This is a genomic window from Arthrobacter sp. TMP15 (assembly GCF_039529835.1).
Lineage (GTDB): Bacteria > Actinomycetota > Actinomycetes > Actinomycetales > Micrococcaceae > Specibacter.
In genome coordinates this window covers 2,530,741-2,588,411 of the sequence record NZ_CP154262.1, presented here as the reverse complement: position 1 = coordinate 2,588,411, position 57,671 = coordinate 2,530,741, and the positions used below count along the sequence as shown (strand labels likewise).

Sequence of the window (57,671 nt, the reverse complement as noted above, 5' to 3'; positions counted from 1 at the left end):
CGCCGCATTGCTCCTAGGATCACTCCCATTTCAGATTTGATTCATAGAGTGAACCACACCATTTCCTGGATCCCTGACGTTGTTCAGGAACAGAAATGGAACCTCAGATTTTTCCCCTTGCCAGCCAGTGCGGTTGCACTTGGGGAGTCTGACACTAATCATCGCGGCCTCAATAATTGGGCCCGCCATCGAGGGGGAAGGATCCTTCGTGACCGAAACCGTAACTTCAGCCGCTGCTTCCAAAGCTGCTGATTTGGACACCACTGCTACGAGCGCACCTGCCAAGTCTGCAGGTTTAGCTGGCCTGAAATTGGCTCAGCTGCAAATTCTGGCAGGCCAGTTGGGCATCACTGGCGGATCGAGGATGCGCAAGGGCGACCTTGTTGAATCAATTTCCGCACACCAGCGTGGGTCTTCTGTAACTGACCGTCCGGCACGCTCAGCTGCTAAGACTGCTGACACGCAAGCTCCGGCGGCTTCTGCCCCTAGTCGGCGCGGAGCAGCCTCGAAGAAGACGTCTCAGGCACCGGGGCAACCAGCTGCTGATTCCTCGGAGACCAGCAATGGTGGCTCCAGCAACGGAACTGCCTCGGGTGCCAAGGCTCCGGAAGTAGCTGCAACAGATTCCAGCTCAGCCGCTGAACGACCAGCCCGCGGTCGCGGCCGAAGCCGCCGTGCTGCCAGCAGCGATGGCATCATCACCACCAGCGCAGGAAATGGCTCCGGAACTTCGGCGCCAACTCAAGAGAACAGCGCACCGGTAGCGGCCGCTGTTCAGGAGCCGGCAGAGTCCAACGCCCAGGCCGCAGATTCCACCAATGCGGGTAACCGTTCAGGTGAGAATGACGGTGAAAACCGTCGGCAGCCACGTACACGTAACCGCCGTTCACAAAGCAACACACGCCAGCAGGATGCGGCTTCCGAAGCCCACGGGGACAATGAGGCAACTCATGCCGAGTCCGCCGAAACGACCAATACCGGCCAGAGTGCTCAGAGTGGCCAGACTGATTCCGGCCAGGGCGAGAGCGGCGAGAACGCCGATCGTAATTCACGTAACCAGCGCGGCAACCAGCGCGGCCAGCGCAACGGTGGCGATCGTTCTTCCAATGATCGTTCAGGTGGTGAGCGTTCAAATAATGACCGCAACACCTCCAATAACAACAGCAACAACAACAGCAATAACAACGACGACGATGACGGATCGCGCAATAACCGCAACCGTCGTAACCGCCGTGACCGGAATTCCAACGATTCCAACGACCGCAACGATCGCAACAGCCGTAACGACCGTAATGATCGCAACGATCGTTTCCGTGACAGGAACGAACGCCGCCGCGGTCGCAGCCAGGGTCCTGACTTCGATGATACTGAAGTAACTGAGGACGACGTTCTGTTGCCAGTGGCCGGTATTTTGGACATCCTGGAAAACTACGCATTCGTGCGCACTTCCGGGTACCTGCCGGGCTCCAACGACGTCTACGTTTCTCTTAACCAGGTCAAAAAGTACAACCTGCGCAAGGGTGACGCCGTCGTCGGTGCCATCCGAGCACCGCGTGAAGGCGAAGACCGCAGCCAGGCGCAGAGCGCCCGCCAGAAGTTCAACGCCCTAGTGCGCGTCACAAGCGTAAACGGTAAGAACCCTGACGAGCTCAAGGATCGGGTGGAGTTCGCCAAGCTCGTGCCGCTGTACCCGTCAGAGCGTCTGCGCCTGGAAACCGATCCTAAGATCATCGGCACCCGTGTGATCGATCTGGTGGCCCCCATCGGCAAGGGCCAGCGTGGCCTGATCGTCTCGCCGCCCAAGGCCGGTAAGACTTTGATCCTGCAGTCGATCGCCAATGCGATCACGATCAACAACCCCGAGGTTCACCTCATGATGGTTCTTGTTGACGAACGCCCTGAAGAAGTGACGGATATGCAGCGTACCGTCAAGGGTGAGGTCATCGCCTCAACCTTCGACCGTCCTGCAGATGATCACACTCAGGTGGCCGAACTTTCCATTGAGCGCGCAAAGCGTTTGGTTGAAATGGGCATGGACGTAGTTGTGCTCTTGGATTCCATGACCCGCTTGGGCCGTGCCTACAACAACTCGGCACCATCCTCAGGGCGAATCCTCTCAGGTGGCGTGGACTCTGCGGCGCTTTATCCGCCGAAGCGCTTCTTTGGTGCGGCACGGAATATTGAAAACGGTGGCTCGCTAACCATTTTGGCAACGGCACTGGTAGAAACCGGTTCCAAGGCTGACGAGGTTATCTTCGAAGAGTTCAAGGGCACAGGCAACATGGAGCTGCGTCTCTCACGCCAGCTCGCCGACAAGCGGATCTTCCCCGCTGTTGACGTCAACGGCTCGGGTACACGCCGCGAAGAGAACCTGCTTTCCCCTGAAGAAGTCAAGATCATGTGGCGTTTGCGCCGGGTGCTCTCCGGGTTGGAAATGCAGCAGTCCCTTGAACTGCTCACCTCCAAGATCCGTGAAACGCAGTCAAACGTCGAGTTCCTCATGCAAATCCAGAAGACAACCCTGGGTGCCAAGGCCGAACACGATAAATAGCGCAAGTAACGAGACCGCCTCATTTGTAAAGGGGCACACCGGCAGTGTTCATTTAGCTGCCGGGCCCCTTTACAACGACGGCGGTTTTGTGCGTTAACTGCAGTTATAGATCCCGCCATGCAGAAGTAATTAGACTTGACGTACGTCGAGAGAGGTTTTTGAAATGTTTGAATCCATCCACGGGCTCCTTGATGAGCATGCCGAGCTTCAGATGCGCCTCAGCGAGCCTGAAGTGCATGCCGATCAGTCGTTGGCGCGCAAACTAGGCCGCCGTTACGCGGAGTTGAGCAATGTGGTTCAGGGATACCATCAAGTTGAATCACTGGGAGATGACCTAGGTGCCGCCAAGGAGATGGCTGCTGAGGATGCAGATTTTGCTGCCGAGGTTCCCATCTTGGCAGAACAGCTGGCAGCCGCGCAGGAGAAGCTACGCCGCCTGCTGATTCCTCGTGATCCTGACGACGCCCGGGATGTGATTCTTGAAGTCAAGGCCGGTGAAGGTGGCGACGAGGCTGCGCTGTTTGCCGCAGACTTGGTGCGCATGTACACGCGGTATGCAGATTCCCGCGGCTGGAAGACTGAAGTTATCTCAGCCACAGAGTCGGATCTTGGCGGGTACAAGGATATTTCCATCGCCGTAAAAGGCCGCTCAAACGATCCCGCCGAGGGTGTTTTTGCTCGCCTGAAGTTTGAAGGTGGCGTCCACCGAGTGCAGCGTGTGCCAGCAACAGAGTCTCAGGGACGTATCCACACTTCGGCAGCCGGGGTTTTGGTGCTTCCGGAAGTTGATGAGCCTGAGGAAGTGGATATCAGCCAGAATGATCTCAAGATTGATGTTTACCGTTCTTCCGGTCCTGGTGGCCAGTCGGTGAACACTACGGACTCCGCTGTTCGCATCACCCACCTTCCAACAGGCATTGTTGTTGCCATGCAGAATGAGAAGTCGCAGCTGCAAAACCGTGAGGCAGGTATGCGCGTGCTTCGGGCACGTATCCTGGCCCACCAGCAGGCCATCATTGATGCGGAGAATTCGGCTACCCGTAAGTCACAGATTCGGACCATGGACCGCTCGGAGCGTATCCGTACCTATAACTACCCGGAAAATAGGATCGCTGACCACCGTACTGGCTACAAAGCGTACAATCTTGATGCCGTCATGAACGGCGATTTGGAGCCAGTGGTGCAGTCAGCCATCTCCATGGATGAGCAGTCCCGATTGGACGCCCTTGGCGACTAGTCCCCATTCGCCGGCCGAAGAAACCGCTGGCGCGATTTCTTCGGAACCGGGCGAACGTGGGCCCACCCACGCTCTCCCAAACCCTGACGCTGGCGCGTCAGTGCCCGGGGCCCTCGGGCGCGGGGGCCTAGGGTCTTCGGTACCGGGCGAACGTGGGCCCACTCACGCCCTCCCTGAAACTCGGCTGGCAGATGCCGTGAACGCGGCAACGCAGATTCTCGGTGCTGCGGGCGTCCCTTCTCCAGCCGTGGACGCGCAACTTCTGGCCGCTCACTTGCTGGGGGTAAGCCCTGGTGAAGTAGCTGCAATGTTATTTGGTACAGCTGTAGTACCTGCTGGTTACGACGCTCTCATTGCTCGCCGTGAAGCGCGGGAACCGTTGCAGCACATCACGGGAGTTGCCTATTTTAGGCACCTGGAGTTGGCGGTGGGGAAGGGTGTTTTTGTGCCCAGGCCTGAAACCGAGTCAGTGGTTCAGCTGGCCATCGACGTTTTAACACACATGTCTCAGGAAAGTACGTACAAGTCTGAACTGCTCGCCGTCGACCTCGGCACAGGTTCGGGGGCAATCGCCGCTGCTATGGCCACTGAGGTAGCCGGTACCCGGGTCTATGCTGTAGAGCTCAGCGATGAGGCTTATCCATGGGCGCAGCGAAATCTTGCTGGCACCGGAGCAGTCCTGATTCGCGGGGATATGCGCGACGCTTTTGTAGAGCTGAACGCCTTAGTGGACGTGGTTGTTTCAAACCCGCCCTACATCCCTGCTGATGCGATCCCGCGGGATATTGAAGTGCGCTTACACGATCCCCATATGGCACTTTATGGTGGCGGAGAAGACGGTATGGAAATTCCCGCGGCAGCCGCCGAAACGGCAGCACGTCTTTTACGTCCGGGAGGATACTTTGTTATGGAGCACGCTGAAGTGCAGGGCGAACAAATCTCCCAGCTGCTAAAGCAAAGCGGACACTGGGAGAATGTTCGTTCCCACCAAGATCTGACCGGGCGGGACAGAGCAACCAGCGGATACCGCTGTTAGATTCCCAAGTACCAATTTGTGATTGGCTGGACGCGTTCAATTCCATGGACGCCGTGATGAAAGAATGAGTCTGTGAGTACCACTTCTTATAACTGCACCAATGAAGCCCAGCGCGCTGAAGGTCTGGCCCATGCGGCGAAGGCAATAGCTGCCAAACAGGTCATCGTCATGCCCACGGACACCGTCTACGGCATTGCCGCGGATGCTTTCTCGCCACAGGCAGTGGCGACCCTGCTTGCAGCCAAAGGCCGTGGACGGAACATGCCACCGCCTGTGCTTATACCTCGCATCGGCACCATGGACGGTCTGGCCGTTGAAATCTCCGACGATGCACGCAAGCTCGCTGAGAAGTACTGGCCAGGGCCGCTGACCCTGATCTTTCACGCTCAACCAACACTGACTTGGGATCTTGGTGACACAGTGGGAACGGTTGCACTGCGTGTCCCGGATGACCAGCTGGCCCTTGACCTGCTCACCATTACCGGGCCCTTGGCCGTTTCCAGTGCCAATAGGACCGGCCAGCCCGCCGCGCAGACCGGATCTGAGGCGCGTGCGCAACTTTCCGAAGCCGTTGAGGTGTATTTGGAAGGTGGCTTCCGGCCAGAGGAAGGCACTACTGGGATTCCCTCCACTATTGTCGACGCCACGGGCCTACGCCTGCGAGTGGTCCGTGAGGGTGCCATTTCACTGGCGGAAATCCAGCGTATGATCCCCAGTGCGCTTGGAGCCGAGGCAGAGCCGCAAATGTGGTCTCCGGTAAATCTCACCAAGAGCCAGCCTGCGGAGGCCGCCGAAACCACTGTTCCTGCCGTCGATGAAGTTGAAGAAATAAAGGACCCTGCCGAGTAAACCGGACTGATGGAGCTAAGCCGAGGGGCGAGGTGTCCGGGCTTGCTCAAGCACTGTGCGCACGGACTGTTCGGCACTGAGCCCTACCGTCTCCGCCCAGCCGGGGGCTTGGGCTTGGCCAAACCACATCAACTCGACTCTTCTGATGGGGCCGTGTAGGCGTTCCTTGATGAGCCCAGAGGCTAAGTATCCACAGCGCAAGACCGTATGGCACAGCCATGGGGGCAGGCGTAGGGGACTACGAACTCCTGCAGCAGCTAAAACGTCCGTGACGGATAAGCCTTCCCACGGTTGCAAGACCAATGGTGGAACAGTCCCTGGGTACTGACCGGCTTCCACCACAAACCATGCGAGGGCGTTGATTGAGCTCACTGGCGTGGGTGCCGTGCCCGGTGCGGCAACGGATGACAGCGGCGAGCTGGCGACCTTCACCAGAGACAATGTTGTGGGGCGGGAGGGCCCTTGCACAGATGTTGCCCGCACACTCACCCAAGAGGTTTTTCCGGGCCCCGAAGCGCCATCCACGATGGAGGAATCCCTGGCCAACTCCTCCAGTGCTTCTTCTCCGAGCGCCTTCGAGCGCGAATAAGCGGAAAACGGCGCACGGCTGGTGGTTTCATCAATAAATTTCCGGTGGCCCTGCACCGATGCGCTACTGACGTGCACAAAACGCCGTACACCAGCAGTCTTTGCGGCCAGTGCTATGACGGATGGAAGCAGGGCATTGGCACCTGTCAAAGCGGGGGATTCGCTATCCCCTGGCGTGGCCAGCCCGGCGGCATTGACCACCACGTCAACGTTGGCAAATGCGCTGCACAGTAAGCGAAAAGCTGACGCTGACGCAGAATCACAGATGGCATGAGCTTCATCGATAAGGGCTTGAGCCGTTGTGGCTTCACTGGAAAGTCTGGGCGCAGAAAGCGTGTCAACAACCAGACCACGTTCTCGCAGTTGCGCAACAATGGCAGTGCCAACAAAGCCTGAAGAGCCAACGACTAACCAGCGCAACGCGGAGGAATCACCAGACATGCTATTTTTCCTCCGCTAGTGGCGCCATGATTTCAAAATCGGTGTCAGCTAAAATCTTGCGGGATCCACGCCAGCCAGCAAGAAGCTTCCCGCTGCCACGCAGCGTCCTTTCAACCCCCACCAGACGTAACAGTTCTTTGGCAGCGGTCAGGGCTGTGCCCAGTGCGAATCCGACTGGACTGAACTTTCCGTGGGCACGCAAGTACTGCCCTACCAAACCGCGATTGCGCATCACATAATAACGGCTCAGATTAGAGGAGTCATTGAGGTGTCTAATGCCCAAATCAATGGTTCGCTGCGTACGCGCCTTGTGCAGCACAAACTCATTGACATACATAACTGGGCGCTGAAGTGATATTTGCCACCCGTAGATGGTGTCGTCCCAGTTTAAAAAGAACCGTGGATCCGGCAAACCTACGCCTTGAACGGCGTCCGAGTGCAACAGCATTCCCTCGAAGCAACCAACGTTGGTGGCGAATTCGTTGGAGGTTTCAAAAACATCCCCGCGCACCGGCAGCGGAAAACCAAGGAAGGTGCTGAAATTGTTTTGCCAGTAAAAAGGTTCCCCTGCGGCATCGTAACGGCGCCCTACAAGCGCATCGTATTTATCCATCCACGGACCAAAAGCGCCGATAGCCCCGGGAACGCACGTGACGTCGTCGTCCATCAGCCACATCCATTGGGCGCCATGGGCCAAAGCCTGCTCCACCCCCGCTGAGAATCCTCCAGCCCCACCAACGTTCTCAGGAAGCTGATGATTGACCAACACAATAGGCGAGGGGAGCCCCGCAAATTCTTCGACGGCGGCGTCAACAACCGAACTGGTCGAGTCGGTGCTGGCATTATTGACAACAATGACGCCATCCGGGGCCGGGGTCAGCTCAGCAATTGAGGCCAAGAGGTCCTTCAAATAGTCAACACGGTTGAAAGTGGTGATGACGATGAAAAAGCGATCTCGCCGGTCAAAACTCAAAACTGTTGGTCCTTCATGGGGCCGAAGTTTGGTCCCCGCAGGCCGGCGCCGTAGGTTCGCGCCCATTTGGCCAGACCTTTAAGGTCACCCTTTTTAAGGAAATACAGGGGGTACCCGGCGGCGTCGGCCACCAGGGAGCGCACGCGGCGGTGCTTGCGGGTGAGAAATCCGCGGTTGCGGTAGTAATAAAAGCGCTTGAACGGGGTTTCCGGAACAAGCACATGGAGCCTGTCCCCAAGAACTTCCTGAACCTCGCCCCAGCCCGCCGGATGGGTCAGAGCCACGGAGGTGACAGTGCCAAACTTCACCTTGGCTTGGCGCAGTCGAAGCATGAAGTCAGTTTCATCACCACGGATAAACAGGCGCAGATCCGGAAGCCCAACCTTGAAGAAAACGTCTGTGCGGATCAGAGCGCCGTTAAAGAACTGCCCAACATTGTCAATGAAACCCAAGGGCTCCACTACTGAACGATCGTGGGTTAGATGACCGTCAATACGGAATGGAAAAGATAACTTGGTTGGCTCACCGGGTGCCACGATCAATGGCACAACAACATCCAAATTGCGGCTTTTGGCGGCCTCCAACAGGGTGGCCAGGCAGGCGGGGTCTTCCGGGTGGGCGTCGTCGTCCATGATCCAGACCCAGTCGGCGCCAGAGGCCATGGCGTTTAGGATGGCGAGGGAGAATCCGCCGGCACCGCCCAAGTTCGCCAAAGACCGAACGTAGGTAACAGGCGAGGGTGCTTGTGCCGCAATCGACTCCACCGACTGTGTACCTGAATCGACAAGTGCGATGGCATGTGGGGTGTGGGTTTGAGCTGATAAGGCCCCCAACAACGTTCGCACGTCCTCCGGCCGATCAAAAGTGAGCGCAGCGACGGCTACTGTGTCTATCAAGGGTAGTCCTTTCGGGTGGTGCTCGCGGCGTTGCCCGGCATCCGGCACGGCTAAACCGTGAGTAAGCATCTGGAGGGATTACTATTCTTGTGTAGCTTCTACTTTAGTACAGCCGCCGACCGGTGGACTATTGCGCCGTGAACAACAGCTCCATAGCAATCACCACCTTGGCAGAATACGGATATAAGAATCACGTTGAATACCTCAAGCACCCAGCCAAACGCAAAAGTCGCTGTCACTTCCACCGACGGCGAACGTAAACCGAGGCTGTGGCTTTGGTCGCAAGGAATTCTTGATTCGTTGTGTTGGGCGATCGCCTTGATGCTAGCCGTATTGCTGCGTTACGAGCTGGACGTCAACCTTATTAACTTCCCCGGCATGGCGTTGCTGATTGCTATAGCCGTTGCCACTCAGCTGATTGCCGGCTGGTACATGGCCTTGTACCGCGGCCGCCATGTGTTCGGCAGTATTCATGAGGCCCGCGTGCTGATTGCTGTGACATTAATAGTCGGCGTTGTGACAAGTATTTTATTGTCAGTTTTCATCAATGAGCTCCATATTGCCCGTTCGGTGGCAGTTATTGCGTTCCCCTTCGCCGCGCTTTCCATGGCGGCTGTGCGTTATGCAAAGCGACTCTACGTTGAAGGCAAACCAATTTTTGGGGAAGAAGCCCAAAAAACTTTGATCTATGGTGCCGGTTTCCTTGGTAATTCACTTGTCACCCGTATGGTTCAGGACCCTGAATCGCCTTACGTCCCCGTTGGACTAATTGATGATGACGCCTCTAAAAAGCATCTGCGTCTGAGCTCGGTTGGCGTTCTCGGCGGTGGAGACGACCTCCCTGAGATCATCAAACGCACCCGATCAACTGTTGTGGTCCTTGCAGTTGCCCACATCAGCGCAAAGCGGATCCGCGAAATCTCCGACAGTGTCTCAGGTCTTGGCGTGAAAGTCCTTGTGCTGCCGCCGCTGCAGGAAATGCTAAGTCCGGATACCAACCGGGACAGCAAAGGTGGCCTCACAGATTTCCGAGAGATTGACGTTGCTGACCTTATTGGCCGCACCCCTGTAGAAACACAAGTGGAACAGATCGCCGGCTATGTCAGAGGAAAACGTGTTCTGGTGACCGGTGCCGGAGGCTCGATTGGTTCCGAGTTGTGCCGCCAGTTACACAACTTTGACCCTGCGGAACTGATCATGCTTGACCGTGATGAATCCGGATTGCAGCATACTCAGCTCTCTATTGAAGGCCACGGCCTGCTGGATGATAAGAATATTGTGTTGGCAGACATCCGGGATGCGGACTTCTTGAATGACATCTTCGCCAGACGCCGTCCAGAAGTAGTGTTCCATGCGGCCGCGCTCAAGCATGCACCACTGCTACAGATGTACCCCGAAGAGGGTTGGAAAACTAACGTCATTGGTTCCTTGAACGTGCTTCAAGCTGCTCGCAGTGTGGACGTGGAAACCTTTGTTAACGTTTCCACCGATAAGGCGGCTAGTCCCACAACGGCGTTGGGCCACTCGAAACGGGCCGCCGAAAAGCTCACATCGTGGATGGCGGGGGAGACGGGCATGCGCTACGTGTCAGTCCGGTTTGGCAACGTCATAGGCAGCCGAGGCTCCATGCTTCCCTTATTCACCGACCAGATCAATAACGGCGGTCCCGTCACTGTCACGCACCCCGATGTGACCCGTTTTTTTATGACCATTCCGGAGGCTTGCCAACTTGTCATTCAGGCAGGAGCGATCGGCCACGGTGGGGACGTTCTGATCTTGGACATGGGGGAGCCAGTGCGCATCATGGACGTGGCAGAACGCATGATTGCCATGTCAGGACGCGATATCAAGATCAAGATCACTGGCCTGCGCCCTTCAGAGAAGCTGCACGAACAGCTGACAGGAGATGACGAGGTTAAGGACCCCGATGGGCACGCCAAAATTTCGCACACGCATGCTCGACCGCTCAGCCCGGAGAGTCTCGATCTTGCACTATGGTTGCAGCGCTGCCGTGACGAGGCCGGGGCGCAGGCCCCCAGCATTGATGAGTCCGACGGCGACGTTGCGGCGGGTGCATGATGGAATTGTGGGCTCAAATCACCGTCGGCGCTTTGGCGCTTGTTCTGGCACTTCTGCTTCCGCTGGTAGCCCGGCCATTGTTGGCGCGGGCCGGGGTACTTGATGTTCCCAATGCCCGCTCCTCCCACACAATGCCGACAATCCGGGGTATGGGTATTACCACCGCCGTAGCCCTGTCTGTGGCGATCATTGTGGCGGTCTTTTTGCCCCAGACCGGTGCAACCAACCAGGGTGTGGCGACATTGTTGGTGATATTCGCCGTCGTGCTCGCTGCCTCAACAATCGGCTGGTTAGAAGACATCCGTGGTCTGTCTGTGAAGGTTCGGGCGGGTCTTCAGCTGTCAGTGGGCGGATTGGCCACAGCTGCCGTAGCGCTAATCGATCCGGGTCAGCAGCAGTTGTGGTTGATTCCTGCAGGGGCAATAGCGGTTGCCGCCTACGTCAACGTCACCAACTTTATGGACGGAATTAACGGAATTTCCGGGACACATGGCTTGCTCGTGGGAGGGTTTTACGCTTATGCCGGACTTACTACGGCTCACGCCTGGCTGGTTTATGTTGGCATTGCCATCGCCATGTCGTTTGCGGGGTTCCTGCCCTGGAACCTGAGCCGCAACAAAGTTTTTCTTGGGGATGTTGGAAGCTACCTGCTCGGCGCGTCAATTGCTGTTACTGCCATGTGCGCATTTTTGGTGGGAGTGCCGGTTGAGTACATCTTCTCGCCAGTTCTGATCTACCTCACTGACACCTTTGTAACATTCTTGCGCCGGCTCCTTGCCGGTGAGCGTTGGTACGTTGCCCACCGCCAGCATGTCTACCAGCGCCTAACAATTGTTGGGCTCAGCCACGTACAGGCAACTGCTGTTGTCTCTCTCGCCACCATTCTTGTGAGCCTGCTCGGTGTTACAGCAGCCCAAGGCGGGGAGGTAGCTCAGATTCTCGCCACAGCCGCCGGTTTTATTGTTGTTCTGGCGTATCTGCGCACGCCAACCTTCTTTCAGAAGCTCTTGCGTAAGCGCGAGCAAAAGACTGGGTTCATCCACGGGACAGATGAAAATCTGTAGGACTAAACTCGGGGCATGGGACCTGTCGATGTTATGAGTCAACTTCAAGTTCTATCTCGTGTAGAATTCCCTGTGGTGACATTCACCTGGTCTACCCGGCCAAACTGTTTAACCTCTTGTGTGCCGCTGGAATACGGCAGGCCGCCCCAATGATGGAGATCTCATGAAGGACAAAAGTGCCCGCAACGGTGCTGTGAGGGCTCCGTTGACGGCGTCGGGTCCATCTGCGAGTCCCAGCTGGAACATTTTAAAAAAGTGCGTCTTCGTTGACGGCATTGCTGTTGTCATCATGGTGGTTTTAGCATTCATTCTTACCGACCCAGACGGCGTGCTTAGCGTGTTGTTTGGTTCATTTCTTGTGATTGCTTTCTTCGGCTTAAGTCAGCTTGTTGGGCACCTCTTCAGCAAAAGGATGCCGGAAGCGGTGATGGGTATCTTTGTGATGACCTATTTCGTCAAGGTGGTTGGATTTGCCGCCGTGCTATTTGCTCTTGGCACCCCCACATGGCTGAACAAACCTTGGTTTGCTGGCGCAGCGGTGGTTTGTGTCCTACTGTGGCAGGCCACAGAGGTCATTATTTTCAGCAAACAGCGCTTCCTGATCTTTGGCGCTCCGGAGCAGAAAGTTACGCCAGCGGAATTTCCCCCGGAAGTGGCTTCATCACTCGAGGGCGACACAAAGGACGCAACGCATGACAAATAAGTTACCGGATGGACAGGAACCACAGCATGTTGTGGTTCCACCCCAGTCCAATACGGGAAAGCTGGACTACACCTACATTATTGGCGGAATCCTGCTCTGGGGTTTGATAGGGTGGGGACTGGACTTTTTGTTGGACACTGCTTGGATTTTGTTCGCTGCCATCCCCATCGGGGCTGTCTGCGGATATTACCTAGCCCGGCATCATCAAAGGCATGGTCGCCAAGATGATGGCAAGCAGCAATGAAGCCCACCATCAGACTTTTTCACGGTGCTGACCATCTTTTGATGGACCACCACACTTGCCCTATGACCGAAACTGCAGAGAGGACAGCGCGTTGACCGCGTTTGCGCTTCCGATGGCCTCGAATGACGGTGGTTTTATCCCACCGACGATTAGCGACACCCACCTCCCAGACATCCTTCCCTGGATGGCCGAATATGGCACCGGGATTGGCAAGCAGATGATCTTGGTCGTCTTGTCGGTGGTTTTGATCGCAGTGTTCTTTAAGGTCGCGATCCGAAACCCGAAACTGGTTCCGGGCCGAGTCCAATTCTTCGCCGAAGGCTTCTACAGCTTCGCGCGCAATACAGTTGGCCGCGACATCATGGGTGAGAAAAACTTCCGCCCCTGGGTACCGCTGCTATTCTCCGTGTTCTTGTTTGTGCTGCTGAATAACATCTTCGGCGCCATTCCATTCTTGCAACTGCCCTCCTTCTCCCATGCCGGCAGTGCTTACGCAATTGCCCTGATCATCTACTTCACGTGGATTGGTGTTGGAGTGCAGAAGAACGGTATCCGATTCTTCAAGCTGGCAGTTGTTCCGTCCGGGGTTCCCGGCTGGATTCTGCCGTTGCTGGTGCCGCTGGAAATCATTTCCAACTTCATTGTTCGTCCCCTGACGCACTCCTTGCGTTTGATGGCAACAATGCTCGCTGGGCACATGATTGTGATTCTTGCCGGTAGCGGCGCACAGTACTTGATCATGGAACAAGACAACATCTTGCTCAACGCCACCGGCGTTGCAGTGATCGCCGGTTCTGTGGCCATGTATGGCCTGGAACTGTTGATCATGGTTCTGCAAGCATTCGTCTTTACCTTGCTGACAGCGATCTATATCCAGGGCAGCCTGGAAGCTGACACACACTAAACGTTTTCCCCAGCAACAACCAAAGCTTTTCCCGAAATCAAGAATCACTTCCCAAACTGCCGGCACAACGTCGGTATCTTGAAAGGAACAAATAATGCACGGCTCCCTTAATATGATTGGTTACGGCCTAGCGGCTATCGGCTCGGCTATTGGCGTGGGCATGATCTTCGCTGCCTACATCAACGGTGTAGCCCGCCAGCCGGAAGCTCAGCGCATCCTGCAGCCCATCGCCCTGCTTGGCTTCGCCCTTGCAGAAGCATTGGCTATCCTTGGTCTGGTCTTCGCCTTCGTCGTTGGCGTCTAGTTCAAAGACTTTTTGTCCTTTCTTTCCAGGACTGAAATTTTCATGGACGTATATCAGATAAAGGATAAGTGAGAAATGGTTACCGCAGCAGTAATCCTCGCTAGTGAGGGTGCTAACCCGCTCCTGCCAAACTGGTGGGAAGTTCTAGTCACGGCTGTAGCCTTCGCTGTCCTGCTCTTTGTGGTGAAGAAATTCATTGCACCCAGCTTCGAGAAGTCATACACGGATCGTGTAGAGGCCATTGAAGGTGGGATCGAGAAGGCAGAAGAGGCTCAGGCTGAAGCTAACGCCCTCTTGGAGCAGTACAAAGCTCAGCTGATGGATGCTCGTACGGAAGCCAATGGCATCCGTGAGACCGCCCGTTCAGAAGGCGCCCAGATTTTGGCAGACCTGAAGGCGAAAGCTGCAGAGGAATCTGCACGCATCACCGCCCAGGCTCAAGTTCAGATCGAAGCCGAGCGCGTTGCCGCAGTGAACTCCCTCCGCAATGAGGTTGGCACATTGGCTACATCGCTTGCCAGCAAAATCGTTGGGGAAGCCCTTAACGATGATGCGCGTTCCAACCGTGTGGTTGAGCGCTTCCTGGCCGATCTGGAAAATCAGTCGAACGCGGGTGCATCGAAGTAATGGCAGGTGTATCAAGCAAGTCATTGGCAGCGGCTTTGGAGTCGTTGGAACCTAAGCTCGCCACTGCGTCGATCGTGTTGGCTCAGGATCTCTTTTCAATATTGGAGCTTCTGGACAGCAACGCCGGCCTGCGTCGCGCTTTGACCGATCCCACTCGAAAGAGTGCGGACAAAGCAGTTTTGGCCACCAAGCTCATTGCGGGCAAAGTCAGTGCAGAGGCACAGGTTGTGTTTCTGGAACTGGTTGCCGCGCGGTGGAGCACTGCACGTGACCTGGGCGATGCACTGGAAGTCTTGGCTGCAACATCGGCGATCGCGGTTGCCGAAGGTCAAGGTGGCGGTTCTGCCAACCTGGACAGGCTTGAAGAGGAACTCTTCTCGTTTATCCGAGTTGTTGAATCCAGTCATGAACTGCAGCGTGCCTTTGACGATGCACAGGCCTCGAACTCTGCCAAGGGCGTTTTGGCGCACAAGGTTGTTCCTGGGGCCAGCGACGTCTCCACGCTGTTGATCCACCAGGCCGCAACTTCCCCTCGGGGGCTCAAGTCAACGGCCTTGGTGCAACGTTTCGTGGAATTGGTTGCCAAACGCCAGCAACGCTGGATTGCCTACGTCAGTGTCACCCGTGACCTGAGCGCAGAGCAGTTGAGCCGTTTGCAGGCCGGATTGAACAATCTCTACGGTCGCGATTTGAAGATCAATGTCAATATTGACCCGACGTTGGTCGGCGGAATCAAGGTTGTTGTGGGGGACGAGGTTGTTGACGCAACCTCAGCCACGCGACTGGCTGATCTTCGCCGCCGGTTGGCAGTCTAAGTAACTTACGTTTCTTAGCTGCCAGTCCACAACAGACTGAATCAAACATTTAGGCTACCGCAGCAACTATTTACGCGGCGGTATCCACAACTTAGGAGAGCAGGGACTGCAGATGGCCGACTTGACCATCAATGCCGACGACGTCCGCAATGCCTTGAATGAGTTCGCAGCGTCCTATGAACCGGGCAACGCGGAACGCGTCGAGGTTGGCCGGGTCACCACGGCAAGTGACGGCATTGCCAAGGTAGAGGGTCTTCCCTCTGTCATGGCCAACGAGCTGCTTCGATTCGAAGACGGCACACTGGGCTTGGCCCAGAACTTGGACACTCGCGAGATTGGTGTGGTTGTTCTTGGCGACTTCACTGGCATCGCCGAGGGCCAGCAAGTCCACCGCACAGGGGAGATTCTCTCCGTACCGGTTGGCGATAACTTCCTAGGCCGCGTCGTTGATCCCTTGGGTCAGCCGATTGATGACCTGGGCGAGATCGAATCCGAAGGCCGTCGAGCTCTGGAACTTCAGGCACCCGGCGTTACCGAGCGCAAGTCGGTTCACGAGCCGCTGCAGACCGGTATGAAGGCCATCGACGCCATGATTCCGATCGGCCGTGGCCAGCGTCAGCTGATCATTGGTGACCGCCAGACGGGTAAGACCGCACTGGCCGTTGACGCCATCATCAACCAGAAGGCCAACTGGGCTTCAGGGGACGTGAAGAAGCAGGTTCGTTGCGTTTACGTAGCGATCGGGCAGAAAGCATCGACGATCGCAGCAGTTCGCCAGACCTTGGCCGATCACGGAGCTCTCGAGTACACCACCATCGTGGCTTCTCCGGCTTCTGACCCGGCTGGTTTCAAGTACTTGGCACCGTACGCCGGTTCGGCCATTGGCCAGCACTGGATGTACAGCGGCAAGCACGTTCTGATCGTGTTTGATGACTTGTCCAAGCAGGCGGAAGCTTACCGCGCAGTCTCACTGCTGCTGCGTCGCCCGCCGGGCCGCGAGGCTTACCCCGGTGACGTGTTCTACTTGCACTCCCGCCTTCTGGAACGTTGTGCCAAGCTCTCTGACGAGCTCGGCGCAGGTTCAATGACCGGTCTGCCGATCATTGAAACCAAGGCGAATGACGTTTCGGCGTACATTCCCACCAACGTTATCTCCATTACCGATGGTCAGATCTTCTTGCAGTCAGACCTCTTCAACGCCAACCAGCGTCCCGCTGTTGACGTGGGTGTATCTGTATCGCGTGTTGGTGGCGCGGCACAGGTAAAGGCCATGAAGAAGGTTGCCGGTACTTTGAAGCTGGAACTGGCTCAGTACCGTGACATGCAGGCGTTCGCCATGTTCGCCTCCGATTTGGATGCCGCTACAAAGCAGCAGCTGACTCGCGGAGCGCGTTTGATGGAACTGCTCAAACAGGGACAATACGCACCGTTCCCGGTTGAGAACCAGGTCGTCTCGATCTGGATGGGCACCAATGGCTACTTGGACACGGTCCCGGTGGAGGATGTTCTCCGCTTTGAAACCGAGTTCCTCGAGCACCTGCGTCACAACACGTCGATTCTGACCACGTTGGCTGAAACCAACCTGCTGGAACCTTCGACCGTAGATGCGCTCAAGTCCAATATTGACGCCTTCAAGAAGGGCTTCTTCGGGCAGGGTGACGACCAGTTGGTTGGCGCCGGCCATGAGGAGTTCGGTGCTCTTGCCGCCGAGGACGTTGACCAGGAAAAGATCGTCAAGCAGAAACGCTGACACCATCCCTGACTAGGGCTGCTGGCACCTTGGTGCCAGCAGCCCAAACAAGGATAAGGAAAGGACAAACATGGGAGCCCAGATACGGGTTTACCGCCAGAAGATCGCTTCGACCACGTCGATGCAAAAGATCTTCAAGGCGATGGAACTTATCGCTGCGTCCCGCATTGGAAAGGCACGTGTACGTGTCACGGCTTCATTGCCGTACTCCAATGCGATTACCCGTGCCGTTTCTGCCGTTGCGTCCCAATCCGAGGTCGACCACCCGCTAACCACCGAGCCCAAAGAGATTCGTCGGGCCGCGGTATTGGTGATGACTTCTGATCGTGGTCTTGCCGGTTCCTACTCCGCCAGCGTTTTGAAGCAGGCAGAGCACCTAATCGAGTTGTTGCACGGAGAAGGCAAGGACGTCTCGACCTATTTGGTCGGCCGCAAGGCTCAGGCGTACTTTGACTTCCGTGGCCGCGACTACGCCAAGGTGTGGACCGGTGGAACTGATGCACCGGATTTTGAAACTGCACGTGAACTACGCGTGGCCTTGCTAGAGGACTTTGCAACAGATTTTGAAGAAGGTGGCGTCGATGAGATCCATGTCGTTTACACCGCATTCAAATCAATGGTTGTTCAGGAACCGACAGTAATTCGATTGCTACCGCTGGAAATTGTTGAGGAAGAAGTTGAATCTTCATCCGAGTTACTTCCGCTGTATGAGTTCGAACCGCAGCCGGAAGACGTCCTTGACGCCTTGTTGCCACGGTACATTGAGTCACGAATCTTCGCGGCACTTTTGCAGGCGGCAGCTTCCGAGCTTGCCGCACGCCAGCGGGCGATGAAGTCCGCCGGTGATAACGCCAGCGACCTGATCAAGAAGTACACGCGACTTCGTAACAACGCCCGACAGGCTGAAATTACGCAGGAACTCTCCGAGATTGTTGCTGGCGCTGACGCGCTCAACGCCTCCTAGTAGCCCGAAACATACTTATTCAATGCATCCACACAAGTGAAGTGAGAGAGATGACTGCCCAACTTAACGAGCAGGGAACCGCTGCGAAGGCCGGTGCCACAGGCCGCATCGCGCGCGTCATCGGCCCGGTTGTCGACGTCGAATTCCCGGCAGACGGCATTCCCGCCATTTACAATGCGCTGACCACTGAGATCACTCTCAATGGTCAGACCAAAACCATCACCTTCGAAACCAGCCAGCACCTTGGCGACGGTCTCGTGCGTGCCATTTCCTTGCAGGCCACCGACGGACTTGTCCGTGGTACCAGCGTGCAGGACTTGGGTGCCCCCATCACCGTGCCCGTTGGCGACGGCGTCAAGGGTCACATCTTCAACGTTCTGGGCGAACCCCTGGACGTGCACGAGTCTGAACTGAACATCTCCGAGCGGTGGCCTATCCACCGCAAGCCCCCGGCTTTTGCCAGCCTCGAGGGTTCCACGGAAATGCTTGAGACTGGTATCAAGTCCATTGACTTGCTCACCCCGTACATCAAGGGTGGAAAGATCGGATTGTTCGGTGGTGCCGGTGTCGGTAAGACCGTTTTGATCCAGGAAATGATCACCCGTGTTGCACGTAACTTCGGTGGTACCTCGGTATTCGCCGGTGTTGGTGAGCGAACACGAGAAGGTAACGACCTTTGGGTTGAAATGGAAGAAGCCGGTGTTCTTAAGGACACTGCGCTAGTCTTCGGCCAGATGGATGAGCCGCCGGGAACGCGTCTGCGCGTAGCTCTGTCAGCTCTGACCATGGCTGAGTACTTCCGCGATGTGCAGAACCAGGACGTGTTGCTCTTCATCGACAACATCTTCCGTTTCACACAGGCCGGTTCAGAGGTTTCCACACTGCTGGGGCGCATGCCTTCTGCTGTTGGTTACCAGCCAAACCTGGCCGATGAGATGGGCCTCCTGCAGGAGCGCATCACCTCGACCAAGGGCCACTCGATCACGTCCATGCAGGCAGTTTATGTCCCTGCTGATGACTACACCGACCCGGCTCCCGCGGCGACCTTCGCCCACCTGGATGCAACCACGGAACTTTCCCGTGAAATTGCTTCTCGTGGACTGTACCCGGCCATTGATCCGTTGACCTCCACATCACGTATCCTTGACCCGCAGTACGTCGGTCACGCACACTACAACACTGCGGTGCGCGTCAAGCAGATCCTACAGAAGAACAAGGAACTCCAGGACATCATTGCGATCCTTGGAATTGACGAGCTCGGCGAAGAGGACAAGATCGTTGTATCGCGTGCTCGACGCATCCAGCAGTTCCTCTCGCAGAACACCTACACCGCCAAGCAGTTCACCGGCGTTGACGGCTCAACGGTTTCCATCGCTGACACCATTGAGGGCTTCACTGCCATCTGCGACGGCGACGTGGACCACATCGCTGAGCAGGCGTTCTTCAACATCGGCGGCATGGATGATGTTGAGCGTCAGTGGGCCGCAATCCAGGAATCGACTAAGTAAACATGGCTAACCTCGAAGTTGAAATCGTAGCGGCCGACCACGCTGTGTTCTCGGGTGCGGCGACCCTGGTCAAGGGTTTTACCAGCGAGGGCGAGATCGGCATTTTGCCCGGTCACACCCCTTTGCTCGCGGTTTTGGCGCCGGGCTTGCTGGAGATCGCACCCGTGGAAGGCCCCCGCTTCTTCGTTGAAGTGGACGGCGGATTCTTCTCGGTTGATGAGAACCGGGTAGTGATTGTGGCCGACAATGCGCAGTTGAAAGACAGCGCAACTTCTGGCTCTGGTATTCGCTAGCTATCCATTGATGAACGAACTTGGTATTCCGTTCATCATACTGGCTGGAGCATTCCTGCTAGTTGTTCTAATGCTGTGCCTGTTCGGGGTGCGCCGCCTCATGTTGCGGCGTGCCCTGGGCACAGTAGACGCCTCCATTTCCACTGCGAGTAATCGCTGGGCGATGGGGGTTTGTCGTTATCAGGAGTCGGTCCTTGAATGGGTCCGGCTCCTTTCGTTAAGCCCTATACCTGCCCGAACCATGCAACGCAGCAAGATTGTGTTGATTGGGCGCCGCGAGCCCAGCGAGAGTGAACTAACGCGTGTGCCTCCCGAAGTTGTCATCGTGGTGCTTTCTTATGAGGGAAAAGAAGTGCTGTTAGCGATGAAATTCGGCGCCTACGCCGGCTTATCTTCCTGGCTTGAGGCTGGTCCGCACACTGGCGTGGGCACATGGCGATAACGCTCAGCTGATTGCCAGCAAATGCCGTTAGCATCACTTTGCTGCCGCTTTCTTTCGGCAGATATCCCTCCTAAAAGTGCGGCAACGAAGTGAACTGGATCCAAAACCTTAGCCTGATCAATGGCCCCCTGCCCAGCATTTTTGGGATAATGTGTGTGGCTTCTTTAGTCTTCCTGCTCCTACGACGTTCCGTTCGCTGGTGGCTGTTTGCGGTGGCATCTGCCATTGGCGCTTTCCTCATCAGTACGCTCGCCTGCTGGGCCGTGATCCACGCCTTTTACTGGTGGCCGGAGGACTTGCCCTCGGCCGTTGTTAACACTGTTGCGTTGATGATCTGGGCCGTGGCATTGGGGAGTGCGACGGCGTTCGGCGGCCTGCGTCGTCGTCGAAGAGGACAGAAATCCCCCGCCCGTGACGCTTCCACCGCACCAGTTTCCCGTCAGCGGATCTCGCCCTGGCGTCGAGGGGTGGCCATTCTTGCCACTGTGGTTGTCCTTGCCTCTAGCGGCTTACAGGTCAATGCCATCTTTGGCCAGTACCCTACAGTTGGCAGACTATTGGGTGTTCATACGCAGTTATCGGCGGCACCTGCGCCTGCTTTGCAACATATTCTCAGTTCGCGTTTTATGGACAACGCGGTGTCCCAGCGGTGGAGGGCTCCTGCAGGGTTGGCAACTTCAGGGACTGTGCTTTCAACAGCTATTCCCGGCACCATCTCCGGTTTCAAGGCTCGCAACGCTCTTGTGTATTTGCCGCCGGCTTACGCATCCGCGAACAGGCCTGTTCTGCCAGTGCTGGTTCTTGTCAGCGGGCAGCCGGGCTCGCCGGAATCGTGGCTGCAGTCCTCCGAGCTAATTCGTGAGCTGGACGTCTATGCCATGGCACATGAAGGATTGACTCCCTTGGTGGTGATCCCTGACCCCAATGGCGGGGAACAGGCAAACACCATGTGTATGGATTCAACGCTTGGCCAAGCCGATACTTACATGTCCAAAGATGTCCCTGAGTGGATTAAGACCCATCTGGATGCCGACACCAACCCTGCCCATTGGGCTGTGGGGGGTTTCTCTTTCGGTGGCACGTGTGCCATGCAGATGGTGACCCGGCATCCGGATATTTTCCGTTCTTTCATGGCCTTCTCCCCAGAACGTGAGCCCGCTCTGGCCGTGAACCGTTCGGTGACAATCAACCGTGCCTTTCATGGTGACACTGCGGCTTTTGATGCTTTGGTGCCGCTGACCCTGCTCTCTATAAAAAAGTATCCAGAGATTGCCGGCTGGTTTGCTTCTGGAAGCCAGGATGCTGTGTATTCTGCGAATGTGTTGGTACTTCTAAACGCCACCCGCAAAGCAGGGATGCGAACTGACAGTGCGCTCTTTCCTGGTGGGCACTCATGGACTGTGGTCAACGAGGGCTTACCTGAGGGACTGGCGTTTATTTTTGAAAGAATGGGCCTGCCGTGACCATTCGGGACCCATCGAGTGCTAGCAGCACCGCCGCTGCTGTGGCCCCGGGAGCCATCGCCTCTCTAGCCAGAGCAACGGCGACCTGGATCGGAGGCACGCCCTTTAGCTCAGGTTTAATCGTTGCAGTAGTGTTTGCCCACTTCGTTTCAGGTGCATTCCTGCACCGTCTGCCCAGCCCTGTGGCCGGTACCTGGGGTTACCAGTCCGCTGATCTTTTCAGCAGCCACTGGTGGAACATGTTCACTACCTTGTTTCTTAGCTCCAGCACGGCCGCGATGCTCCTTAGCGTGGCTGTTCTAGGCACGGTCTTGGGACTGGCAGAAGCTACCTTAGGCACCCTGCGCACAGCAGTGCTGTTCAGCGCAACGCAAATTGCCGCCGTCGTGCTCTATACACTCATTATTGCGCTGGGCAGCATGGATGCGGTGGACCTGCCTGCAGGGATGGAACAAGCAACACTCTTGGGGCCGTTTGCAGCCTCAGCAGGGACCCTGATGGCAGCCAGCCAGGCCATCAGTCTGCTGTGGAGACGCCGTGTGCGAGTACTAACTGTGGCAACGGCGCTGATGCTCAGTGTGTATGTGGGCCATGCCCAGCACGTATATATTTTACTTGCATCCTTGACTGGGCTTGCTCTGGGGCTGCTGTTTGTCAAGGCAACAAGTCACGGATTCGCCAGACGATCAACAAGCCAAGAAGTGCGAACAATCTTGGCAATGGTGGTTGCGGTGTTCGCAATCGGTCCCATCGCGGCTGCTGTGGCGCATGTAGCCGTGGGGCCTCTCGCTGTGATGCGCACCTGGATCACCAATCAGGATCCTACGCTGGCACAATGGCAAGGCAGCTGCCATGGGATGGTTCGTAACATGGGTCTGCTGGGATCCGGTGGCCATATTCTGGCGTTGATGCCGATGCTGTTGTTGCTTGTGTGTGCCGAAGGCCTGCGACGCGGGAACCGTTTGGCATTATGGGCAGCAGTGTATCTGCACCTGGTAATTGGACTAGTCTCAGCCATCTATTTCCAGGTCTTTGCCGGGCTAGGCCTGCCGTTGCGGCGCGGGCACCGCAGCCTGAGCATCAATGAATCGGTGTGGGAGCTCTTGCCGGTGGTGCTGGTGCCGGTGCTTATAGCCCTAGCCTTGGTAGTTTTCCGGAGGTATTTCCGGGTGGATCCCGATCCTGCACTGCGCAGACGGTCATTGATTTTCCTGCCCCTGCTGCTGCTAGCCGTGATTGTGCTCTACAGCGTTGCGTGGTTGGCCGAAGGAAATCTGGGCAACCGTATGGGGATTGCGGCCTTGGTGGCTGGGATTCCGCGCATAATACTGCCCTATCCGTTTCCTTTTAGCTACGCGGCCAACGTTTATCCGCATGGATTCTTCTCTGAGCTTCTATTCAGTTTTGGTGGGCCAGTGCTGTGGCTGCTGAGCGCTGTGAGCATCTTTGTTTTGTTTCTTAGCCGGCGCTTGCGCAGCGGTGCTGATGATGCTCAGCGCGCGCAGGAGCTTGTGCGCAGGGGAGGAGATTCGCTGTCTTGGATGACGCTGTGGCCGAACAATCAATATTGGTTCAATGACGCAGGGACAGCCTGTGTGGCTTACCAGCCGCACAGTGGCGTCGCCGTTACAGTGGGCGGGCCAGTGGGAGCCGCCGATCAGTATTCAGAGGCAGTGGATGATTTCCTTGAATTTTGTGCCGAGGAGTCACTGACACCCTGCTTTTATTCGGTGACGGGCGCGGCCGTTGAACTGCTGGGTCAGCGCGGATTCCGGCGGATTCAGGTGGCTGCCGAGACACTTCTTGATGTGCGGAGTATGGACTTCAAAGGCAAAGATTGGCAAAACGTCCGCACCGCCTTGAATAAAGCAACAAAGCTGGGCGTCACGGCACAATGGTGTAACTATGCAGAGCTCTCCACGGGACAACGTACCCAGGTCCATGAAATCTCGGAGGACTGGGTCAGCGGCCAAGCCCTGCCAGAACTTGGCTTCACTTTGGGCGGACTTGAAGAACTGAAGAATGAAAACGTCCAGCTTTGTCTTGCCATCGATGACTCAGGACGGATCCATGCCGTGACGAGCTGGCTCCCTGTGTTTGATCAGGGAGAAGTGGTGAGCTGGACCCTTGATTTCATGCGTCGGAATTCCGGAGCTTTCAACGGCGTGATGGAATATCTGATTGCCCAAGCTGTGCGTCATTTTGCCGCGACCGTGGAGTACATTTCGCTCTCTGGCTCACCGCTGGCAAGCAACGTGGCGGGCGAAGGGGAAGAAAACGGCAATTTGGCCCGGATACTGGTTCTGCTTGCCCGCACTTTGGAACCTGTTTACGGTTTTTCTTCACTGGCAAACTTCAAGCAGCGCTTCAAACCACGCCACAGACCCCTGTACTTGATGTATCAGGACCCGTTGTCACTGCCGAGCATTGGCCGGGCTGTGGGGGAGGCCTATATGCCCAATATGTCTGTGCGGTCGTTGGCAAAGTTGCTGCGGAAGTCATAATCCTCCACGGGCGTCCCGATCTTGCGCGCTTGGAACCCGCCAGTTGCCACATATGGTGTCCAAAACGTATTTTTGGGCACCATATGTGGCAACTCGCGGTACCATCAGAGCCGGGTTAGCTCAGCCACTCTCCAGCACGCATGACGTGCTGGAGTTCCAACTCAGCATCAACAATAAGCACATCGGCACGCAGTCCACGCCGCAGCGCACCCACCTCATCGGTCAGGCCCAACACTGCTGCCGGAACAGTTGTGGCGGACATCAGGGCATCTGTGAACGCCACACCGGATGCTGTGGTGCGTCTAACAACGTCAAGTAATGTTGCTGTGCCGCCGGCGATGGAGCCCGTGGCATCAAGTGTTGCCACACCGTTGGAGACTGTGACGGGGGAGGGCCCCAGCATGTATTGGCCATCGGCAAGTCCTGCCGCGGCCATGGAGTCCGTGACAAGTAAAATATTGGCCGCGCCCACAACGCCAAAGACCATTTTCACTGTGTCCGGGTGCAGGTGGGTGTTATCAGCAACGAGTTCGACGGCGGCGTTCCCGGCACTGGCGGCGCCCAAGCACGCGGCCACGGGGCCAGGTGAACGGTGGTGCATGGGCGGCATGCCGTTGAAGAGGTGGGTGACTGTGGGCCGTCCGGAAACGCTATCGAAACCAGTGGAATCCAGCCCTTCAAGGGCCTGCTCCAAGGATTCGGTGGTGGTGGCCGTGTCGGCGTTTGTGTGACCCACTGAAGGGGTGATGCCATGCCGTGTCAGCAGGTCCACCAGGTCGGCAGCACCGGCCAACTCCGGAGCGTACGTCATGGTGGTGATGGCACCACGGCCGGCCTCGATCAGTGTGGACATCAGTGCCATGTCAGGATCAAGAAGGAAAGCCGGATTCTGCGCCCCGCAACGTGCATGAGAGAGGAAGGGGCCCTCGAGGTGGATGCCGGCCAGCAGACCTTCAGCCGTCATTTTGGCGTAGATGCCAATCCCTTTGAGAAGATTTTCGGGGGCTGCCGTGACCATGCTTGCAAGCAATGTGGTGGTTCCTGCGCGGTGCAGGAAATCCACTGCTTTACGGGCTGAGGCCTCGTCCGCACTGGGGAAGTCTCCGCCATTGCCGCCATGGTTATGGACATCGATCAGACCAGGCAGGACTAGCTGACCGGCAGGCAACGAGACAATGTTCGCCGCGTCCATATCGGTTTGGCCAAAGCCAGGCTCATCAAAATGGTCGGCACGTCCGGCATACACAATCCTGTCACCTTCGACGGCCACCAAGCCGCCTTCAACGATGCCGTCGTCGGTGACGACAGCGCCTTGGATCATGTATTTTGTGGATACTGGTGCAGGGTTCGGAGCAGTCATGCCTCAAGTCTAGTCAAGCTGGGGCCAGGTTGGTTAGAACAGCCGTGAGGCGCTGTCATCCACGCCGCGCATTGCGTCGTAATCGAGGGTTTTACACTCTATACCTCTGTCAGTGGCCAGCGTTTTAGCCTGAGGTTTGATTTGTTGGGCGGCGAATATTCCACGCACAGGTGCTAACAGTGGGTTCCTGTTGAGCAGTTCCAGATAGCGTGTGAGTTGTTCGACGCCGTCAATGTCACCGCGCCGCTTGAGCTCGATGGCGACAGTTCCGCCAGTAGCGTCGCGAGCAAGTATGTCCACCGGGCCGATGGCAGTGAAATATTCGCGTCGAATGAGCGTAAAACCCGCGCCCAGGAGCTCGATCTGTTCGGCCAGCAGACGCTGCAGATCCGCTTCTACGCCGTCCTTGATCAAACCCGGGTCGGTCCCCAAATCGTGGCTTGAATCGCTGATGTGCTCATAAATGTTGATGATCAAGCGGTCGTCAGTCTTGCTTGACTGCACTATCCACTGATCAAGGACGCCTTCTTCAAGATCGGTGTCCTCCGGACTGACTGTGCGCAGCGTGGCAGGTGGGCTCATCCAGTTCAACGGCTTGTATGAGCCGCCGTCTGAATGCACAAGAACTGAACCGTCGGCTTTGAGCACTAGAAGCCGGACGGCGAGGGGAAGATGGGCTTTGAGGCGTCCGACGTAGTCGACGGAGCACTTTGCAATCACTAAACGCACGCCCTCCACTCTAGCCGTTGGGAGGGTGACAGTGGTGTCACGGCCAGTGGTGGACGGAAACCACGTATGCGGCGCACCTCGCCGCACCATAGAAAGCAAACGCGAAGCCGGCCCCCGTGCGGCACAATGGAAACATGCCCCGCTCGAACCAGCCCCGCCGCCGTCGTACATCTTCACGACGGAGCACCAACCCGGCGTTGAGTCCCAATGAAGAGGAAGAATTTGATCTGAACCGGGTCAGAATGGGTATACCGGCCACTGAAACGGCCCCTGACGGTGTCTGGGCTGTGCGCGCCATCAGTGTGGGGAACGCGCAGAAGGCCTATACGTGCCCCGGCTGCCACCACCAAGTTTTACCGGGTGTTGCACATTTGGTTGTGTGGCAGGAGGACGCCATGTTTGGGGCGGAGGCAGGCTTGCGAGACCGCAGGCACTGGCACACTAATTGCTGGCGTGGACGAAGCTATAGGTACAGATAACTTAGCTTCGCGGAGCTCGAGGCCCCAGGCCGGTAGGGTAGAAGTCATGGTTTTTGATCCCGCAACTTTTGATTACGTTGACTCCGGCTCGCCCGTTGCAGTCCGCGCTTCCACCATCTTGCCCGCCACTCGGGAGAACATTGAGCTCAGGACCGAGGACGGCCTCTTGCTGGTGGGTGAACTGGCGATACCAGCCGACGGCGTAGTGATGGCGACATTGATCACCCTCCACCCGCTGCCCACACACGGCGGTTTCATGGACTCACACGTATACAAGAAAGCCTCTTACAGGCTGCCGGCGTTGGCGGGAATAGCAGTGCTACGGTTCAACACCCGTGGCACATCCTCGCCTCGGGGCACCAGCGAAGGCTCCTTTGACGAGGGTATTGGCGAGCGTATGGATCTGGAAGCAGCCGTACAATTTGCCATTGATCAAGGCCTGCCCAACCGCTGGCTAGTGGGCTGGTCCTTCGGCACCGAACTGGTGCTTAAATATGGAGTTTTACCGTCGGTAGCGGAGCACATAGAAGGCGCCGTTTTGCTCTCACCGCCGTTGCACAGGGCTGGGGAAGTGGACCTCCACGCGTGGGCTGCCAGCGGCAAACCATTGAGTGTCCTAGTACCCGAATTTGATGATTACCTGCAACCGGAGGCGGCCACTGAGCGTTTCTCCCTTGTGCCACAGGCACACCTAGTTGCAGTAGCAGGCGCCAAGCATCTTTGGGTGGGGGAGAAGTATGCTGCACGGGCTCTCAACGAGATTTGCTCCACCGTGTTGGGAGCGACAGTTGAGCTACCTGTGGAATGGAATGGCCCCGTAGCAACGCTGCCTGCCTAATTTTTATCTTGCCTTGAGATGAACACTTCCTTCACCAAAAGCATGACTGCTGCTGCGGTTGGGATGGCAATGAGTGCACCAAGAACGCCCAAGAGGCTGCCACCTGCGATCACGGAAATCACGGCGACTGCGCCAGGGACGGCGACAGCCTTTTGCATGATGCGAGGCGAAACAAAGTAAGCCTCAAACTGCAGGTACGCCAAGTAAGCGATCGCGTAGATCAGGGCCGTCTGCCAGCCGGCAGTCAGGCTCACAGCAATGACAACAACCGCAGCAAGCATGCCACCAACCAACGGGATGAACGCCAATAAAGCCACAAGAAATGTCAAAAGCACACTGAACGGGACATCCAAAATAGTCATGAGAATAAAAGCTACTGTTGCATTCAGTGCCGCTACGCAGACCTGACCAATGACGTAGTTGCCCACGCCTCGGGTGATTTGTTCGCTGAGCTCTTCAACACGGACCCGACGTGAACGCGGTGCAAGACGGTAGCCCCATTTTTTGATGGCAGGCAGTGAAGCCAGGAAGTACAGACTCAGCACCAGGACAATTAGGGTGCCAAAAAGGCCGTTTGCAATGGTGCTGCCAACTCCTAGTACACCGCCAAAGATACCGCCAACTGCCTGGGCATCCTGAAAGAACTTGGCTACTTGCTCATTGACTGTGTCAATTACACGGTATTGACCATCAATTTGCTTGAAAAAATCAGAGTCAAGGAAGTCCTTGATCCACGTTGGTGCCTTAGTAACAATCTGGGTGGTTTGCTCAACAATCGTCGGGATGAGTGTGGCGAAGAAAGTAGCCACCAATCCCAACAGAGCCAGGAGCACCAAGACTATTCCCAGCGGCCGCGGTACCTTGCGTCTCTCCAGCCAGCGAACCACAGGATCCAACCCCAACGCAATGAACAAGGCCGTCACGATCCATAGCAACAAAGACTCCGTGTTGGCGAGCATGTAGCTCAAGAACAGGGCGATTCCAACACCTACAGTGCCCATGAAACCAAAATAGATGGGGTGACGGAACATGCTTGCCGTTGAGGCCGCATCAGCAGTTGTTTCAGCTGCATCTTTAGCGCTTCCGGTGGGATCAACCGGTAAGTCAAAGCGGACCCGTGGATGTGCGCCCGGCAATGGTTGGGTAACTTTCTTGAGCACCCATGCTCGCCAGCCCTTGGGCTCAGCCACCCGGAAGTCCTGTTCGGATGCGGCTGCCGCAGCTACAGGCTCGGCGGTGGCACGGGCAGACTTAGGGTGTTCTCTGCCAGAATTCTCGAGGGTAAAGGTCGAGGAGGAGTTACCGCCGTCGGCCTGGGCATCCTGTTTCTCCGCGGATCCAGTCTGGGCTGCGGGTGGAACGGGGGTGCTCTCCGGGGCGGAATCTGCGGCGCTCGGATCAGGGGTGGTACTCACTGTTATTGCCTTCGGTTCAGGGGAGATGAGGATAGCTGCCTGCAATGCTCAATTGTCAGTAGACATTATCAGCGCAGAGGCTCAGAGGAGGAGAGCCACGGGTTGTGGAACGTGATAAATATCAAAGGAAAATGCTCTATGTATAACGGTTCGGTTACCCTTGAAATAACGACCGCAGCAGTGATCCGTCGATGATAGGTAAGTTCTTGCGTTTTAAAATTGCAATCGTCATGGCTATTCTTGGCCTTTTGGTGTTGGGTACTGGCATAGGTCAGCGCACCATTTGGCTCCCGCCTGCCACTCTTACGGCCTCGGTTTCCTCCGATGTGAAGGCAGCGCCTTTGACAGTTATTGGACCCGAGTTACTCAAGACCCGGGATGGCCGGTTCACCTTGACCGTGAAAAACGACGGCCCCATCCAGCTGGCCGTTGGTCGCGTAGATGACATCGCCGGTTGGCTTGGCGACGCCGCACACACCAGCATTGGTGCTGCCAACGAGGACTTCACCTCGTTGACCGCTGAGAGCACCGGAGGTGTTGAGAAAGTGCCCAATCCAAGTGGTTCGGACATGTGGGTCACTGAGGAAAAGGCTACTGGTGAGTTGAACTACACGTGGCAGTCGCCGGGCCGTGGTGATTGGGCGTTGTTGCTCTCAACTGACGGAACAGCACCTGCGCCGACAGATATTTCAATAACCGCTGATAACGAGACCGGAACCCCGTGGGCGATTCCGCTGATCATCCTTGGATCTATCCTGCTTGCGTTGGCAGCTCTGCTGTTCCTTGTGGCCCCCCGAAAGCCCAGGGCCGCCGAAGTTGGCGTCGGACGCCGCTCGGCCGGGCGAGCCGCAACGGACCCCGCCACTGGTGCGCTGGAAGTTGACAAAATTGTAGCGGCTCGCAGTGCCGCTCAAGCCAAGACCACTATTGCGCAAGCCCAGCGGGCCGAATCAGGGCCCTTAGTTTCAGATAGCTCAGCTGATTCAGAGACTGCGGCGAAAGCAGCTGCCGCTGGGGACGCAACAGCGTCGCTGCCCGCATCATTGCGAGGCGTGGAGGCCGATCCTGCAAACCAGGATACGGAAAATACCGTGAATCCAGCACCCGAGGACAGCTCCAACTCTGAGCCATCCGTGAGCTCGGATGATTCAAACTCATACGCATCTACAGACGAGGGCAGTGTTGAAACAGGCACTACTGAAATATCTGACATAACCCACATCACGGAATCGGATTCAGACTCCAACTCCGGTTCGAAGAATGATTCAGACTCTCCTTCCGGCTCAGGAGGAGTAGGCCCAGCGCCCAAATCTGCCTCTGGGCGGAACGCAAAAGCAGCCAAGAAGCCGGGTAAAAAACAGGCCAATAAACAAAGCCCTGCCAATGACACGGTTGAAGAAGGAGACAAATCTGAGTTCCAGGTTCTGCCTCCTGCTAAAATCCGTGCTGATACACCAGCGCGGGAGCTCCAGCGCGTGAAGAAACCCCTCACTATGAAAGCGCGTTGGGGGGCCATGGTGGCAACCGTTCTGCTAGCGGGAAGCGTTAGCCCAGCCGTGGCTGATGACGCCAGCACTCCGTCGCCGTCACCTAGCCCCACAGCCACGGAGGAATCTTCCACTGCGGGGTTCCCCAACTTAGTTGACAGCCAGGTTCAGCGCATCGCCGAGTCGGTGGCTACTGTAGTTGCCTCCGGGGACAACGCTAAGAATGCACAGGAGCTTCAATCTCGTGTGGCAGGGATGGCGTTGGAAGTCCGCACCGCCAACTACAAGATTCGCGCCTCAGTTGAGAAGCAACCTGCTGTTGAACCGGTCAACGCAACGAAGCTGTTAGCCAAGGTGGTCACCACCACTGAAACGTGGCCCAGATCAGCAATGTTTGTCACACAGGGCGAAAATAATACCCTGCCGCAGTTGTTGACACTGGTTCAAGAAAGCCCGCGGGAAAACTACAAGCTGACCAAGGCCACGCCATTGCTGCCTGGCCAGACTTTCCCCACCGTTGATAAAGAAGGAACCAAGGTAGTAACGCTTGACTCCTCTGAAGGTTTGAAGATGAGTCCTGAGGCTGCCATCACGGCCTTGAGCGACCGGTTGACAAACGAAGACAGTAAATTCAAGGATTCTTTCACCGAGAATGTCTACCTCACCAACGTCTTTGATCTGCAGAAGAAGGTAGCTGCGGACGCCAAGGATGCCAGCTACGTGTTTAGCCACAAGGCAAACAAGGACACAGTTGTTTCCATGCGAACTGCCGACGGCGGTGCCATGGTGGTGGTTGGTTACACCTTTGGTATTGATGCAACGAGCAAGGCTGAAGCCACACTGACAGTGGGGGAGGATGCTGCGGTATTTACCGGTGGTAGGGAAACCACTAAGGGATTCAACCTCAACTACGCCGAACCCGTTGTTATGTACATCCCGCCCGCCGCCGGGGATGGAAAGATCACAGTTCTTTCTGCCACCCGCAACCTTGTCAGCGGAGCGTTCAAATAGTCTCCCGGATATAAGTCCTACCGAAACCGACATCCTAAAGTTTCACCCGCGGCGAGAAATCGAAACGTCGTGGGCTGGCACAGTTAGAGTGAGTTCATGAGTCAAAACAGCCCCATGCCGTCCAACGCCGCGCCAGGGATCAATCTTCGCGGTGCCGTCGATCTTTCAGCCTTGAAGAACCGGGCCACAGCCACCCAAGCGGGAGCGCGTACTGGTGGCTCGCCCTACGCTGTTGATGTCAACGAACAAAGTTTTCAGGAGTTTGTTCAGTTGTCCCAGAAAGTCCCCGTGGTTGTCTCATTGGGTTCAGGGCGGTCCCAGCAGTCGGCTCAGGTTAATTCGCTGCTTGAACCACTCATCACTGAGTACGGCGGCAAGCTTGCTCTGGGGCGGGTGGATGTGGATTCCAGCCCTCAGATCGCCCAAGCATTCGGCATCACGGCCGTACCTACTGTCATTGCACTGATTAATGGCCAGCCTGTCCCGATGTTCGAGGGCGAGCTGCCAGAGGAACAAATTCGTGAGTTCTTCACCGAATTACTGAAGGTGGCTGCCAGCAACGGTGTCACAGGCACGCTGGGTGCCCCTGCGGAACCAGCCGCCGAGGAGGAAGAACCGCCGCTACCTCCACTACATCAGGCTGCCCGGGATGCTATTGATGCCGGTGATTTGGCGCTGGCACAGTCGAGCTACGAGAAGGCCCTCGCGGAAATGCCCAATGACTCGGCTGCCAAGATTGGGCTTGCCCAGGTTCACCTGATGACTCGTACCGCTGAAATCAACGTTGTCCAAGCCGAAGAATTCCGAACTCGGGCAGCAGCTGATCAGGACGACCTTGAGGCCCTCCTGACCGTGGCCGATCTAGATGTTATAGGTGGGCATGTTGAAGATGCGCTGGCTCGTTTGGTGAAGTATATTAGTACGCATTTTGGTCCCGAACGTGACACTGTCAGAGTCCGCTTACTGGAGCTGTACGAAATTGTTGGTGTCAGCGACCCTCGGGTTTCCGTATCCCGCCAGGCTTTGGCGCGCGCCTTGTTCTAGGGCACAGCGCTTTAGCGCACCGGGCCTGGCAATCTCGTCCTTTTAGATGAGTCGTAAGACCAACCCCGGTTGCTAGGGTTTGAACCATGAACAACTCTTTTGCACAAACGCCAACTGAGGGACGCCCGCCAGCCCTGTCTATCCGTGGACTAACTAAACGATTTGGTCCTAAAATCGCCGTGGATAACATTGACCTGGATGTTCCGGCAGGTTCCTTCTACGGACTTGTGGGACCCAACGGTGCAGGCAAGACAACGGCACTATCTATGGCCACAGGCTTGTTGCGCCCCGACTCCGGGCAAGTGTGTGTCCACGGGGTGGATGTGTGGCAGCATCCGCTGGATGCCAAGCGACTCATGGGTCTGCTGCCCGATGGGGTGCGTCTTTTTGACCGCCTGAGCGGCGAGCAGCTGGTGAGCTACGCGGGTTTGCTACGTGGCATGGATAAAGACACTGTTGCTTCGCGTGTGAAGGACCTTTTAGCGGCACTGGACCTGAGCAAGGACGCGGGAACCTTAGTGGTTGACTATTCAGCCGGTATGACCAAAAAAATTGCTCTCGCGGCAGCGCTAATCCATGCGCCGAGACTGCTCGTTTTGGATGAACCGTTTGAATCTGTGGACCCGGTTTCCGCCGCGAACATTCGCGATCTTTTGCATGACTACGTCACCTCCGGCGGTACGGTCATTGTCTCCAGCCACGTCATGGACCTGGTCCAGCGTATGTGCGATCACGTTGCAGTTATTGCAAACGGTAGAGTTTTGGCTGCCGGCACAGTGGACGCCGTTCGCGGCAGTCAAAGTCTGGAAGAGAAGTTTGTTGAGCTGGTTGGCGGACGTCATGAGAGTGCAGGGTTGTCATGGTTGCGCAGCTCGTAAAACTTAAACTGGCACTTTTGCGCAACTCTCTCAAGCGCAGCCCATGGCAATTGGTGGGCTTGATTCTGGGCGGTTTGTACGGGCTCGGCGTCCTGGGCTTGGTAATCGTTGGGCTGGCAGCTCTGGGCTCGAACTCACCAGAGGCCATCGGCACGGTGATTGTTTTGGCCGGCGCTGCGTTGATTCTTGGTTGGCTGATTATCCCTGTGGTAGCTGCTGGTTTGGATATGACCCTCGATCCAGCACGTTTCACCACCTATGCCATCCCGATGAAGTCCATGCTGGCCGGATTGCTGGTCTCGAGTTTTATTGGCGTGCCGGGGCTGATCACTTTGCTTGCCTCTATTGGCACCGCAGCGTCCTGGTGGGGTCACCCGGCCGTTGTGCCGCTTGCGCTGCTATGCGGTGTGCTTGGCGCAATTACGTGCATTGCAGCCTCACGCGCCATTACGGCTGCTAGCGCTAGCTTGGCCTCAAGCCGGCGTTTCAAGGACATCAGCGGGATCGTGGTCCTTGTCCCCTTGATGTTCCTTGGCCCCATCATTTCTAACATGGCCATAGGCATCAGTGACCTTCGTGAGTATCTGCCGGCACTGGCCAACAGTGTTTCTTGGACGCCGCTGGGTGCTATTTGGGCGGTACCAGCGGAAGCGGCTCAGGGTCACTTTGGTCCGGCTGCACTGAAGTTCTTGATAGCCATGGCAACCATTGCCGTTCTTATCTGGGTGTGGAAAGTCTGCCTCGCGCGAGCCCTGGTGACTCCGGCTTACTCTGGTGGAACGCGACGCGGGAACGGCAAGTTGGGCTTTTTTGGTTGGTTCCCGGCTACTCCTACAGGGGCGGTTGCCGCCCGCTGCCTTACTTACTGGTTCCGGGATCCCCGTTATAGCGCCGGCTTGCTTATTGCCCCGCTGGTGCCGTTGGTTTTCGTTTTTGCCGGTTCGCAGACAGGGGCAGGAAACACTATTGGGGTGGCTCTAGGGTTCGGTGGAGCGTTAGCGGCATTTTTGGTGGTTTGGTCCATCAGCTCGGACATCTCCTATGACAACACAGCATTCGCCCTTCACATAGCGGCAGGTGTGGACGGCCGAACGGACCGCACTGGACGCGTCATTGCAGCTGCCGTGTTGGCGCTTCCGTTGGGCGTTTTGTATGCAGTTGTTGGAGCCATTGTGGTCCAGGACTTTGTTCAGTTGCTGGCAACTCTTGGGTTAGTGATCGGTGTTGTGGGATCAGGGTTGGGACTGTCAAGTGTTTTTTCGGCTCGTTTCACCATGAATGCACCACTGCCTGGGGAGAGCCCCTTGAAGAGCCGACCTGGTAACGGCTTATCCACCGCGTTGATACAACTGGCCGGATTTGGCGGCCTGGGCTTGTTGGTACTGCCTGAACTGATACTCGCCATCGTGGCAGTTGTAACGGGTCAGGTGTTCCTGGCCTGGGTGACGTTGCTGGTCGGAATCGTGCTGGGCGCCATCCTCCTTATTCTCGGGATTCGCCAAGGCGCCGGTATCTACAACAGGCGTGCACCGGAGTTGTTACTTGCTGTTTCTCTCGACCGTTAGTGGAAGACGCTGGGTAAAAGCTAAGATTGAAGCAATTAATGAGCGATACTTGAGAACTGCACAGGCACAGGTGTGCCGCGAAGGGAAGCGTGTTTCATGGAGGTCATTATCCTCCCAAGCAGGAAAGAAATTGGGGCCTTGGCGGCTGACGCCATCGAGTCACTGGTGCGCACTAAGCCCAATGCCGTCATTGGCCTGGCCACCGGTTCCTCTCCGCTGCCGATCTACGACGAGCTGGCCCGACGTCACGATGAAGAGGGTCTAAACTTCACTCAAACGCGGGGCTTTGCCCTAGATGAGTATGTGGGCCTGCCCGTGGGACACTTTGAGTCTTACCGAGAGGTGATCAGGCGTGAGTTCACCAACCGTGTGGACGTTGCGGCGATTAACGTCCATGGCCCTGATGGTGCTGGGGCAGATATTGATAGTGCGTGTAAGCAATACGAAGATGCCATTGCTGCGGCTGGCGGGATTGACCTGCAGATTCTGGGCGTTGGCACCAACGGTCACATCGGTTTTAACGAGCCTGGGTCTTCGCTGGCTTCGCGCACCCGCATCAAAACCTTGGCAGAACAGACTCGCCAGGACAATGCACGGTTTTTTGAGAACATCGACCAAGTCCCGCATCACGTGGTGACCCAAGGTCTAGGCACCATTATGGATGCCCGGCACCTGGTTCTTGTTGCTTTTGGGGAAGGCAAGGCCGACGCTGTAAGGAACTTCGTTGAGGGCCCCGTATCCGCTTCCTGCCCGGCCTCGATTTTGCAGTTTCACCCGCGCGCGACAGTCATTATTGATGAGGCCGCCGCATCTAAGTTGGCAGATGCCCCCAGCTACCGCAACGCCTACGAAAATAAGCCAGACTGGCAGAGCGTCTAGGCCCACGGGTTCGAGGGTCCCGGGCTGAGCTTGCGAGGTTTGGGAGAACTTGGGTGGGCCCACGGGTTCGAGGGTCCAGGGCTGAGCTTGCGAGGTTTGGGAGAACCCGGGTGGGCCCACGGGTTCGAGGGTCCCGGGCTGAGCTTGCGAGGTTTGGGAGAACTTGGGGAACGACGCCGGGAGGGGAGTTAATCACTTAACTCTCCTCCCGGCGTCGTACTTTCTGCGAACCCTTGTGCGCAACCCCCGTGAGATTGGAGATAATGACAGCTCCGAGGATCGGAACCTCGGTGAGTCGTGAACGCGATGACGCTAGAATAGTTTTATGAGTTTGCCTCCAGACCCCTTTGAAAATGACCCGCTGGGAAATCCTGAGCGCAGCGGCGGTTCAACAGCCGTCATTGAGCGCGAGGAATTGCGCCAAGAAGTTGAACCAGGAGATAGTGAACGGTTCTCGCACTATGTGCGCAAAGAAAAAATCATGGAATCCGCACTGACAGGTGACCCGGTTGTGGCACTGTGCGGCAAGGTCTGGACTCCTGGGCGTGATCCCGAAAAGTTCCCCGTGTGCCCTGACTGCAAGGCCATCTATGAGGGATTGATGCCAGAAGGTGGCAAAGGTAAGGGCAAGGGCCCGAAGAACCCCAAGAAATAGTTTGGGGCAATAATCTTGCTTGTAACGGCACATTAGCCGTTGATTTACCGTGCCCGGATAGGGGTGCGTGCGTATGAGAGAAGTGATTGGATGGCGGAACTTTCGTGACGGAGACTTTGTTTGGTGGCCCGTCGCTGCCTCCGGCGTACCCCGAGCGTGCTGCGTGGGGAACGGCCCAAAAGCTAAGAGCCTGGCAGTCCGAGGCCATGGAAAAATACTTCCAAGAAAGCCCTAGAGACTTCCTGGCGGTAGCAACCCCTGGGGCAGGAAAAACCACCTTCGCCCTGCATATTGCCACTCAGCTGATCGCCCGGGGAACCATTAATAGGGTCACCATCGTCACGCCCACAGACCACCTGAAACGTCAGTGGGCCGATGCGGCTGCGAAGGTTGGCATCGCCATCGACCCCAACTTCAAAAACGCAGACGGTCGCCACGGCAAGGGTTTTATTGGCGTAGCCGTCACGTACGCGCAGGTTGCTAGTAAACCCCTTCTGCACAGGGCCAAAACCGAGGCCGCTAAAACCCTTGTCATCTTGGATGAAATTCACCATGGCGGCGACGCACTCTCCTGGGGTGATGGCATCCGGGAGGCATTTGATCCTGCCATGCGGCGCCTGGCGCTGACAGGAACACCTTTCCGCTCCGATACAGCCGCCATCCCGTTCGTGGAATATGCCGAGGACCGGGATGGGATTCGCCGTTCCAAGGCAGATTACACGTACGGTTATGGCGAAGCGCTCAAGGACCATGTGGTCCGTCCAGTGATGTTCATGGCCTATTCCGGACAGATGCGCTGGCGCACCAGTGCCGGCGAGGAAATGGCTGCCACTCTTGGCGATGCAGTGACCAAGGATGTCACCTCGCAAGCGTGGCGTACTGCGCTGAACCCGGTAGGGGAGTGGATACCCTCGGTGTTGGCTGCCGCAGACAAGCGACTCACTGAGGTTCGCCGGGCCGTTCCCGACGCCGGTGGAATGGTTATTGCCACCGACCATGAGGACGCCCGCGCTTATGCGACGCAACTAAAAAAGATCACCGGGGAAGCGCCCACAGTGATTTTGTCTGACGATGGCAAGGCATCGGATAAGATCGACGCTTTCTCAGCGGGAGAGAATCGGTGGATGGTGGCCGTGCGGATGGTATCCGAAGGTGTTGACGTGCCACGTTTGGCCGTCGGCGTCTATGCGACATCAACGGCAACGCCCCTGTTCTTCGCCCAGGCCGTGGGCCGTTTTGTGCGTGCGCGTAAAAGAGGCGAAACTGCGTCCATCTTCCTGCCCTCTGTGCCCAACTTGATGGCATTGGCCAACCAACTGGAGCTTGAGCGTGATCACGCCCTTGACCGGCCTGACAAGGATCCGGACGGATTCATCGAGGAAGACTCCGAGATGGACGAGGCCAACCGTGAGGAAAAAGCCTCGGACACCTTGGAAAAGTTCAAGTTTGAGGCACTAGAATCCCAAGCATCTTTTGACAGGGTCTTGTTCGACGGCGGTGAATTCGGCACAGGCGGTGCCATCGGCAGTGAGGATGAGCTGGACTTCCTTGGTATCCCTGGCCTACTTGATGCTGAACAAATGGGCGTCCTGCTGCGACAACACCAAGCCGACCAACAAACACGCCGTAGCAAAAAAACCGTACCCGAGCCGGAAGCTCCGCCGATGGTTGACCACCGGATGCTCATGGACCTGCGTGGTGAATTAGCTAAGAATGTCTCCGCCTGGAGCGCCCGCTCAGGGATGCCACATGGCATGGTGCACAGCGAACTGCGGCGCATCTGTGGCGGACCGGCCGTGGCCCAAGCCAATGAATCCCAGCTGCAAACACGCTTGAAGAAGCTCCAAGACTGGTTTATCGGCCGAAAATAGTCGCCGGAAAAATGACGGCCCCCGTGCCAGCAGTGCCGGGGCCGTCGCCAGCAGCGCCGTCGCCGTTAGCGGAAGACTACTGAGCTCCTGGAGCGGCTAGTTGACCTCAACACCAGCGTCTTCGAGTTCTTCAAATGCTTCTTCGATGGCCTCGTCGGAAATACCTTTGACGTAATCGCGCAGGACTGTGGTGTTGTAGCCGGCATTGACGGCGTCGATTGCTGTGGCACGGACACAGTGTTCGGTGGCGATGCCAACGATCACAACGTCATCGACGTCGTTCTCGCGCAGCCAATCATCCAGACTCACGGGTGCCTCGGTGTCCTCCCCAGCGGATTCGTGCGCCTCACGTTCTCCCACCGCAACTTCGTCCTCGGGAGCCAGGAGCCCGTCGAAGCCGGAGTATGCGGCATCAAACTTGCCCTTGCGGAAATAGGCATCGATGTCTTCTGTGTCCAGGTTGCGGTGCAGTCCCGCTCCTTGTGAACCGGCAGTGCAGTGCACCGGCCAGCTGTCCACAAAATCCGGGGTGTCAGAGAAGTGTGTGCCCGGGTCTATATGCCAGTCCTGTGTGGCTACAACGAAGTCAAAGTCCGTGGCGTTTTCTAGCAGCTCGCTGATCTCAGTGGCAAGATCGGCGCCCCCGGGAACGGCTAATGAACCGCCCTCGCAGAAGTCGTTCTGTACGTCAACAATGATTAGGGCCTTGGCCATGGGGTACTCCTTTTAGTTTGGTGCGGGCAAGTCTTGTTCGTATTCGGTGGGGATCAGTGGCTCCCCACGCTGGAGCCGCCGTGCTGCTCCGGGCATTTCTGCCATTGATGCTTTATGTCTAGCGGTGGCGCGCACTACGCCGTCGGCCCCGGTCCAGCCTGGCACCAGCTCACCGTGGTGCATGAACTTCTCCAACAACAACCGATCATTGCTGTCACCTTCAGGCACGTGCCCAATGCCAACAACTTCGCTGGCGGCGATTCCGGCGCCATTGAGGCGCCGTAAAGCGTACTTCCGTCCGCCCACGCTTGACTTGTTCTTTGCTGCCTTCGCTACTGAAACGAACTCTCCGTCGTCACCCTCGCGGGATACCAATTTATACACCATTGAGGCTGTCGGCGCACCCGAGCCCGTCACCAGCGAGGTCCCAACCCCGTACGAATCAACAGGGGCTGCGGCCAGGGCTGCAATGGCATATTCGTCAAGATCACTGGTGACGGTGATGCGCGTGTTTGTGTTCCCCAGCGAATCCAACAGAGCCCGCACGTCCCTGGCCTGGGCCAAGAGATCGCCGGAGTCCAAGCGCACTCCTCCCAAGGCGGGACCGGCAATGGAGACAGCTTTACGGACGGCGGCTTCGACGTCGTAGGTGTCAACTAGCAGCGTGGTGCCAGAACCCATGGAGCCAAGTTGGGCGCGGAAGGCCTCTTCCTCGGAATCGTGCAGAAGAGTGAAGGAATGTGCGGCCGTGCCCTGGGTCAGGACGCCGTAGCGCAGGCCGGCTTCTAGGTTTGAGGTGCTATGAAAGCCGGCAATGACGGCGGCCCGCGAGGCGGCTACGGCAGACTCTTCATGCGTGCGTCGCGAACCCATTTCAATGCAGGGCCGTGAGCCGGCAGCACCAATCATGCGTGAGGCGGCGGAGGCGATCGCGGAGTCGTGGTTCAGGATCGAGAGCACGTAGGTTTCCAAGATACAAGCCTCGGCAAACGATGATTCGATGGACAAAATGGGGGAATTCGGGAAGTAAAGTTCGCCCTCTGCATAACCGTAGACGTCCCCGGAGAACTTAAAATCGGCTAACCACGCCAAAGTTTCATCGTTGACGACCTCGTTTTGGGCCAGAAAATTTAGTTCTTCTGCGCCAAAACGAAAATGTTCCAATCCTTCAAGCAGCCGTCCAGTTCCGCCTACAACACCGTATCTGCGGCCTTCTGGCAGCCGCCTGGCGAAGGCCTCAAACACGCTGCGGCGGTGCGCCGCACCCGAGTGCAGCGCTGCCTGGAGCATTGTCAGCTCGTAGTGATCCGTAAACAATGATGTGCGGGGGTGGGCCCAGCTTGATGGCGTAGTCACGGCACTTAGTTTAGTAGTCCAACACTAGAATAGACACATGAGTGTCAGCACAGCCCCGGAAACAGACCGGGAAGTCTCAACCAGCGAACTCATCTCCCCGGATATTCCCTGGGAATTAATCGTGTGGAATGACCCGGTTAATTTGATGAGCTACGTCAGTTACGTCTTCCAAAGTTATTTTGGCTATTCAGAGGCAAAGGCAGCGGAATTAATGCTGCAGGTACACACCGAGGGAAAATCGGCGGTGGCCCATGGAGCAAAGGAAAAAATGGAAGCGCACGCTGTGGCGATGCACGGATTTGGTTTGTGGGCCACCGTCCAGAAGGGCGGCCCCCGTGGCTAAAGCCTTCACTGCCGGGCGCCGCGGCATCACCGGCTTCCTTGAGCCTGCTGAGCGTGAGCTTCTACGCAAACTTTTCGCAGATATCATCACCATGCTTGAACCTGCGACCCCTGCCCATGAGGACCCGCTGGCGGCTCTGATCGGGCTGGACATGGATGTTGGAGTTCCGGCGGATCCGGCACTATTGCGTCTGCTTCCCAACGCGGTAATGGACGACGACGAGGGTGCCCTTGAGTTCCGCCAGCTCACCGAACGCTCGCTACGAGAAACAAAAATAGGTGCCTTGCGGGCAGCCGCACTGGGTTTGGACAGCGAGAAGCTGCTTCTGAATGAGGAAGCTGCGAAACTGTGGGCCATGGCCTTGAATGATGTCCGATTGGTTCTGGCCGAGCGGTTGGACATCAGGGATGAACAGGACGCTGAGAGGGTGCATGAAGTCCAGGACTGGGCTGACGCGGACGACGTTGAAAGTTACCTCAGCCTTGTTTACAACTTTGTGTCCTGGCTGCAGGAGAGCCTTGTTCAAGCCATGTTGATGGCGCTGCAACGCCAAAAGTGAGTCAAAGTTAGAGAACTCAAAGAACTCAAAGAACTTGGGCGCAAAGTGTGTTCTTGGGCGCAAACGGGGCAGATGGACGGGGTAACAAACTATTGTTGAAACGATCATGAGCGAAAAATCAGGAAGTTCAGCCCCTGCGTCGGCAACGCGTGCCGGTGCGCATCAGAATGCTGCCGCTGAGAGGCCGATCGGAATTTTTGATTCCGGCGTAGGCGGGTTGACGGTCGCCCGCGCGGTTATTGACCAGCTGCCCAACGAATCGATCCTCTATGTTGGCGATACGGCGAACGGTCCCTACGGTCCACTTCCCATCGCCGAGGTCCGCGCCAATGCGTTGGGTGTCATGGATGAACTTGTGGGTTCAGGGGTGAAGCTGCTTGTCATTGCCTGCAACTCAGCCTCTGCGGCAGTTCTTCGTGACGCCCGTGAGCGCTACACGGCCCGCTATGGAATTCCTGTTATCGAGGTGATCCAGCCGGCTGTCAGGCGCGCTGTTGCGGCCACCCGGACAGCGAAGATCGGCGTGATTGGCACTGTTGCAACAGTGGGCTCCCGGGCTTATGAAGATACCTTCGCGGCCGCCCCAAATCTGGATATCACCTCCGTTGCATGCCCGGACTTTGTTCGGTTCGTGGAGTCAGGAGTCACCTCAGGAGCAGAACTGCTGTCCACGGCAGTGCAGTATTTGGCGCCCCTGAAAGCCGCTTCGGTTGACACGCTTGTGCTTGGCTGCACTCACTACCCGCTGTTGACGGGTGTTATTTCATATGTCATGGGTGATTCCGTCACACTTGTTTCAAGTGCCGAGGAAACGGCCAAAGACGTGTACCGGGCACTGGTCAATCATGACCTTGAGCGGTTATCACCGGCAGCCCCCACCCATCAATTTTTATGCACCGGAGATGCTGCAAGTTTCGGTGTGTTGGCTAGGCGATTCTTGGGACCCGAGGTGCACGGGGTTGAGCAGGTTAATCATGTCTCGGCTCACTATCCAACCGGATCACTGGCCCGCATCACGGACGACATGCTAGCCGCTGCAAGAGAAACTACACCAGGGCCTGGTACCGGCCGCGTCTCCAATTTTGTTTTGGCCGATTCGATGGGCAGACTGGCATCTCCGGGAAATGGCACGGGGGAGCGAACATGAAGTTGACGATTGTTGGATGCAGCGGGTCTTTTCCAGGCCCCTCATCGCCCGCGTCATGTTACTTATTGACAGCGCACGACGGCGTTCGGCCTTGGCGGGTGCTCATGGATTTGGGTAGCGGCGCTCTCGGTGCAGCACAAAAATACATGGATCTAGAAGACATAGACGCAATTTTCCTTAGCCATTTGCATCCTGACCACTGCATGGATTTGTGCGGACTGCATGTGGCCGTGCGGTGGAATCCCCATGGCTGGCACAGGGGCAGGATTCCTGTCTGGGGCCCCGCCGAGACTGCCGATCGGTTGGCAACCGCCTACGGTCTTGAACTCGATCCTGGCATGCGCGAAGAGTTTGATTTCCGTAACTGGCAGGAGCGCAGCCCCGTTACAGTGGGACCTTTTACGGTAACCCCTTATGCTGTCAACCATCCTGTTCCGGAGGCGTACGCGCTCCGGGTTGAGGTGAAGGAATATGACGGTACTGGTCTTGACCGGACAACAGTGTTGACTTACTCAGGGGACACTGACAGCTGCCAAGGTCTGGAAGATGCGGCAAAAAACGCACATTTGTTCCTGTGCGAGGCTGCGTTCGAAGAGGGCCGCGATGACCATATAAAGGACGTCCACCTGAGCGGCAAGCGGGCAGGTGAGGCTGCTGCCCGGGCCAATGTAAAGCGGTTGCTGTTAACCCATATTCCTGTCTGGACTGACACAAACAAGGTTGTTGCTGAAGCCGGTGAGGTCTACGCCGGAGACGTAGCAGCCGCAGTAGCCGGCGTGCACTACACGATCTAGGCCCTGTGAGCGCCTCCCCAACCTCGCTTCGCTCGCTCGTGGCCCCTCGGCCAGTAGCGCCTACCGGCCTCCCCAACCTCGCTTCGCTCGCTCGTGGCCCCTCGGCCAGTAGCGCCTACCGGCCTCCCCAACCTCGCTTCGCTCGCTCGTGGCCCCTCGGCCAGTAGCGCCTACCGGCCTCCCCAACCTCGCTTCGCTCGCTCGTGGCCCCTCGGCCAGTAGCGCCTACCGGCCTCCCCAACCTCGCTTCGCTCGCTCGTGGCCCCTCGGCCAGTAGGCTTAGTCCATGACATCCAGTGAAACGATCCGCGCCGACGGGCGCACCAATGACCAACTACGCGACATCACCATCACCCGTGGCTGGTCCAAACAGGCCGAAGGTTCGGCCCTGATTGAATTCGGCAACACGCGCGTGCTCTGCACCGCATCGCTGACTCCCGGCGTGCCGCGTTGGCTCAAGGGCGAGGGGACGGGCTGGGTTACAGCGGAGTATGCCATGCTTCCGCGTGCCACGAATACCCGCAACTCCCGCGAATCCGTCAAGGGAAAAATTGGCGGCCGTACACACGAGATTTCACGTCTGATTGGACGCTCGCTCCGCGCAATCATTGACACGAAGGCATTGGGAGAGAACACTATTGTGCTTGACTGCGACGTTCTCCAGGCCGACGGCGGAACCCGCACCGCAGCGATCACCGGTGCTTACGTGGCACTCGCCGATGCGATCGCCTTCGCTAAGGAAAACAAACTCATTGCCAAGAACGCGCAGCCGCTGATCGACACCGTCTCCGCCATCTCCGTGGGCATCATCGATGGTGTTCCCATGCTGGACCTGCCCTATGTGGAGGATGTTCGGGCTGAAACTGATATGAACGTTGTTGTTACCGGATCCGGTAAATTCGTCGAGGTCCAAGGCACGGCCGAAGCCGCCCCCTTTGACCGTGAAGAGCTAAACCAACTCTTAGATTTGGCCCTGATCGGAACCACCGAGCTCGCACAGATCCAGCGCGAGGCCTTGGCTGGCTGATGAGCGTGCCCAAACTGGTACTGGCCACACAAAATCAAGGCAAGCTACGGGAATTGCGTGAACTTCTCCGAGGCCAGGTGCCGGGTCTGGACGTTGATACTCACGTGCTCGACGCCGGAGCCATCCACGCGCCAGACGTCGCCGAAACGGGTGTCACTTTCGCAGAAAATGCACGGCTCAAGGCTCACGCCGTGGCACAGTTCAGCGGCGTCCTAGCCATTGCCGATGATTCCGGATTGGCCGTTGACGTTCTGGGCGGCGCCCCCGGCATATTCTCGGCCCGGTGGGCTGGCAGGCATGGCGATGACACAGCAAATCTGAACCTGCTGCTGGCCCAGCTCTCCGACATCGGCGAAGAGCATCGTGGCGCCCGGTTTGTGTGTGCAGCCGCGCTAGCAAGTCCGGATGGCACGCTGGATCTAGTTGAGGAAGGGACCCTCGAAGGGGTCCTGCTCCACACTCCACGAGGAGAGGGTGGCTTTGGCTATGACCCCATTCTGGTTCCCACGGGTCTGGATAAATCGTGTGCGGAGCTCACAGGTGAGGCAAAGAATGCCATCAGTCACCGGGGAAATGCGTTCCGGGCACTGCTGCCGCACATTATTAAGGCACTTTCTTAGCAAAGCTCCTTCTCAGCAGGGCACTCTCAACAAGTACCCTCAACAGGCACCCTCAACAGGCACGGCACTCCTGCTTCACTCAGGCGTTAGTTGCGCGGCGTTAGTTGAGCACAGAATGACGGCGACCCCAGGCACATAAGCCGGGGGTCGCCGTCGTACTTTAATGAGGGAGTTTTTTCCGGAAGAACTTAGATCTGCTTTGACTTCTTGCGGCGGTTAGCCATGGCCCGGATGAACTCGATGCCGATGGGGATTACTGAAACGGCCACGATGGCAATGAAAATGATGTCCAAGTTATCGCGTACCCACGGCACCTTGTTGCCTAGAATGTAGCCCAGAAGTGTGATGCCACCGGCCCACAGGACGGCACCGATGGCGTTGAAGAACACAAATTTGCGCATATCCATTTTAGCTACGCCCACAATGACTGGCACAAAGGTGCGCACAATAGGTACGAAACGGGCCAGGATCAGGGCCTTGCCGCCATGCTTCTCAAAGAAGGCATGTGCGCTGTCAACATGCTGTTTCTTGAAGAGTCGTGATTCTGGCTTGTTGAAGATGGCCGGTCCAGCCTTATAACCAATGAAGTAACCCAGCTGGTTGCCAATAAAACCGGAGACAATCAGCAGTGCCATCAGGGCCCAGATGTTCACGGGCATGGTCCCGGTGCTGACAAGCAAACCTGCCGTGAACAGCAATGAATCGCCGGGAAGGAAGAAACCCACCAAGAGGCCTGTTTCGGCGAAGATGATGGCACAGGCAATCACTACCACCCATGAGCCTATGGCCTCATTGCCGAGAATGGTCATGGGATCGAGCCAGTCGGGCAGCAGGCCTAAGGCTGGAACAGCCCCGTGTCCCATGAGAGCGGGCAGGACAGAGGCACTCAAAGCGGTTATCATCACGCACTCAAGATTACGTTACTTCCCTGAATGATCCCTCCACCCCAAGGATGAGGTTGGGGGTTGACAAGTCAATCCAAGGTTATATGGTTAGTTGCATGAGTAATGAACCAATGAGGCGGCAAAGTTACTTGATTGACGGTTTGACGGAGGTGTCTTGGTGATAGATGAGAGTAGACCGATCTATGTGCAGATTGCTCAGATGGTTGAAAACGACATTGTGGACGGTCTCGTGGCCGAAGAAGCACAAGTGCCCTCTACCAATGAGTTTGCCGCTTTCCACAGAATCAACCCTGCCACCGCTGCCAAGGGCGTGAACCGGCTTGTTGACGACGGAATTCTCTACAAGAAACGAGGAATCGGCATGTTTGTTGCCACCGGTGCGCGTGCCGTGCTTGTTGAACGGCGCAAGGACGACTTTTACGAACAATTTCTCCGCCCACTAGCTAGGGAAGCCACCAAACTGGGCATCGACTCACAGCAGTTGCAGGCCATGCTGATACGTGAAGCGGAGAGCGCAAGTGGAGAAAAACTAAGCAGTAAGAAAGCAGGCGCGCTATGAGTGATCCCATTGTGAGCGTGAAAGATCTGTGTCGGGAGTACCGCCATGTTAAGGCGCTCGACGGCGTTAGCCTCACCCTGGAGCGGGACAAGATCTACGGTTTGCTTGGCCGTAACGGTGCCGGCAAGACGACTCTCATGTCCATTTTGACCGCTCAAGGCTTTGCTTCCTCTGGTGAGGTTACGGTTTTCGGTGAGCACCCCTACGAAAACGAGAAAGTCCTGAGCCGGATTTGTTTCATCCGCGAATCACAAAAGTATCCGGATGATTTCAAACCGCTTCATGCTTTCAGGGCCGCCGCTCTGTTCTACCGGAACTGGAATAACGAGCTGGCGATGCAGCTTGCAGAAGACTTTGGACTGCCACTGAAGCGGCGCATCAAGAAGCTCTCACGCGGCCAACTTTCGGCAGTGGGCATCATCATTGGCCTGGCATCCAGAGCTGAACTGACATTCTTTGACGAACCCTATTTGGGTCTAGATGCCGTGGCCAGGGCGCTTTTCTACGACCGGTTGCTGGCCGACTACAGCCAGTACCCGCGCACAATTGTGCTCTCATCTCACTTGATCGATGAGGTGGCGAATCTTCTAGAACACGTCATCATTATTGATAAGGGCCGCATTCTTGTCGATGACGATGCCGAGAACATTCGTGGTTCCGCCGTCAATGTTTCCGGGGCCAGTGCCGCAGTTGAATCCTTTGCCGCCGGGCGCGCTGTCATACATAGGGAGTCACTTGGGGGGATCGCCTCTTTGACCATTGATGGTGCGCTCTCGCTGGATGAACGCCGTGAGGCAAAGGAATTAGGCTTGGAATTGGGTGCGGTGTCACTTCAGCAGATTGTGATTGGAAAAACTCTTGAGGCCGGGCGGGTTATGAACGCGCCGCCACAGCACGGGCGTCCGCACGGCGGCCGTGTTCAGGGAGGGCCAGAGACGGACCTCAAGACCGTGACAGGAGCAAAGTGATGAACCGGGCATTGGGAGTTGCCAGGATGCAACTCATTAACAAGTGGACTTTTTTGGGTATTCCAGCGGTCATTATTGGCAGCTCGTTTCTGCTGAGTGTGGTGATCTGGGCGCTGATACCAAACACGGTTGAGGTTAAGTACTCCGGCGCTGGTCAAGCCGTTATGTGGTATTTCTTCGGTCTAGGCATCCAATCGCTGACCTTGTGTTTTCCGTTCTCGCAAGGCCTGAGTGTGAGCCGCCGGAACTTTTTCCTAGGGACGGTGGGACTGTTCACAGCCCTCGCTGCCGTGATTGCAGGCCTGTACGTAGTGCTTGGTTTTGTGGAACAGGCCACGAATGGGTGGGGGCTGCACGGATACATGTTCGCTATCTCGTGGGTCGCAAATCAGCCGTGGGGCATCCAATGGTTCTTTTACTTTGTGATGATGATGTTCTTGTTTCTCCTCGGGTTCTGGGGAGCCACCGTCTACAAGCGCTGGCAGGCAACGGGAACGCTCATTATGTTCCTCTCACTGGCCGTGCTGCTTGTCGGTGCCATCGCATTAATCACCCTCTCTGGTTGGTGGCCAGCAGTGGGGGCATGGACCATTACCCTCACACCGTTGTCCATCGGGGCCATAGCATTCCTTTTTGTGGTGGTGTTGGCAGCGGCAGCATTTACAACGCTCCGGCGCGCCACACCGTAGCGTTTCTCCCGGGCGGTGCGTGTGATGCGGCACTCCCGATGCGTTCCGTGTCAGAGCCGGGGAGTAACCTTGAAAGGTGGCACTGGACTTTACTGCAATTGATTTTGAAACCGCCAACGGATTTAGGGGATCGCCTTGCTCCGTCGGTTTGACGAAGGTTCGTGGTGGGGTGGTGGTTGATGAGGGGTACTGGCTCATGCGGCCCCCGGAAGGTCACGACCACTTCGACTCCCGCAATATCAGCATTCACGGCATCACCCCAGATGCCGTAGCAAGCTCACCTCGCTTCGCCGCGGTGTTCCCAGAAGTACAGCACTTTATTGGTGACGACGCCCTTGTGGCGCACAACGCAGCCTTCGACATCGGCGTTATTCGTTCGGCCGCGGAAGTCTCTGGGATGCCCGCGCCAGCCTTTGATTACGCGTGCACGGTGATTTTGTCGCGGAAAAATTATTCGTTACCGTCCTATTCGCTACCGTTTGTGGCCGAGGCTGCCGGTGTGCCGCTACTGAACCACCACGACGCCGTTGAAGATGCCCGGGCGTGCGCCGGAATCATGGTGGACATTGCTGCCAAACATGACGTGGCTTCGATTCGCGGTGTTTTTGAATCAATGAAACTCGCCATGCCACGCATCGAGGCTTACAACCCGCAAACGGATCAAATCTCGAAGGCGACGCGTTCGGCATTGGCGAAAATAGCTGAGATGAAGGAGGGGCTGGCCAATGGGACCGCCCGTAATGGCCGTTCCAGCTGGTCAACGGAGGGCCCCAACCCAGTGCCGAACCCGGAAGCCGATGTTTCCCACCCGCTGTTTGGGCAGACGTTGGTGTTCACAGGGGACATTGGACTGGGCAGACCCGAAGCGAAAATCAGGGCTGCCGGCTACGGTGCGCAATGCGCAAGCAGCGTGACGCTGAAGACAACTGTGCTTGTGGTGGGTAGCGGTTTTACCGCAACTGATTTGCGCAGCGGCAGACTCACCTCAAAAGCTCAGCGGGTACTTGAGCTCCAGCGCAGAGGTCAAGGCATTGAAGTGCTCTCAGAGGGCGAATTTATACAGATGATCGGCTAGAACGCAAGAAGCGTTCCGCGCAAAGCATCGGTTCATAAGAACAGCTACTAGACAAGTGGACCTAGTGCCCGGTGGTGAGCTTGATGAACTCAGCACCTAGATGACGGATGAGATGAGGGGCCTCACACAACGCCAACCACGAAGGCGGCAAAGCGGCCTCGCCGTAAAACGCCCCCAGGATGTTCCCGGCGATGGAAGCCGTTGAGTCGCTGTCACCGCTGTGATTGGCAGCCAATCGGATGGCGAGCAAGAAATGCTCCACAGGGGAGGGCGCCTTCGCAAAGGTGACTAGGACGCTGTACAAGGCCACAGCCATTGCCTCTTCGCCCACCCAGCCCAGCCCCAGTGCATCGGTGAGGGCATCTCCTGTCAGGATGACGGCGTCGTTCGCGTCATGAGTGGGCAGGGACAGCAGCAGCGCTGTTTCCAAGCGGGAGAGTAGGTGCGGATCTGCACCCGTTTCTGCCACGGCACGAGCCAGAGCGGATTCGGCAGCTGCACGCAGCGAGAGTCCACCTATGACAAGTTGGTGGATAAGCCAGCTAAAAGCCCCAGCTGATTGGCGGGCAGACGGGTGGCCGTGGGTTAGAGAAGCCGCATCGGAGCTGATCTTGTAGATGGTTTCAGCCTCCAAATTAGGCAACAAACCGTAAGGAGCCGAACGCATGACGGTTCCGCAACCCTTCGATTCCGGGTTCACGGGACGGAACGTGGTGCCCATCTCTCCTGTTGCTAGAGCGGTGATGCAAGCATTGCCCGGGTGCCGCTGATGGTGGAGCACACTTTGGCTATCTATCCAGCGTGGTGACTGCGCGGGGGCATGCTCGGCCGTAGCAATGTCTTGGGTTTTCAACCACCGCAGGTAAGCCAGCCACTGGCAGGCATTGATATCAGCGCCCACGCCCTGGTTGGCCCATTCCAAAACATCCAGCAAACCATCAAGCGTGTACAACGTCATCTGGGTGTCATCAGAAAAATGTGCAGCGGAGCGAGCCTGGGAAAGATCAACAAGCAGAGCTGGGCCGTACTTGGCTGCAATCTCCGCCAATGAATCAAATTCAACCAGGTAGCCGAAGGCGTCACCGAGAGCGCCGCCCATGAGTGTGCCCTGAACGCGGGTGGCAAAATCTGTCGGTGGCGTACTGACGGGGCCTGCTGGAATAGTCATGCCTTCTAATTTACCGGCTCACGGAGACATCCATGGGGCCGAGTAGACTTGACTCTGGGCAATCGCCCCGGTTTTGATGAGGAGACCCATGCGCGAACCTGCTTGGCGAAGGACGGGGAAGACCCCCGACTACCGTTTTTCACTAGCCAACGAACGAACATTTTTGGCCTGGGTTCGAACCGCTTTGGCACTTTTGGCTGGTGCTGTGGCTATCGACCAACTGGCACCGGAGATTGCCCCTCCGCTGATCCGCATCATCCTTTGTATGGTTTTGGCAATGATCGGTGCAGTGCTTGCCATCGTCAGCTACCGACGCTGGGCGCACCAAGAACTGGCCATGCGCAAAGGACTTGAACTGCCACATTCCTGGCTGATGCTGGGAATGACAGTGGTGGTGTCCATAGCCGCCATCATTTTTGCCGTGCTGATTTTGATCCGGCCGTAGCGTGAGCGCAGCTTTCCCCGACGGCCCTGCGCCTACTGCTGGCGATCCCGGGTTGCAGCCGGAACGCACGGCCCTGTCGTGGCGCCGGACAGTCATCAGCGCCGTTATTGCCGACGTGTTTATTTGGCGTGGCTGGTTGGGGGCATTAACAGGAGCAAACAATGACTCCCTGTTGGCCAACGAGGCAGAGCTTTTTACTACAGGTCATTCGGCCCAGGTAATTGGACTGGGCGTGTGTACTATGGTCGCGTCGTTGATGACAATGGTCTTGGTCTTGTGCGCAGTCAGCCGTATCCGCAAACTTCACGCCGGTGTTGGTGTGCTTGAGAGCAGCGATCACATCAGAGCTTCGGCACTTATGTTACGCACAGCCTCGGCCGCTATAGTTGCTCTGGCTGCGGCCATAGTGTGTGCATTGGCGTTGGGTGTTTAGCCCCATGGGCCCTCACAGCCTGCTCTGCCCCGAGTGGTGCGGCACATGACGCGCTGCCTGCAATAAAGGTTCTCATCATTTTTCAACCGAAGGATTTTTTCACGCCATGACTACAACTGGAACGGCTGCGGCCCCGGTGCATGCCTACCCGCTCAGTATCCGTGTTGCCATTGAGGGACTCGGCAGCTTTTTCATCGTGTTCGCAGGATTGGGCACGGCGCTGTTTAGTTCTGGAGGCACAGGATCCACCGTTGGGTTCGCCTACGGGTTAGCGATGGTTGCCGCGATCATCTCCTTCGGCCACATTTCCAACGGCTATTTCAACCCGGCGTTTTCACTTGGTATGGCTGTGGCGGGGCGGCTGAAGTTCTCCGCTATGGCTTTGTACGTGGTGGCGCAGACTGTTGGTGGGTTGCTGGCATCAGCGATTTGGTTGGCCCTGATGCAGGTCATGCCGGCCGGGGCCACACCTAAAACCGCCGAGCTTTTCGGCGCCTTGGCCAACGGTTTTGATGCGCATTCCCCCTCTCAGGTGCCCATGATCGGGGTGCTAATTGTGGAAATCGTGGCTGTAGGCGTGCTGACAGCAATGATCCTGGGTGTCACTTCGCCAGGGAATAAGACAACGTTGGGTCCGGTTGCGGTTGGTTTGGCGTTTGCCGTAGCTGTGGGGATCACCATGCCGCTGAGCAATGGTTCGCTGAACCCGGCGCGCGCAACTTCCGTGGTGTTCCTGGCTGATTCCTGGGCATTGGGCCAGTTGTGGCTGTTCTGGCTGGCACCGCTGTTTGGTGCCGCATTGGCCGCCGCCATCTATCGCTCTATTGCTCCCTCGAAGTCGCTGAGAACTGATGTCCTGATGGACGACGCCGATGCCCCCATCGCAGCAACCGGCACCCCGGTGTTTCTGGAAGCACCGGTGACGGAGGAAGCACTGGACAGCTATGAGGCACCGGCGGTTATCCCGACACCGACTAACCTGACAGCGGTTAACCCAACAGCGGTTGGGCCGGACGCCACAACAGCGACAGGTGCCGGCAACAAAAGCGCCCCCGAGACAGGAGATGGAACAGGAAGTAGCGATGCTCAAGCCTTTTTTGACGCACCGAAGAAGTAACCAACTCCTTCTTGCCGGTGATGGTGCGCACGCTGAATTTTCGGTGAAGTGGCTAGATCCGTTTACGGCTACTGTTAAAAGATGCTGATCTTCTCCCTCCTACTTCTTGCCCTGTGTTCACTTGGGATTGCCGGGCTCAACCATGCCTGCGCCTTAGGTAAAATCAAAAGAAATCCATTCGTGGGTATCCGGACGGCCAAGACCATGGTTGATGAAGAAACGTGGCAGGCTGGGCACGGCGCAGCGGTTCAGTCCATGTGGGTCAGTGGGATTGCTGCTGCTGCAATCTCACTGGCAGGGCTGCTCTTTTTAGACTCACCCAATACTCAGATCATCATGGCCCTACTGGCATGCGCTTTGTTGCTCACTGCCGTTATTTACGGTTCCAAGCTGGCGAATATTGCCGCCGTTGAAACAATCACAGTTGAAAAGAAGAGCCGCTAACCCACCCTCAGCACTCTCACCGTGGGCAACTTCCGGGCAGGCCAATCTGGGAATGTCAGCGGCCTCCGATACCGTGGAGGCATGAAGCTACTACACACCTCAGACTGGCATTTGGGCAGGTCGTTCCACGGCATTGGCACACTTGCCGCCCAACGGCGTTTTGCCGACCAGCTTCTGGAAACCGTCATCACGGAAAACGTCGACGTCGTTTTGGTTGCCGGCGACGTCTATGACCGTGCTTTGCCCAGCGTTGACGTAGTGAACTTATTTGATGAGATCCTGGCTAGGCTCAACGCCGCAGGGGTACAAGTGGTTGTTACAAGTGGTAATCACGACTCCGCCAGCAGACTCGGCTTTGGTGGCCGTTTGCTGGAGCGCGCAGGAGTGCATTTGCGCACGCGCCTGAGCGATCTGGCAACACCTGTGCTACTTCCACTTATGGGCAATGACGCCGGCCCAGACAACACCACTCAGGTGGCAATTTACGGGATTCCGTTCCTTGAACCTCGGCTGGTGGCGGAGGAGCTTGACGTTGAAAATGGGACGCACTTTAGCGTCACCGAAGCAGCCGTGAAGCTGATCGCCGCCGATCTGGCCACGCGTGCACCAGGGACGGCCTCAGTTGTGTTGGCACATACATTCGCCAGCGGTGGAGTCTCCTCCGCCAGTGAGCGTGAGTTGTCAGTTGGGGGAGTGGGCGCTGTCCCTCTTGACCTCTTCGAACCGTTCACTTACACGGCACTTGGCCATCTACACGGGCCACAAATACTGAGCGAGTCTGTTCGCTACAGTGGCTCACCACTGCCCTACTCTTTTTCCGAAGCCAGGCATAGAAAGGGTGCATGGCTGTTAGAGATAACAGCCAGTGGACTCGGTGAGGTGCGGAAAGTTCAGTGGGATCCGGAACGCGCCTTGAGTATCCTGTCCGGGAAGATTGATGAGCTACTGAGCAGCGAAGCATTCTCCCAGGACGAAGGGAATTACTGCCAAATCACCCTTACGGACAATGACAGTCCGGAACTGGCTATGGATCGGTTACGGACACGCTTTGAACACACACTGGTTCTGATGTTTGCCCCCGAAACGCCCCGGAACCCCGAGCAGCAAAGCTATGGCGATCGCATTGCCCAGGCCACTGACGAGTTGGAGTTGTGCTGCGGCTTCCTTGATCATGTGCGCCACCGAAGCGCCAGTGATGATGAACAGCAAATTCTGCGGGCTGCGTTGGCCGGCGTGCGGGAACAGGAGAGTGCATTGTGAGGATCCACCGCTTAGAAATTCAAGCCTTTGGTCCCTTTGCAGGCCGTGAAATTGTTGATTTTGACAAGCTGGGCGCCCAAGGACTGTTCCTTCTCAACGGTTCCACCGGAGCCGGCAAAACCAGCGTTCTTGACGCTATCGCCTATGCGCTTTATGGCCGTGTGCCCGGTGCACGGCAAGGAGCCCAGAACCAGTTGCGAAGCCATCATGCAGCCGAGGGCGTTGTCCCCGAAGTTGTGTGTGAGTTTAGCGCTGGTGGTCGGCGCCTGGAGGTGCGCCGCAGCCCCGAATGGATGCGCCCGCTCAAACGCGGCACTGGCACAACGCGAGAGCAGGCAAGCACCCAGTTACGTGAAAAAACTGCCGCAGGATGGGAGGTCAAATCAGCCCGCAATGACGAATCGGCTGCTGAGATTCAAGACCTTCTCGGCATGAACATGGCGCAGTTCACCAAAGTTGTTTTGTTGGCGCAGGGTGACTTTGCCGCTTTTCTGCGTGCCAGCGCGGAGGAACGGCAGGTGTTGCTGCAAAAACTGTTTGGCACCGACGTTTACAAAGACCTAGAGAATCGTTTGGCCACCGATTCAAAGACCGCTCAACTGGCCGTTGCTGCTGGGTTGGGTGAGCTGGCGGCCACCGAGCAGCTTGCCCGCGGCCAAGCGGCGCCGGTTCTGGCCGCCAACGCTGCCCAGGTCGCCGAGAAGAACACAACGTCGAACGAGCCGGAGGCCTCAGGCGGTGTTGAATTTAACGAGCTGCATGGGTCTGAGCTATTTGAGATACTGCGCGTTGGCCTGGCTCTGGGCGTTGACCGTGCCATGAAACGTGCAAAGGAATTCGAGGCTGAGTCCGAATCATTGGTAAACGCCGTGGCGGAAGCAGAAAGTCGTAGCAGCCGTCACAAGGCGTTTGCCACAGCGGTTGCAGAACGCGAAAGACTGGAACATCTGGGACAAACGGCTCTGCAATGGCGCCACCAACAGGAGCAACACCATCAAGCACAGGTCTTGGCAGCAGTGCTGGCTACAGCCAAGAGAACGGGCAGTGAGAGTGAGCGAGCGCAGAGACGAGTAGCTGCTGCAACGGCAATCTTTGACGGAAATGACATTGCAGGTGCCTTGCTGGGTCAACCGGCGCACGCGGCAGAGATCTCCGACTTAGAAAGATACGATCGTGAGCTGAGCACACGGCTTGGAACCGTAGATGGGGCACTACCTGATGAAGCCCGGCTACTACAGAAAACTGCAGATCTTATCAAAGGCGAAAAAGCGCTGGCTGCGGCACTTACACACCAGGACGAGCAAGCTAGCTCTGCCTCCGCCGCCAAAAAACGCTTGAGTCAGGTACTTCAATCTCAGGAGAAGTTGCGCCCGGTGGCCCAAACCATGGAGCATTCGAGCCAAGACGCCGCGCAAGCACAAGTGCTTGTTGTAGCCATTGAAGAGCACCAGCGCCAGAATCACAAGGTATCCGAGCTCGCCGTGGCTGAAGCTAACGCTCGTGAAGTGGCCCTGAGTGCAAAGGAACGCTGGCTGGGGGCATTCAACGACAGGCTCAACCACGTCGCCGGAGAACTGGCTGCCAACCTCGTCGATGGTGAACCATGCCAAGTATGCGGCAGCAAAGTCCACCCTGCTCCCTCACCACTTGCCGGATCCGGCGCTGATCTGGTAAGGGCTGAAAAGGTCGCCAAGAGTGCTTTCGAGGCGGCTGAAGGGCTTGCCGTCACGGCTGGCACACAGCTCGCAGAGGCCAAAAACCGTCTTGTTGTCCTTGCCGAACGTGGAGGTGAGAGTGATCTGCAAGAAACGAAGGACAGAGTGCAGCGGGCCACGCTTGCGCATGGCCAAGCCACCGAGGCAGCGTCGGAACTGGCAGCCTTGAGTTCAGAAGCCGTAGGACTCCAAATCCGCATAGATCAGGCTCAAACGGAAATGCTGGCAGCAACCGGACAGGCTGCATCGTTGGGAGCTGGCACTGCTGCGGTGGGCGAAGAAATAGCGCTTTTGCAAGAACACCTGGCCGTCGTTCGTGACGGATACGAATCGCTGTTGAAACGCCGTACTGCGTTGGTGCAGGCTCAAATTCCAGGACAGGAGCTCCTTGGCGCCGTGCGCAACCGGGCCACAGCCGAGGCTGCCAAGGAGGATGCCGCGGATGCGCTGGAACAAGCGCTCGCAGACTCAGCGTTTGACGACGTCGAAGCGGTCCAGGCAGCGCTGCTCACTCCGGCCGCTGCGGCGGCCCTGGATAAGGACATCAAGGGCCATGCCAGAGCTGTGGCGGTGAACGCTGACAGACTGGCTATGCCTGAGATCATTGCCGCCCAGGTTGAAGTGGACGCTAATATTGGTGCGCCAAGCGGAGAGGTCCTTGCGGAATTGGCCCAGGGGGCACGGCATGCTCAAACGAAGGCACGCGAGGGTGCGCTGGCCCTGGGGCTGGCACTTTCGGCCGCGGAACAGCTCCGGAACACAGCAGCCGCATTCCAGGAACTGGAGAGAGTTGTTGCTCCACTTCGTGAAAAAGCCCGGATGCTGGCTGGGCTTTCAGAGACAGTCCGCGGATTGGGGGATAACAACTTGAAGATGACGCTGACAAGCTACGTTCTGGCTGCACGCTTGGAGCAGGTAGCCGAGGCTGCCTCGACGCGTTTGGCAACCATGAGCGACGCCCGCTACACGTTGCGGCATAGCGATGCGAAATCAGGCAATAAGAAATCCGGACTAGGCCTGGAGGTCGTAGACCAATGGACGGGGATGAGCCGTGACACAGCGACGCTTTCAGGTGGGGAGTCATTCATGGCTTCCTTGGCTCTGGCATTGGGCCTCTCTGATGTGGTCCAGTACGAATCCGGCGGCCTAGATATTGAGACACTCTTCGTCGATGAAGGTTTTGGCAGTCTCGATGAGGACTCCCTTGAGCAAGTGATGGAAGCCCTTGAGTCTCTGCGCGACGGCGGACGGATGGTTGGGCTCGTCAGCCATGTAGAGCAGATGAAGCAGCGGATCCCCCTGCACCTGCACGTGAACAAAGGCCGTCATGGCTCCACCTTAGAGCTGAGAATGGCGGGCGCAGCGGCTCCCTAAAGCGGGCGCAGCGGCTCCCTAAAAGGGTAGACTTGGGCGGTCTGTGGATCAAATGAACCGGTGGTTGATACCGGCAGAGTCCAAGGCAAAAAGATTCGAAAGTAGCTGAGTTCCTCGTCTTCCCCCAACGCTCCCGCGCCCGCTGCCACTGCTGTGAAGGGTGGCCGCTACTCCGTGCTGCCCAGATTGGCCGGAAAAAGTTATATTCCCTTGGGACTCTTTGCCCGTGTTCCTCTAGCGATGCTGACAATCGGTGTGCTGACAATGGTCACCCATGTCAGCGACTCGTACGCGATCGGAGGGTTCGCGGCGGGGTGCATTGGTTTGGGTGCAGCCGCGGGGGCGCCAGTTGTGGGCTACCTGGCAGACCGGCTGGGACAGCGGGGGGTGCTGCTGGTTGCTGCTGTGGTGAATTTCATTTTGGTGACGGCCGTCGTTGTGCTGGCCTATTTGCTCTTGCCTGACAGCGGTGCCCAGCTCACTGACGGCGCAACAGTGGTGGTGCTCCTAACG

At 57.1% G+C, this 57,671-nt stretch carries 55 protein-coding genes (1 of these 55 running past the window's edge); 45 read left to right on the top strand and 10 right to left on the bottom strand.

The genetic code is table 11. The features are described from left to right. Positions 1-208: 208 nt before the first annotated feature. From rho to AAFM46_RS11550, 4 genes are all read left to right on the top strand, one after another. Entirely contained in the window at positions 209-2,551 is a 2,343-nt protein-coding gene (gene rho, locus AAFM46_RS11565) for a transcription termination factor Rho (RefSeq protein ID WP_343317914.1), read from the top strand. A 163-nt stretch (positions 2,552-2,714) separates the two neighbouring features. Then, entirely contained in the window at positions 2,715-3,788 is a 1,074-nt protein-coding gene (prfA, locus tag AAFM46_RS11560; RefSeq protein WP_283528223.1) for a peptide chain release factor 1, read from the top strand. Next, on the top strand, positions 3,754-4,824 hold the full coding sequence (prmC, locus tag AAFM46_RS11555) for a peptide chain release factor N(5)-glutamine methyltransferase (RefSeq protein WP_343317912.1): 1,071 nt from the start codon (positions 3,754-3,756) through the stop codon (positions 4,822-4,824). The genes prfA and prmC overlap by 35 nt, the downstream gene beginning before the upstream one ends. A 72-nt stretch (positions 4,825-4,896) precedes the next feature. Next, positions 4,897-5,673 (top strand): L-threonylcarbamoyladenylate synthase, encoded by a 777-nt coding sequence (locus tag AAFM46_RS11550; protein WP_283528220.1) that lies wholly within the window; start codon positions 4,897-4,899, stop codon positions 5,671-5,673. 15 nt (positions 5,674-5,688) lie between these two features. Here the strand turns inward: AAFM46_RS11550 and AAFM46_RS11545 are convergent, their stop codons facing one another. From AAFM46_RS11545 to AAFM46_RS11535, 3 genes are read right to left on the bottom strand one after another with little or no spacing between them, the layout of a single operon-like run. Beyond that, positions 5,689-6,702 carry an NAD-dependent epimerase/dehydratase family protein gene (locus tag AAFM46_RS11545; RefSeq protein ID WP_343317910.1) on the bottom strand — a complete coding sequence of 338 codons (1,014 nt, stop codon included), beginning with the start codon at positions 6,700-6,702 and terminating at the stop codon, positions 5,689-5,691. A gap of 1 nt (position 6,703) precedes the next feature. Next, positions 6,704-7,675, bottom strand: coding sequence for a glycosyltransferase (locus AAFM46_RS11540; protein ID WP_343317908.1), 972 nt, complete (start codon positions 7,673-7,675; stop codon positions 6,704-6,706). Then, positions 7,672-8,571: a glycosyltransferase gene (locus AAFM46_RS11535; protein ID WP_343320439.1), complete on the bottom strand. Its 900-nt coding sequence runs from the start codon at positions 8,569-8,571 to the stop codon at positions 7,672-7,674. Before AAFM46_RS11535 ends, AAFM46_RS11540 begins: the two co-directional genes overlap by 4 nt. Positions 8,572-8,766: 195 nt before the next feature. Between AAFM46_RS11535 and AAFM46_RS11530 the strand changes: the two genes are divergently transcribed. The 15 genes from AAFM46_RS11530 to AAFM46_RS11460 all read left to right on the top strand — a co-directional run bounded on the left by AAFM46_RS11530 (position 8,767) and on the right by AAFM46_RS11460 (position 24,235). Then, entirely contained in the window at positions 8,767-10,650 is a 1,884-nt protein-coding gene (locus AAFM46_RS11530) for a nucleoside-diphosphate sugar epimerase/dehydratase (RefSeq protein WP_283528214.1), read from the top strand. Beyond that, positions 10,647-11,714: a glycosyltransferase family 4 protein gene (locus tag AAFM46_RS11525; protein WP_343317905.1), complete on the top strand. Its 1,068-nt coding sequence runs from the start codon at positions 10,647-10,649 to the stop codon at positions 11,712-11,714. Before AAFM46_RS11530 ends, AAFM46_RS11525 begins: the two co-directional genes overlap by 4 nt. A 163-nt stretch (positions 11,715-11,877) precedes the next feature. Next, entirely contained in the window at positions 11,878-12,417 is a 540-nt protein-coding gene (locus tag AAFM46_RS11520) for a hypothetical protein (RefSeq protein WP_343317904.1), read from the top strand. After that, positions 12,407-12,661 carry a hypothetical protein gene (locus AAFM46_RS11515; RefSeq protein ID WP_283528207.1) on the top strand — a complete coding sequence of 85 codons (255 nt, stop codon included), beginning with the start codon at positions 12,407-12,409 and terminating at the stop codon, positions 12,659-12,661. Before AAFM46_RS11520 ends, AAFM46_RS11515 begins: the two co-directional genes overlap by 11 nt. Positions 12,662-12,752: 91 nt before the next feature. Beyond that, positions 12,753-13,565, top strand: coding sequence for a F0F1 ATP synthase subunit A (gene atpB, locus AAFM46_RS11510; protein WP_283528205.1), 813 nt, complete (start codon positions 12,753-12,755; stop codon positions 13,563-13,565). 94 nt (positions 13,566-13,659) lie between these two features. Continuing rightward, on the top strand, positions 13,660-13,869 hold the full coding sequence (locus AAFM46_RS11505; protein WP_233911837.1) for an ATP synthase F0 subunit C: 210 nt from the start codon (positions 13,660-13,662) through the stop codon (positions 13,867-13,869). A gap of 75 nt (positions 13,870-13,944) precedes the next feature. After that, on the top strand, positions 13,945-14,496 hold the full coding sequence (locus tag AAFM46_RS11500) for a F0F1 ATP synthase subunit B (RefSeq protein WP_283528200.1): 552 nt from the start codon (positions 13,945-13,947) through the stop codon (positions 14,494-14,496). Further along, complete coding sequence (locus tag AAFM46_RS11495) at positions 14,496-15,311, top strand: F0F1 ATP synthase subunit delta (RefSeq protein ID WP_283528198.1); 816 nt, start codon at positions 14,496-14,498, stop codon at positions 15,309-15,311. The genes AAFM46_RS11500 and AAFM46_RS11495 overlap by 1 nt, the downstream gene beginning before the upstream one ends. A gap of 112 nt (positions 15,312-15,423) precedes the next feature. Further along, positions 15,424-17,061, top strand: a complete 1,638-nt coding sequence (gene atpA / locus AAFM46_RS11490) for a F0F1 ATP synthase subunit alpha (RefSeq protein WP_283528195.1) — start codon at positions 15,424-15,426, stop codon at positions 17,059-17,061. Between the two features lie 70 nt (positions 17,062-17,131). After that, positions 17,132-18,025 (top strand): F0F1 ATP synthase subunit gamma, encoded by an 894-nt coding sequence (locus AAFM46_RS11485; RefSeq protein ID WP_283528193.1) that lies wholly within the window; start codon positions 17,132-17,134, stop codon positions 18,023-18,025. A gap of 50 nt (positions 18,026-18,075) precedes the next feature. Next, the gene (atpD, locus tag AAFM46_RS11480; RefSeq protein WP_283528190.1) at positions 18,076-19,533 is read left to right on the top strand and encodes a F0F1 ATP synthase subunit beta; all 1,458 of its coding nucleotides are present in this window, start codon (positions 18,076-18,078) and stop codon (positions 19,531-19,533) included. 2 nt (positions 19,534-19,535) lie between these two features. Next, entirely contained in the window at positions 19,536-19,826 is a 291-nt protein-coding gene (locus AAFM46_RS11475) for a F0F1 ATP synthase subunit epsilon (RefSeq protein ID WP_283528188.1), read from the top strand. Positions 19,827-19,836: 10 nt separating this feature from the next. Further along, a complete protein-coding gene (locus AAFM46_RS11470; RefSeq protein WP_283528186.1) occupies positions 19,837-20,268 on the top strand; it encodes a DUF2550 domain-containing protein in 432 nt (143 codons plus the stop codon). Positions 20,269-20,423: 155 nt separating this feature from the next. Beyond that, a complete protein-coding gene (locus tag AAFM46_RS11465) occupies positions 20,424-21,731 on the top strand; it encodes an alpha/beta hydrolase-fold protein (RefSeq protein ID WP_343317900.1) in 1,308 nt (435 codons plus the stop codon). Beyond that, positions 21,728-24,235 (top strand): DUF2156 domain-containing protein, encoded by a 2,508-nt coding sequence (locus AAFM46_RS11460; protein WP_343317898.1) that lies wholly within the window; start codon positions 21,728-21,730, stop codon positions 24,233-24,235. Before AAFM46_RS11465 ends, AAFM46_RS11460 begins: the two co-directional genes overlap by 4 nt. Before the next feature lie 115 nt (positions 24,236-24,350). Here the strand turns inward: AAFM46_RS11460 and AAFM46_RS11455 are convergent, their stop codons facing one another. Next, a complete protein-coding gene (locus tag AAFM46_RS11455; RefSeq protein ID WP_343317897.1) occupies positions 24,351-25,595 on the bottom strand; it encodes an amidohydrolase family protein in 1,245 nt (414 codons plus the stop codon). 33 nt (positions 25,596-25,628) lie between these two features. After that, positions 25,629-26,324 (bottom strand): endonuclease NucS, encoded by a 696-nt coding sequence (nucS, locus tag AAFM46_RS11450; RefSeq protein ID WP_343317895.1) that lies wholly within the window; start codon positions 26,322-26,324, stop codon positions 25,629-25,631. A 134-nt stretch (positions 26,325-26,458) separates the two neighbouring features. On the opposite strand from nucS, the gene AAFM46_RS11445 reads away from it, so the two are divergent. Both AAFM46_RS11445 and AAFM46_RS11440 read left to right on the top strand, forming a co-directional pair. Next, entirely contained in the window at positions 26,459-26,803 is a 345-nt protein-coding gene (locus AAFM46_RS11445) for an ATP/GTP-binding protein (protein WP_283528175.1), read from the top strand. 46 nt (positions 26,804-26,849) lie between these two features. After that, the gene (locus tag AAFM46_RS11440; RefSeq protein ID WP_343317893.1) at positions 26,850-27,641 is read left to right on the top strand and encodes an alpha/beta hydrolase; all 792 of its coding nucleotides are present in this window, start codon (positions 26,850-26,852) and stop codon (positions 27,639-27,641) included. On the opposite strand, the gene AAFM46_RS11435 is transcribed toward AAFM46_RS11440, so the two are convergent. Then, a complete protein-coding gene (locus AAFM46_RS11435) occupies positions 27,638-28,831 on the bottom strand; it encodes an AI-2E family transporter (RefSeq protein ID WP_343320438.1) in 1,194 nt (397 codons plus the stop codon). The two genes, AAFM46_RS11440 and AAFM46_RS11435, sit on opposite strands and share 4 nt — an antisense overlap. A gap of 431 nt (positions 28,832-29,262) precedes the next feature. On the opposite strand from AAFM46_RS11435, the gene AAFM46_RS11430 reads away from it, so the two are divergent. The 7 genes from AAFM46_RS11430 (at position 29,263) to AAFM46_RS11400 (ending at position 38,446) form a co-directional block, all read left to right on the top strand. Beyond that, complete coding sequence (locus AAFM46_RS11430; protein ID WP_343317891.1) at positions 29,263-31,554, top strand: hypothetical protein; 2,292 nt, start codon at positions 29,263-29,265, stop codon at positions 31,552-31,554. A 96-nt stretch (positions 31,555-31,650) separates the two neighbouring features. Beyond that, positions 31,651-32,598, top strand: coding sequence for a tetratricopeptide repeat protein (locus AAFM46_RS11425; protein ID WP_343317890.1), 948 nt, complete (start codon positions 31,651-31,653; stop codon positions 32,596-32,598). Positions 32,599-32,684: 86 nt separating this feature from the next. After that, positions 32,685-33,476, top strand: coding sequence for an ABC transporter ATP-binding protein (locus AAFM46_RS11420; RefSeq protein WP_343317889.1), 792 nt, complete (start codon positions 32,685-32,687; stop codon positions 33,474-33,476). Beyond that, the gene (locus tag AAFM46_RS11415) at positions 33,458-35,041 is read left to right on the top strand and encodes a transporter (protein ID WP_343317888.1); all 1,584 of its coding nucleotides are present in this window, start codon (positions 33,458-33,460) and stop codon (positions 35,039-35,041) included. The genes AAFM46_RS11420 and AAFM46_RS11415 overlap by 19 nt, the downstream gene beginning before the upstream one ends. A 96-nt stretch (positions 35,042-35,137) precedes the next feature. Then, a complete protein-coding gene (nagB, locus tag AAFM46_RS11410) occupies positions 35,138-35,920 on the top strand; it encodes a glucosamine-6-phosphate deaminase (protein WP_343317887.1) in 783 nt (260 codons plus the stop codon). Between the two features lie 325 nt (positions 35,921-36,245). Continuing rightward, entirely contained in the window at positions 36,246-36,575 is a 330-nt protein-coding gene (locus AAFM46_RS11405) for a DUF3039 domain-containing protein (RefSeq protein WP_283528160.1), read from the top strand. 104 nt (positions 36,576-36,679) lie between these two features. Further along, positions 36,680-38,446: a DEAD/DEAH box helicase gene (locus AAFM46_RS11400; protein WP_283528158.1), complete on the top strand. Its 1,767-nt coding sequence runs from the start codon at positions 36,680-36,682 to the stop codon at positions 38,444-38,446. Positions 38,447-38,542: 96 nt separating this feature from the next. On the opposite strand, the gene AAFM46_RS11395 is transcribed toward AAFM46_RS11400, so the two are convergent. Together AAFM46_RS11395 and AAFM46_RS11390 are read right to left on the bottom strand one after the other, a co-directional pair. Then, complete coding sequence (locus tag AAFM46_RS11395; RefSeq protein ID WP_283528157.1) at positions 38,543-39,160, bottom strand: isochorismatase family protein; 618 nt, start codon at positions 39,158-39,160, stop codon at positions 38,543-38,545. Positions 39,161-39,172: 12 nt separating this feature from the next. Next, entirely contained in the window at positions 39,173-40,516 is a 1,344-nt protein-coding gene (locus tag AAFM46_RS11390) for a nicotinate phosphoribosyltransferase (protein WP_283528154.1), read from the bottom strand. A 37-nt stretch (positions 40,517-40,553) separates the two neighbouring features. On the opposite strand from AAFM46_RS11390, the gene clpS reads away from it, so the two are divergent. The 6 genes from clpS to rdgB all read left to right on the top strand — a co-directional run bounded on the left by clpS (position 40,554) and on the right by rdgB (position 45,006). After that, positions 40,554-40,859, top strand: coding sequence for an ATP-dependent Clp protease adapter ClpS (clpS, locus tag AAFM46_RS11385; protein ID WP_343317884.1), 306 nt, complete (start codon positions 40,554-40,556; stop codon positions 40,857-40,859). Further along, entirely contained in the window at positions 40,852-41,418 is a 567-nt protein-coding gene (locus tag AAFM46_RS11380) for a DUF2017 domain-containing protein (RefSeq protein WP_283528150.1), read from the top strand. Before clpS ends, AAFM46_RS11380 begins: the two co-directional genes overlap by 8 nt. Positions 41,419-41,524: 106 nt before the next feature. Then, complete coding sequence (gene murI / locus AAFM46_RS11375) at positions 41,525-42,565, top strand: glutamate racemase (protein WP_343317883.1); 1,041 nt, start codon at positions 41,525-41,527, stop codon at positions 42,563-42,565. After that, positions 42,562-43,359 carry an MBL fold metallo-hydrolase gene (locus AAFM46_RS11370; RefSeq protein WP_283528147.1) on the top strand — a complete coding sequence of 266 codons (798 nt, stop codon included), beginning with the start codon at positions 42,562-42,564 and terminating at the stop codon, positions 43,357-43,359. The genes murI and AAFM46_RS11370 overlap by 4 nt, the downstream gene beginning before the upstream one ends. 286 nt (positions 43,360-43,645) lie before the next feature. Then, entirely contained in the window at positions 43,646-44,386 is a 741-nt protein-coding gene (gene rph, locus AAFM46_RS11365) for a ribonuclease PH (RefSeq protein ID WP_343317882.1), read from the top strand. Beyond that, positions 44,386-45,006 carry an RdgB/HAM1 family non-canonical purine NTP pyrophosphatase gene (gene rdgB, locus AAFM46_RS11360; protein WP_343317881.1) on the top strand — a complete coding sequence of 207 codons (621 nt, stop codon included), beginning with the start codon at positions 44,386-44,388 and terminating at the stop codon, positions 45,004-45,006. The genes rph and rdgB overlap by 1 nt, the downstream gene beginning before the upstream one ends. 188 nt (positions 45,007-45,194) lie before the next feature. Here rdgB and AAFM46_RS11355 read toward each other — a convergent pair whose 3' ends face one another. Beyond that, positions 45,195-45,869 (bottom strand): VTT domain-containing protein, encoded by a 675-nt coding sequence (locus AAFM46_RS11355; RefSeq protein ID WP_283528633.1) that lies wholly within the window; start codon positions 45,867-45,869, stop codon positions 45,195-45,197. A gap of 199 nt (positions 45,870-46,068) precedes the next feature. Here AAFM46_RS11355 and AAFM46_RS11350 point away from each other — a divergent pair, with 199 nt between their 5' ends. The 4 genes from AAFM46_RS11350 (at position 46,069) to AAFM46_RS11335 (ending at position 49,202) form a co-directional block, all read left to right on the top strand. Further along, on the top strand, positions 46,069-46,470 hold the full coding sequence (locus tag AAFM46_RS11350; RefSeq protein ID WP_343317880.1) for a GntR family transcriptional regulator: 402 nt from the start codon (positions 46,069-46,071) through the stop codon (positions 46,468-46,470). After that, on the top strand, positions 46,467-47,438 hold the full coding sequence (locus AAFM46_RS11345; protein ID WP_343317878.1) for an ABC transporter ATP-binding protein: 972 nt from the start codon (positions 46,467-46,469) through the stop codon (positions 47,436-47,438). The genes AAFM46_RS11350 and AAFM46_RS11345 overlap by 4 nt, the downstream gene beginning before the upstream one ends. Then, positions 47,438-48,127, top strand: coding sequence for a hypothetical protein (locus AAFM46_RS11340; RefSeq protein WP_343317876.1), 690 nt, complete (start codon positions 47,438-47,440; stop codon positions 48,125-48,127). Before AAFM46_RS11345 ends, AAFM46_RS11340 begins: the two co-directional genes overlap by 1 nt. Positions 48,128-48,203: 76 nt before the next feature. Beyond that, complete coding sequence (locus tag AAFM46_RS11335) at positions 48,204-49,202, top strand: exonuclease domain-containing protein (protein WP_343317875.1); 999 nt, start codon at positions 48,204-48,206, stop codon at positions 49,200-49,202. Between the two features lie 61 nt (positions 49,203-49,263). On the opposite strand, the gene AAFM46_RS11330 is transcribed toward AAFM46_RS11335, so the two are convergent. After that, entirely contained in the window at positions 49,264-50,370 is a 1,107-nt protein-coding gene (locus AAFM46_RS11330; protein ID WP_343317874.1) for an ADP-ribosylglycohydrolase family protein, read from the bottom strand. An 88-nt stretch (positions 50,371-50,458) separates the two neighbouring features. Here AAFM46_RS11330 and AAFM46_RS11325 point away from each other — a divergent pair, with 88 nt between their 5' ends. The 7 genes from AAFM46_RS11325 to AAFM46_RS11295 form a co-directional block, all read left to right on the top strand. Continuing rightward, positions 50,459-50,815, top strand: a complete 357-nt coding sequence (locus AAFM46_RS11325; RefSeq protein ID WP_283528130.1) for a DUF202 domain-containing protein — start codon at positions 50,459-50,461, stop codon at positions 50,813-50,815. 1 nt (position 50,816) lies between these two features. Further along, a complete protein-coding gene (locus AAFM46_RS11320; protein ID WP_283528128.1) occupies positions 50,817-51,248 on the top strand; it encodes a DUF202 domain-containing protein in 432 nt (143 codons plus the stop codon). Positions 51,249-51,354: 106 nt separating this feature from the next. Then, positions 51,355-52,365, top strand: a complete 1,011-nt coding sequence (locus tag AAFM46_RS11315) for an aquaporin (RefSeq protein ID WP_343317871.1) — start codon at positions 51,355-51,357, stop codon at positions 52,363-52,365. A gap of 81 nt (positions 52,366-52,446) precedes the next feature. Then, entirely contained in the window at positions 52,447-52,809 is a 363-nt protein-coding gene (locus tag AAFM46_RS11310; RefSeq protein ID WP_343317869.1) for an SdpI family protein, read from the top strand. 81 nt (positions 52,810-52,890) lie between these two features. Then, a complete protein-coding gene (locus AAFM46_RS11305; RefSeq protein ID WP_343317868.1) occupies positions 52,891-54,069 on the top strand; it encodes an exonuclease SbcCD subunit D in 1,179 nt (392 codons plus the stop codon). Continuing rightward, the gene (locus tag AAFM46_RS11300; protein WP_343317867.1) at positions 54,066-57,158 is read left to right on the top strand and encodes an AAA family ATPase; all 3,093 of its coding nucleotides are present in this window, start codon (positions 54,066-54,068) and stop codon (positions 57,156-57,158) included. The genes AAFM46_RS11305 and AAFM46_RS11300 overlap by 4 nt, the downstream gene beginning before the upstream one ends. 174 nt (positions 57,159-57,332) lie before the next feature. Beyond that, on the top strand, positions 57,333-57,671 hold the 5' portion of the coding sequence (locus AAFM46_RS11295; RefSeq protein ID WP_283528118.1) for an MFS transporter. Its footprint extends 909 nt past the window's final position; only the first 339 of its 1,248 coding nucleotides appear in the window; the start codon lies at positions 57,333-57,335; the stop codon falls past the right edge of the window.

Excerpts from the sequence above, each read along its gene's own strand:
- prfA (WP_283528223.1), top strand. The coding sequence starts at position 2,715 with ATGTTTGAATCCATCCACGGGCTCCTTGATGAGCATGCCGAGCTTCAG.
- prmC (WP_343317912.1), top strand. The coding sequence starts at position 3,754 with ATGAGCAGTCCCGATTGGACGCCCTTGGCGACTAGTCCCCATTCGCCG.
- AAFM46_RS11545 (WP_343317910.1), bottom strand. The coding sequence starts at position 6,702 with ATGTCTGGTGATTCCTCCGCGTTGCGCTGGTTAGTCGTTGGCTCTTCA.
- AAFM46_RS11525 (WP_343317905.1), top strand. The coding sequence starts at position 10,647 with ATGATGGAATTGTGGGCTCAAATCACCGTCGGCGCTTTGGCGCTTGTT.
- AAFM46_RS11520 (WP_343317904.1), top strand. The coding sequence starts at position 11,878 with ATGAAGGACAAAAGTGCCCGCAACGGTGCTGTGAGGGCTCCGTTGACG.
- AAFM46_RS11515 (WP_283528207.1), top strand. The coding sequence starts at position 12,407 with ATGACAAATAAGTTACCGGATGGACAGGAACCACAGCATGTTGTGGTT.
- AAFM46_RS11505 (WP_233911837.1), top strand. The coding sequence starts at position 13,660 with ATGCACGGCTCCCTTAATATGATTGGTTACGGCCTAGCGGCTATCGGC.
- AAFM46_RS11500 (WP_283528200.1), top strand. The coding sequence starts at position 13,945 with ATGGTTACCGCAGCAGTAATCCTCGCTAGTGAGGGTGCTAACCCGCTC.
- AAFM46_RS11495 (WP_283528198.1), top strand. The coding sequence starts at position 14,496 with ATGGCAGGTGTATCAAGCAAGTCATTGGCAGCGGCTTTGGAGTCGTTG.
- atpA (WP_283528195.1), top strand. The coding sequence starts at position 15,424 with ATGGCCGACTTGACCATCAATGCCGACGACGTCCGCAATGCCTTGAAT.
- AAFM46_RS11485 (WP_283528193.1), top strand. The coding sequence starts at position 17,132 with ATGGGAGCCCAGATACGGGTTTACCGCCAGAAGATCGCTTCGACCACG.
- atpD (WP_283528190.1), top strand. The coding sequence starts at position 18,076 with ATGACTGCCCAACTTAACGAGCAGGGAACCGCTGCGAAGGCCGGTGCC.
- AAFM46_RS11475 (WP_283528188.1), top strand. The coding sequence starts at position 19,536 with ATGGCTAACCTCGAAGTTGAAATCGTAGCGGCCGACCACGCTGTGTTC.
- AAFM46_RS11470 (WP_283528186.1), top strand. The coding sequence starts at position 19,837 with ATGAACGAACTTGGTATTCCGTTCATCATACTGGCTGGAGCATTCCTG.
- AAFM46_RS11455 (WP_343317897.1), bottom strand. The coding sequence starts at position 25,595 with ATGACTGCTCCGAACCCTGCACCAGTATCCACAAAATACATGATCCAA.
- AAFM46_RS11445 (WP_283528175.1), top strand. The coding sequence starts at position 26,459 with ATGCCCCGCTCGAACCAGCCCCGCCGCCGTCGTACATCTTCACGACGG.
- AAFM46_RS11440 (WP_343317893.1), top strand. The coding sequence starts at position 26,850 with ATGGTTTTTGATCCCGCAACTTTTGATTACGTTGACTCCGGCTCGCCC.
- AAFM46_RS11425 (WP_343317890.1), top strand. The coding sequence starts at position 31,651 with ATGAGTCAAAACAGCCCCATGCCGTCCAACGCCGCGCCAGGGATCAAT.
- AAFM46_RS11420 (WP_343317889.1), top strand. The coding sequence starts at position 32,685 with ATGAACAACTCTTTTGCACAAACGCCAACTGAGGGACGCCCGCCAGCC.
- AAFM46_RS11415 (WP_343317888.1), top strand. The coding sequence starts at position 33,458 with ATGGTTGCGCAGCTCGTAAAACTTAAACTGGCACTTTTGCGCAACTCT.
- nagB (WP_343317887.1), top strand. The coding sequence starts at position 35,138 with ATGGAGGTCATTATCCTCCCAAGCAGGAAAGAAATTGGGGCCTTGGCG.
- AAFM46_RS11405 (WP_283528160.1), top strand. The coding sequence starts at position 36,246 with ATGAGTTTGCCTCCAGACCCCTTTGAAAATGACCCGCTGGGAAATCCT.
- AAFM46_RS11395 (WP_283528157.1), bottom strand. The coding sequence starts at position 39,160 with ATGGCCAAGGCCCTAATCATTGTTGACGTACAGAACGACTTCTGCGAG.
- clpS (WP_343317884.1), top strand. The coding sequence starts at position 40,554 with ATGAGTGTCAGCACAGCCCCGGAAACAGACCGGGAAGTCTCAACCAGC.
- murI (WP_343317883.1), top strand. The coding sequence starts at position 41,525 with ATGAGCGAAAAATCAGGAAGTTCAGCCCCTGCGTCGGCAACGCGTGCC.
- AAFM46_RS11370 (WP_283528147.1), top strand. The coding sequence starts at position 42,562 with ATGAAGTTGACGATTGTTGGATGCAGCGGGTCTTTTCCAGGCCCCTCA.
- rph (WP_343317882.1), top strand. The coding sequence starts at position 43,646 with ATGACATCCAGTGAAACGATCCGCGCCGACGGGCGCACCAATGACCAA.
- rdgB (WP_343317881.1), top strand. The coding sequence starts at position 44,386 with ATGAGCGTGCCCAAACTGGTACTGGCCACACAAAATCAAGGCAAGCTA.
- AAFM46_RS11355 (WP_283528633.1), bottom strand. The coding sequence starts at position 45,869 with ATGGGACACGGGGCTGTTCCAGCCTTAGGCCTGCTGCCCGACTGGCTC.
- AAFM46_RS11345 (WP_343317878.1), top strand. The coding sequence starts at position 46,467 with ATGAGTGATCCCATTGTGAGCGTGAAAGATCTGTGTCGGGAGTACCGC.
- AAFM46_RS11340 (WP_343317876.1), top strand. The coding sequence starts at position 47,438 with ATGAACCGGGCATTGGGAGTTGCCAGGATGCAACTCATTAACAAGTGG.
- AAFM46_RS11330 (WP_343317874.1), bottom strand. The coding sequence starts at position 50,370 with ATGACTATTCCAGCAGGCCCCGTCAGTACGCCACCGACAGATTTTGCC.
- AAFM46_RS11325 (WP_283528130.1), top strand. The coding sequence starts at position 50,459 with ATGCGCGAACCTGCTTGGCGAAGGACGGGGAAGACCCCCGACTACCGT.
- AAFM46_RS11315 (WP_343317871.1), top strand. The coding sequence starts at position 51,355 with ATGACTACAACTGGAACGGCTGCGGCCCCGGTGCATGCCTACCCGCTC.
- AAFM46_RS11310 (WP_343317869.1), top strand. The coding sequence starts at position 52,447 with ATGCTGATCTTCTCCCTCCTACTTCTTGCCCTGTGTTCACTTGGGATT.
- AAFM46_RS11305 (WP_343317868.1), top strand. The coding sequence starts at position 52,891 with ATGAAGCTACTACACACCTCAGACTGGCATTTGGGCAGGTCGTTCCAC.